Consider the following 56,928-nt stretch of genomic DNA (forward strand, 5'->3'; position numbering starts at 1 on the left):
GCTCGGATTTTCAGGTGAAGATTCGTGGTTTCCGGATCGAACTCGGCGAAATCGAATCGGCCCTCCTCGGATACCCCGGTATCGATCGCGCCGTCGTGAACACCAGCGGCGACCGGTTGGCCGGCTACGTGGTCCCCGCTGCGGGTTCGCTGCTGGACACGTCCGCGGTCCTGGCGCACGCCCGTGCGCGGTTGGCCCCGCACATGGTCCCCGCGACCGTGACGGTCCTCGACGCCGTGCCGGTCACCGCGAACGGGAAACTCGACCGCGCCGCCCTGCCGGAGCCGGACTTCACCGCGGCGCGCGCCGCGTACCGGGCACCGCGCAACGCGACCGAGGAGGTGGTGGCCGCCGCGTTCGCCGAGGGGCTCGGGCTGGACCGGGCCGGGCTCGACGACAACTACTTCACCCTCGGCGGTACGTCGCTCACCGCGACGAGCGTGATCGCCCGGATTGCCGAATCGTCTCCGCGCGCCGTGCCGGTGCAGTGGATCTTCACCCATCCGACGCCGGAAGCCCTGGCGCACATGATCGCCACGGCGCCGGAGGACTCCCGGGCGGAGGATGCCGCCGACCCGTCGCTCGACGTGCTGCTGCCGCTGCGAACCACCGGAACCGGCAACCCGGTGTTCTGCATCCATCCCGCGATCGGGTTGGCCTGGTGCTTCACCGGGCTGGTGCAGTACCTCGGTGACCGCCCGGTGTACGGGCTGCAATCCCCTGCGCTGACCGACCCCGACCTGCAGGTCGACTCCTTGGAGGATCTCGCCGCCCGATACGTCCAGCGGATCCGCTCGGTGCAGCCGCACGGCCCGTATCACCTGGTCGGCTACTCGGTCGGTGGTCAGATCGCCCATGAGATGGCGGTGCAGCTCACGGAGGGCGGCGACGAGGTGGCCACCCTCGCGATGCTCGACACACACCTGACAGGAGGATACGGTCTCACAACGGAAAAGCCCACCGTGGCTGCACTTCTGGCGGAGTTCGGCGCGGTGGTCCCGGGTGACGCGGATGCGGCGGCGACCACGGATCGCGCGGTGGAGGTGCTGCGCCGCACCGGCGGACTGTTCGCAGCCGTGACCGCGGACGACCTCGACGCCGTCCACCGGGTATTCACCCAGACGGTCGCCCTCGCCCTCGCGCACCGCCCGTCGACACCGATCGGCCTCGATCTGCTGTTCTTCGGTGCGGCGGACTCTGTGGATACCCCCACCGGCGTCTCCGCGTGGAGGCCCCACATCAGCGGTGAGATTATCGAACACGCCGTTCCCGTATCGCACCAGCAGATGACGAGTCCGGAAGCGCTCGCCGGCATCGGCCCCGTCCTCGCACAGCACGTGATGATCGCCGAGCGCCGGCTCGCCTTGTCCGGTAACTCCGCGAGATCGGAGGGAACGACGTGAAGTTCCCTCGGTCCAGGGTCGACGCTCCGAGCCGTGCCGGAGATCTGCCGGTTGGGTTCAGACGCTGTGCGTTTGGGCAACGGTGCTGATGACCTGGTCGGTATGGCCGTCGCCGAGTGGGTCGGGCCAAGTTGTCCAGGTGTCGGGGCCGAGTTCGATCTCGGCGGTGGTCAGCAGACACGCGTCGAGTTGGTGGCGCAGTGCGGCGGGGTCGATTCCCTGGCCGATGAAGACCAGCTCTTGCCGGCAGTCACCAACTGGCTCTTCCCACTTGTCGAGAATTCCCGCGCGGCGGTAGTCGTCCTCCGGCCAGTAGGTTTCGGGCAGGAACTTCCACCAGCGTCCGACGTAGCCGTGTCGGATCAGGTGGCCGGCCTGGGAGATGCTGCCGATTTCGGTGAATCGGCTTGCGTTCCAGTAATAGCCTTTGGCGCGGAGGAGACGACCGTTGGTCCATTCGCTGGTGAGGAACTGGTGCAGCCGTCCGGGGTGGAAGGGGGCGCGTTCACGGTAGACGACGGAACTGATTCCGTATTCCTCCGTCTCGGGGGTGTGTTCGCCCTGTAATTCTTGGAGCCAGCCGGGTGCCTGGGCGGCCTTCTCCAAGGAGAACAGCCCGGTGTGCAAGATGGTGTCGAGGGGGATCTGGCCGTGGGACATCGACTGTATGCGCGCAGTGGGGTTGAGTGAGCGCAGGACTGCGGTCAGTTCGGTCAGGTGCTCCGACGTGACGAGGTCGGCTTTGCTGACCAAAATGACATCCGCGAACTCGATCTGATCGACCAGCAGGTCGGAGATATCGCGTTCGTCGTCGGGTGCGTCGGTCTGGACGCGGCCGCCGGTCTGGTAGTCGTGAAGGAAGCTGTGGGCGTCGACGACGGTCACCATGGTGTCCAGGCGGGCGATATCTGCCAGAGCGTGTCCGTCGGTGTCGATGAAGGTGAACGTCTCGGCGACCGGTAGCGGCTCGGAGATGCCGGACGATTCGATCAGGAGGTAGTCGAATCGTCCATCGGCGGCCAGTGCACTGATTTCCGCGAGAAGGTCCTCGCGCAGAGTGCAGCAGATGCAGCCGTTGGTCATCTCGACGAGTTTCTCTTGTGAGCGGCTCAGTGAGATTTCCCGTTCGACTTCGGCGCTGTCGATGTTGATCTCGCTCATGTCGTTGACGATGACGGCCACCCGCCGGCCCTCCCGGTTTCGCAGGACCTGGTTGAGGAGGGTGGTTTTACCTGCACCCAGAAATCCTGACAGCACGGTGACAGGAAGTCGTGTGTCGGCCATTGTTCGGAGTCCTTCCGACGGTCGGGGAGATCGGCTATGGAGGGCGTGGGCGGGAACGCGAACCCGCCCACGCCGTTGGTGACAGTGCGGCAGCGGGTCAGGCTGCCGGTTCGAGGTACCCCTCGAACAGGTCGACTACGACGCTGCCGGCGTCGGTGTCGTCTCCGAACAGGTCCTCGGCCGCGAACGTGACGTGGTAGGTCGGTTCCTCCCCGGCGTCAGCGCGGCCGTGGCCGATGGCGTCGGGGAACGGCCATTTCTCGCCGGTGCGGTGGGTGACGGTCCCGACCCTGCCGCGGCAGTAGGCGGGCATCCGGATATGACCGGGAACGTACTCGTCGCGGACCCGGACACGCTGCCCGACCTCGAAGGTGGTGGTGTCGGCGCGGGCAGGACGTCCCTCCGACTCGGCGGGCCGGGACAGGGGGAACGGGCCCCCGGCGAGGACTTCGAGCTCGTCGTGGGTGAGGATTCCCTTCTCGACCATGAGGGTGGCAACGCCGATGACGTACCTCTCGTAATAGGGCGTCATCATGTAGTGGCGCGGTTCCATCCGTTCGACGACGTGGCGGACCTCGTCGACACTGAATGCCCCCAGATCCGCCGCTCCGAGGAAGAGCAGGCTGTAGGGCAGGTGTTCCCACTCGGCGTGGAAGGTGGGGCCGATGTCGGCGTCGACGGTGTGGGGCACCTTGCCGAATCCTTGAACACCGGCGAGATCGTGTACTCCATCCATGGGTCTATCTCCTTCGGTTCGGTGGTTCAGTTGGCCGGGACGTGCGGGACAGCGACCCCGATGAGGCAGTCCTTGGTCACGATCTGTTGCAGTTGCTCTCGGCTCCAGCCTTCGGTGCCGGCCGGCCGCTGGGGGAGCACGATGTAGCGGGTCTCGGCTGTGGTGTCGTACACGCGGATCTCGACATCCTCCGGGATGTCGGTGCCCATCTCCGACAGCACTTTTCGAGGTTCACGGACGACGCGGGCGCGGTACTCGAAGCTCTTGTACCAGGTCGGCGGCAGCCCGAGGATGGGCCACGCGGTGCACGAGCACAGGGAGCATACGATGACGTTCTTGAGGGTGGGGGTGTCTTCGAGCGCCACGATGTATTCGCCCTGCGGTCCCAGATAGCCGTACTGGTCCACGGCCGCGGTGCCGTCGGTGAGGAGCAGGTCGCGGAATTCCGGGTCGGTCCAGGCTCGCGCAACGAGTTCGGCGCCGCGTTTCGGGCTGAAGTCCTCCTCGAAGGTCTTCTTCCACCCTTCGGTGTAACCCTCCGGGACGAGACCCTTTCCGTCGAGCGCACGGAACAGGGCCCACGCGCGATCCGACGCCGGCGCTTGAGCTGGTGCCGCGTTGTCTGGTGTGTGTTCGATCGTTGCCGACATTGTTTCCACTTTCTGTAGGGGCTGATACTTGTGAAGTGGTGGTGTGAGTGGGCGGGTAGACGCGCCTTGTCTCAGGCGAGACTCAGACGTGCACTGGTGGCCTGTTGGCCGGTCGCCGTGGGGAAGGCGCCGCGGATCTGTTCGAACGCGTGGCCGGCGCGTAAGACCGTGGCGTCGTCGAATCGTTTCCCGATGATCATCATTCCGACGGGAAGGCCGTTCACCAGACCTGCCGGCACTGACAGGGCGGGGTGGCCGGTGACATCGAATGGGGCGGTGTTCGCGATCATTCCGAGGGCTTTGGTGACGTAGGTGACCCGGTCGACATCCTGCGCCGGTAGTTCGGAGGCAACGTAGGGCAGGGTCGGCATGACCAGGACGTCGTAGCTCTCCAGCGCCGCATCGTAGGCGGCGCGAGCGCGCGGTACCAGGTTGCGGGCCTTGCCGTAGCTCGATCCGCCCAACGCGGTGACACCGTGATGGCCGCACAAGGCGACGAGTTTGACGGTTTCGGACAGGGCATCAGCGTGCTGGATGCGGTGCTGCGCAAAGTACGCCATCAGTTCGGGGTCGTAGAGGCCGTCTGCGTTGAGGCCGTAGCCGTTGCCGTCGAGCATCTGATAGGCGCCGCCGTCGGTGGCGATCACGTTCCACACATGGAACGCGTGCAGATGCCACGGAACGCTCACCTCGTCGACCACGCCACCAGCCTCGGTGAAGCGGTGTGCAGCCGCACGGACCGCATCATCGACCTCCGGCTGTGAGATCGCGTGCCCGAACCCCTGGCTCACGACGCCGACCCGCAGGCCGTCGATCCCGGAGTCGAGGGTCGACAAGTAATCATCCACCACGAGGTTGTCCGGCTGGCGGGGATCGTGGCCGTCACGGCCGGCGATCACCGACAGAAGCAGGGCCGCGTCTTCGACCGTTCGGGTGATGGGCCCGAGATGATCGATCGTGCGCTCGATGGGGAAGGCACCGGTGTAGGGGACCAGCCCGAACGTGGGCTTGTGACCGACTACGCCACAGAATGCGGCCGGAATGCGGATCGACCCACCCTGGTCGCCGCCGATCGCGAGATCGACATCGCCGGCCGCGACGAGGGCGGCGCTGCCACCGGAGGATCCACCGGCCTCGCGGTCAGGGTCCCACGGGTTGCGCACCGGACCGGTGGCCGGGGTGAAGCTCGAACCGGAAAAGCACAGATCTTCACACACCGCCTTGCCCGCCACCGTGGCGCCGGCATCGAGCAGTCGGGTGACCACGGTTGCATCACGGGTGGGAACGAACCCCTCCAACGATCGCGATCCGTTCATCATGGGCACGCCGGCCACGGTCACGTTGTCCTTGATCGCCACCCGCCGGCCGGTCAGCGGCCCACCCGCCGCGGTCGAGATGCTCGTGGTTACATACCATGCGCCCAAGGGATTGTCGCTCGCATCAGGTGTCGCATGATCGCGGGAGGGTGCCGAGAAACTCTCGTCCGCATACAGGTCGTCGACTACGTCGTACGAACCGAGCGCGCCATCGACCAAGCCTGCGAACTCCTGCCGAGTCGCAGCGTCAAAATGTAGGCCGTAATGATCTGCGGCAGAACCGATTGCGTCGTCGTTCGGTCGGATGACTGTCATCAGGTGGTGCTCCTCACGTGCTTGACCGGTTGGGCGTCGCGCATCATGCCGGTCTGGGGGTGGCAGTTGATGTACTCGTACAGCTGGTCGCACGCGTCGAACACCGAGACCTCGTGATAGAGCCGAAGTTTTGACAGGCCGGCGGCGACGCGGAAGAAGGTGGTGAAGATTCGCAGATGGGTCGGATGGGATTCTGCCCAGCGCTCGAGTTTGTCGAGCGAACCCCAATGGCCGATGTTGTAGCTCAGATCGAGATAATTCCCATCCAGATCGATGTTGCGCACGAACCTGTTGCTGTAGCAGCCCACCGACTCGCCGTTGTCGCGAAGGAAATCCATGCCCTGCTGCAAGGTCGGGAGAATTTCCTCGAGATACAGGGCGAGCTCTTCGGATTCGGCATCCTTCCAATCCTGGCCGGACCGAATCAGCGCGATATTGTCGTGGCCCTGGACCACCACACGGCCACCCGCTGCAGGATCGCCGCTGATCATCCGCAGATCGCCCGAGGGCTGCATCCAGTCATTCTGGGAGATCGGGAAACGTTCGCGCATCGAACCCCAGTACCCGTGTTCGTTGATCTCGCCGCTGATCCCGTCCATGACAGCGCCGACACCGGGGAGGTGGTCCTGAAAGGCGTAGAGCGTTTCGAATTGCTCGGCCCGCGGGGCAACGATCTCGCGGAAGTAGCCAAGTCCCTCGGACAGTCGTTCATCCGATGCCCACCAGTCGGCCGCGGCTGAGCCTTGTATCCAACGCGTATGGGCAGCAACGTCTTTCCAGTATCCGACGACAATCAGATTCTCGTAGCCCTGATTGTCCACATGATGGGTCAGGTCGTGGTGCAACGGGCCGTCGTCGAGATCGAAGCCGGCCACGATGTCGCGCATGGCCGCAAGCGCGGCTGGGCGTTGCTGGTCGCCGCGGAACTGCACGCCGAGATACGCCATGACCACCTGCTGCAGGCGCTCGTCAGCGCGTCCCACCCACATCGGGAAAGGGGGTTGGTAGTCGTCGGGCACACGCCGAGTCAAGCTCCGCGGACATGTGAGATGGTCGCCGATTGCAGATTCCATGAAGACTCCTCATTTATGAGTTGGGGCTTGCCGAGAACGTTCGGCAACTCGGTTGGTGATCGAAACTACCGCGCTGTCCCGGTGTGGATTTGACTGCGAGCGACAGGTAGTTCGACGATCAGCGACACTCGGCGCCGATCCTGTGGTCACTGCCGGAGAGCTGTGGCGCCGAAGTCGTCGGCGTACACGCTGTCGTCGTGTGCACCCGCCAAGTGTGCGTGCAGCGCCAGTGACCGTCGATGGGCTCGTGTCGTCGCGATTCTGTTGACACCGTCCCTCAGGTCGGCCGGCCAACGGTAGGGGCGGATCAGCGTTCGGAGAAGTGCCATGACAGCGTCGAGCAGCAGGAGTGGCATGCTATGTCTCTCCGCGAAGAGCGATTACTCCGTGGGGGTCCACAGCGTGACGAACGGCGATGAATTCCATAGTTTGTCCTTCTGTCGACATCGACGATCCGCTAGCGGCCGGGACGAGGAATCGTCAATCGGTCCAGGAGGTCCCGTGAGCCATCCGGGTCTTTCCGGCGTACTCGAACGGTAGGGGCTTCCGGGGCGTGATGTTTGACGCTCAGCGACCACCCCCTTTGCACTCCGCGACATCGTCATCGCGGGGAGGAACCACTGGCGCCGGAATTCGCAGGGTTCGAGTGTTTCTTCCGCGTAAATAGGCGAGCGCGCGTTGACATGCGGTTTCCCCGCTCATAGCGTTGGGTTCACGCGAGGAGAGGAAGCTGTTCATGACGTCGTTGCCACCGCCTGATGGCGACCTCGTGCATGGGGACTGCTCGGATTGCCGGCCCGCGAACACACCAGTGCTGCAACCGTCACTGTCGCGCGCCGGGTCGACACCTCATCAGCGTCGCGAGGTGGTTCGGACCACCACGCTCGGCACCTGGATCGACACGATCCGCGACACCTTCGTCGCGCTGGATATCGATCCCGCCGAGCCCACGCACTTCACCGGCGCGGTCCATACCCGGCATTTCGCGCACCTGATGGCTGCCGACGTCACCGCGACATCGCAATCCTTCCGCCGAACGGCGAGGCTTGCCAACCGCCACCCACTCGATTTGATGCAGATCGGCATGGTTGTCGCGGGTGAGGGCCAGCTCATCCAGGACGGACGTACCTGCATTCTCGGCCCGGGTGATTTCGCCCTCTACGAGACCTCACGACCCTTTACCTGGAACCTGCATCCGGACTGGCACCTGCGAGTGTTCACCTGGCCGCGCGCCTCGGTGTCGCTCACCGAGAGCCAGTCACAGCAGTTGACAGCGCGGACCGTCAGCTCCACTTCCCCTGTGGGACAGTTACTGTCACCAATGTTGTCCAGGCTCCTCGTCGCCGACGGGGAGGTCTCCTCCGGAGGCGCGATCGGGCTCGCCGGCGGTTTGGCCGACCTGGCCATCACCGCGGCGCAGGAGGAATGTCAGCCCGACGATCCAGATGCCGCCATGCGGGAGTTGCACGCGAACATGGTGCAGTACATCGGACAGCACCTCGACGACCCGGACCTGTCCCCGTCCGGGATCGCTCAGGCCTTCTTCGTCTCCACCAGAACCGTCCACAGGGTGTTCGCGCGCTTCGACGCAACCGCTGCTGCCACGATTCGCGAACACCGACTCGAGGCCTGCCGCCAAGCGATGGTGGCCCCACGCAACATCCCCCGATCCCTGACCGACATCGCGGCCCAGTTCGGGTTCATCGATCTGTCCGTATTCAGCAGAGCATTCACGGCGACCTACGGCATCAGTCCGAGCCGCTACCGCGAACAGCACCGATGATCGAGGCCCGAGGGCCCATCCGCCGCCAGTAGGCGCCCGCCCGCGGACGGCGTCTTTACGCGGCGCGGCGTCGCGTTTCTCGGCGGTGTCGATTTCTACGTCGAGGCGATCTGGTCCCAGCCGCCGACGGATTCGGGGGTGCGGGGTGCGGGTCCGGTGTAGATGGCGGCGGGGCGGACGAGCTTGCCGAGACGCTTCTGCTCGAGGATGTGGGCGCACCAGCCGGCGGTGCGGCCGCAGGTGAACATCGCGGGCATCATGTGCGCGGGGACCTCGGCGAAGTCGAGGATGACCGCGGCCCAGAATTCGACGTTGGTTTCGATGGCCCGGTCGGGGCGGCTTTCACGCAGTTCGGCGAGGGCGGCCTGTTCGAGGGCGGCGGCGGCCTCGTAGCGGGGGCGTTCAGGGGTTGGGCGGTGGCGCGGAGCACCCGGGCGCGGGGGTCTTCGGCGCGGTAGACGCGGTGCCCGAAGCCCATCAGCTTTTCCTTGCGGTCGAGGATGCCCTTGACCAGGGCGCGGGCGTCGCCGGACTTCTCGGTGTCCTCGATCATCGGCAGGACGCGGGCGGGGCCGGGGTAGACCCTCGCGATAATGGACGAGTCCGGCGCCGTGCTTCCCCCGGGAGAGGTCGGCGAGGTCGTCGTTCGCGGCGCCAACGTGATGCACGGCTATCTGGGGCGTCCGGAGGAGACAGACCGGACCATCGTCGACGGCTGGCTCCACACGGGCGACGTCAGCCGACTCGACGAGGACGGGTACCTCACCCTCGTCGACCGCATCAAGGACATGATCATCCGCGGCGGCGAGAACATCTACCCCAAGGAGATCGAGAACGCACTCGCCACCCACGACGGAGTCCTCGAAGCGGCCGTCGTCGGAGCGCCCCACGAGTTGAAATAGCCGATGTCGGAATCTGTTTCGTTCCCCTTCGATTTGCCGTGTGATCCGTGACATTATTCGCGGGGAGGGTGGTCCGAAATATTCCGCCGGGCTCGAGTTCGCCTCGAGCTTTGTCCGCGGCGGACAGTGCGGACGGCTACGTGGCGGCGGGAACCCACTGTGGATCGCGGCCGGTGAGGCCGAGCAGTTGCTCGAGCAGTGGCGCGGAGTCAGGAACGGTCACCGGTCGCCCGAACAGTCCGGGCGTGCCGTGCGGGTTCTGGTCGGCCGATGACTTCGCGAACTCGTATGCGGCGCTGAGTAGTTCCGGTGCGCTGTGGAAGTTCTGATCGGTGGCGACGGCGAGGTCCCAACCGTGCACGACGATCTCGTCCACCGCGACCGCGCCCGCGACGTCGGCCGGTAGGTCGAGTCCACCTGCCTGGGTCATCCCGTGCCACGCCGCCTCCTCGCGCCAGGCGCCGGCGAGCGCGGCCAGACGCTGCGGGATCCGGGTGCGCCAGTCGGTGCCGAGGCGAGCGGCGTCGGCGGAGGGTGGTTGGCTTCCCCCGGCGGGCGGTGCCTTCGTCGCGGCGGCGGTGAACGCAAGCGACAGCCCGTCGATGTGGTCGAGGAGGTCACCGACGGTGAGCTCCGGGCACGGTGTCGGTGCTGTGAGTTGATCGTCGCGCACGGACTCGACGAGAGAGGCCATTACGTCGGTGGCGGGTTCGAGATCGAACATTCTCAGCACTCCTCGCGTCGGTCACTGTGCGGATCGGTGGTGGTTCCACGGTACGACGTGGTGCATCGATCGAGGTCGAAATCCAGGTCATCGGCCATGATGGGATCGAGCGAGCTCCCGGTGTCTGTCGCCAGGGCGTCCTACCGGGGTTTGGCTATCAGCACTTCCCCTTCGAGTCCGTCGGGGTCGCGGAAGAAGATGCTCTGGACGGCGCCGAAGTCGTTGACGGCTCCGTCGCTGGCCGCCTCATCGATCAGACGTTGCCGAATCGTGGCGAATGCTTCGTGTGAGGCGGCCTGCAGGCCGACATGATCGATGCGTCCCCGTCCCCACATGGGTGTTTGGCGCTCAGGTTCGGTGTTGCCTTCGATCACGAAGATGTTCAGTTCGGTGTGCGGGCCGATGCGGATGACGGTCATCGTTTCTCTGCCGTCGTCGCCGTGGGTGCGTGTGGGTCCGACGTCGGCGTCGAACACATCGGCGTAGAACCGGCCCAAGCGGGCGGCGTCCTTCGAGATCCAGGCGATGTGGTTGATACCGTCGAGCAGCACGCTGTTCTCCTGACGTTCGGGTTGCAACGGCTCGTGAGGCCTCGATCCTGCAGGATCGAAAGGCCTCACACATGGGCAGCCGCCCGGCTAATGAGTGCGAAGCTCGTCGATGAGCTCCTTCTTGTTCAGTTTCGAATAGCCCTGCAAACCCAGCTCTTTGGCACGTTTCTGGAGCTCGTCGACCGTCCAGTCCTCGTATGACTGCGACTTCCCGCCCGACTTTCCGACGTTCTCGCGCCCACGACTGGCCGCGGCATTGGAGATTCGTGCGGCCTTCTCCTTGGAATCGCCCTTCTCGCGGAGTTCCTCGTACATTTCCTGGTCTTTGAGTTGGGGTTGTGAATCCTTGCGTGCCATCTCGTGTTCCTCCCATCCGAAACATCGACGCTGCTGCATCTTCCGCCTACCCGTGCCACAAGCGAATCAAACAACACCTCGTGTGCAGTGCAGTCGCGCGCAGTTAATTTCGACTTGTTCGAGACCCTGGGATGAACACCCGAGCCGTCCGCAGAGACCAGCGACGCTTCGCGGACCTACATGACGATCGATCCACCGCCCGGAGACACACTCACCCTGGGCTTCGACGCCTACATTCAGCCTTCGAGTCAGCTCGGCCACTCGGGATCGGTCTCGGTGTCCTGGTGCCCTGATGGAGATCGTGATCCGTGCGGCGGTCCTGTCGTCATGGGCGACCTCGTTCAGCAGGGCGTGACGCAACAGGACTACTCCGTGACGTCCGCAGTCCTCGCGGTCGGAGTGTTCGCCCTGCTCACACTGGCCCTGGCATGGGCCAATGCGCGATTCCCCCGCGTGCGTGGGGTCACGCACGGTGTTCCCGTCATCATCGTTCGTGACGGGATACCCGACCTGCAGCGGCTACGCACCGAGCGAATGTCGCTGGACGACCTGATGGCGGATGCCCGGCATAAGGGCATCCGCCGGTTCGACGAAATCGAGCTTGCCGTGCTCGAGACCAACGGCCGCGTTTCGTTCTTCACCCGGGCGGGTGGCGCGGGCGAAGGTGCGCCGGAGCAACCGGTTATCGCGTGAGATGCGGTCGGAGTCGCTCCGGCCTGGCGTACCGCGACGGCGTCCCGAGCCCTTACTTCGTCGAGGTCAGTGACCTGAGAAAGAAGGCCAGGTTGGCGGGGCGTTCGGCGAGACGGCGCATGAAGTAGCCGTACCACTGCTCGCCGTAGGGCAGATAGACCCGCACGTGTTGCTGCTGCTCGACCAGACGCAACTGCTCGGTGTCCCGGATGCCGTGGAGCATCTGGACCTCGAACTCGTCGGTGGTGCGACCCGTGGCCTTCGCCTGCGCCAGTGCGGCCTCGACCATGGCCGGATCGTGGGAGGCGACCATCGGGTAGCCCTCACCGTTCATCAGGACCCGCAGACACTGCAGGTAAGCCTCGTCGACCGCGGGCTTACCTTGGTAGGCAACAGATGCGGGTTCCTTGTACGCGCCCTTGCACAACCGGATCCGCGATCCGGGCCCGGAGAGGTCCCGGCAATCCGCTTCGGTGCGCTTCAGGTAGGCCTGCAGCACGGTGCCGAGAGTGGGAAAGTCCTCGCGGAGCTCTCCCACGATCGACAGGGTCGAGTCGGTGGTGGTGTGGTCCTCGGCGTCGACCGTGACCCAGACGCCGGCTTCCTCGGCCGCGGTACAGATCTTGTGGGCGTTCTCGAGTGCCACGTTGTGACCGTCCCGGGGAAGGCACTGTCCGAGCGCGGACAGCTTCAGGGAGACCTCGATGCTGCGCGGCCGACCGCCGGAGTCAGTGGCCGGGGCACGGTGCGCCAGCGACGACAACAGCGTCAGGTAATGCGACACGGTGCCGGAGGCCTGCCCGAGATCGGTGGTGTCCTCGCCGAGGTAGTCGATGCTGACGTAGCGGCCGGAGCCGAGGACATCGGTGGTCGCGGCCACCGCCTGATCCTCGGTCTCGCCGGCGACGAACCGGTCGACGAGGCCCTTGGTCACCGGAATGCGACTGACCGTGCGTTCCATCCGCGGCGAGCGGGCTGCGGCGAGCAGGGCGGGCCGGAGCAGATCGGCGGCCGCCATCAGATGTCCTCGGTGGAGTCGGCGCCCTGGTGGGGGTAGTGGTGGTCGGTGGCCGGGACGAACGTTTCCTTGATGGTGCGGGCGGAGGCCCAGCGCAGGAGGTTCTGCGGGGAGGCGGCCTTGTCGTTGGTGCCCGACGCCCGGGCGCCTCCGAAGGGCTGTTGTCCGACGACGGCGCCGGTGGGCTTGTCGTTGATGTAGAAGTTGCCGGCGGCGAATCGTAAGTCGTCGGTGGCCTTGGCGATCGCGGTGCGGTCGTCGGCGATGATCGAGCCGGTCAGCGCGTAGGCGGACCCCTTGTCGACCAGGTCGAGGATGTTCTCGAACGATCCGGCGGCGGAGTCGTCGTAGACGTGGACGGACAGGATCGGTCCGAAGTACTCGGTGCGGAAGGCCTCGTCGGTGGGGTCGTCACCGAGCAGGACGGTGGGGTCGACGAAGTAGCCGATGCTGTCGTCGACGTGGCCGCCGGCGGCGATGGTCAGGCTGGGGGTGGCCTTGGCGCGGGCGATGGCGTCGGCGTTGCGGTCGAAGGCTCGCTGGTCGATGACGGCGCCACCAAAGTTCGAGAAGTCGGTGACATCCCCGTATTTCAGGGTCGACGCCTTCTCGATGAAGTCGTTGCCCATCTTCGCCCACACCGACTTCGGGACGAACGCGCGGGAGGCCGCGGAGCATTTCTGTCCCTGGTAGTCGAACGCGCCGCGCAGCAGGGCGGTGGTGAGGGTGTCGGGGTTGGCGGAGCTGTGGGCGAGGACGAAGTCCTTGCCGCCGGTTTCGCCGACCAGGCGTGGGTAGCTGTTGTAGTTCGAGATGTTGTCGCCGACCTGGCGCCACAGGTGCTGGAAGGTGGCGGTGGACCCGGTGAAGTGGATCCCGGCCAGGCGGGGGTCGGCGAGAACGATGTCGGAGACCTCGGCGCCGGGGCCGTTGACGAGGTTGATCACCCCGGGCGGCAGACCGGCGGCCTCGAGCAGTTTCATCGTCCAGTACGCGGCCACGGCCTGGGTCTGCGAGGGCTTCCACACCACGGTGTTGCCCATCAGGGCGGGTGCGGTGGGCAGGTTGCCGGCGATGGCGGTGAAGTTGAACGGGGTGATGGCGTAGACGAAGCCCTCGAGGGAGCGGTATTCGAGCTTGTTCCACACGCCGGGGGAGGAGATCGGCTGGTCGGCGAGGATCTGCCGGGCGAACTGGACGTTGAAGCGCCAGAAGTCGATCAGTTCGCACGGGGTGTCGATCTCGGCCTGGTACGCGGTCTTGGACTGGCCGAGCATGGTTGCGGCGGCGAGGGTTTCACGCCACGGTCCGGACAGCAGGTCGGCCGCACGGAGGAACACTGCGGCGCGGTCCTCGAAGGACAGTGCCCGCCAGGCCGGGGCAGCGGCGGTCGCGGCTGCAACGGCGTCCTGGATGTCCTGGGCGCCGGCATTGGTGAAGGTGCCCAGGACCGCGGCATGCCGGTGCGGCTGGACGACGTCGATCGCGGGGCCGTTGCCGCGCCGGTGCGCACCGCCGATGACGTTGTGGATCTCGGTGGGGTTGGACCCCAGCTCGGCCAGTTTCGCCTGCAGTCGGGCACGCTCGGGGCTACCCGGGGCGAAGGAGCCCACCGGCTCGTTGATCGGCTGGGGCGTGGTGGTGACGGCGTCCATGGAACCTCCTACGGGGGTGTGGCGGCGAAGGAACCGCCGCTCGAACTAGGTGTAGTCAACACCAGAACAGAGCCGAGATATTGAGCCAACAGGACAAGAAATGCTGATGAAGGTTGTACTGTTGGCTAAACCTGTTCTCACCCTCCGAGCGGAGCGATGTCGGTGCCTTCCGGAAATCGAAGTCCTGCCACGGCAGCCGCGGCGCCCGATCCTTCTGCCGAAACCATCACGCTGCGTGAGCTTCTCCGTGCTCTCGACACCGCGGTCGTCGAGCTGATCGACGCTCCCGCGGGTGACGACGTCGCCGTTGCATCGGTGGCGCTCGTCGACAGCTCCGATCTGACGGTCGAAACCGAATCGCAATCTCCGATGCAGGACTTGTATCTCCATGTGGGGGTTGCGGACGCCGACGCCGTGCGCTGGTTCGACGACGTCTCCGGGCGGGCGCGACGGCACCGGCCGCATGCGGTGATGTCGAAGACGGCGCACGAATCGAGCGCAGTGCAGGCGGCGGCGCACCGTGCCGGCGTCGCCCTCGTGGCGGTGCACCCGAAGGCGCGATGGGATCACGTGTTCCCGCTGGTCCAGCGCATGCTCGACCGGTCTCGCCGCGGGCGTGGGGCACCTGCGGACCCGGATCTGCTCGCCACGGACACTGACCTGTTCGGCCTCGCGCAGATCGTCGCCCAGAACGCCGGGGGGATGGTCTCGATCGAGGACGCCCAGTCGAAGGTGCTCGCATACTCTGCCTCCGACGAAGCGGCGGACGAACTGCGCGCCTTGTCGATCCTCGGCCGTGAGGGCCCACGCGATTACCTGCGGACACTGCAGAAGTGGGGAGTGTTCGACCGGCTCCGGGAAAGCGACGAGGTCATCGACGTGCCCGCGCACGAAGAACTCGCCACCAAGCGGCGCCTGGTGGTCAGCATCCGCCAGTCCACCGAGGACACCTCGACCGCACCGCGGCTTCTCGGTTCGATCTGGGTGCAACAGGGCGACGCACCGTTCAATCCGGATGCGGTGGACGTGTTGCGCGGCGCTTCGGCGATCGCAGCCCGGATCATCTCCCGAAGTCTCAACGCCCCCTCCACCGAGGGGTTGCTGGTCCAACGGTTGTTCGGTGCGCGTGGTGGGGGCGTCGATGTTCCCTCCGTGGCCAGCGCCCTGAACTTGCCGATGAGCGGCGCGGCCGCTGTCGTGGGCTTCGCGCCGACCGGATCGGAGAGCTCGACGGCCACCGGCGAGTTCGCCGGAATGGGCAGCATGCTCCGCCTGCACGCGAGCTCGTTCAGCCGCCATTCGGTCGCCACCGTGATCGGTGATCGCGCCTACGTGCTCCTTCCTCGCTACAAGTCCGCTGCGGGGGTCACCGCGTGGACGCGGCAGCTCGTCGACCAGTTCGAGGCCAAGCGGTCGATCGTGCTGCGGGCCGCGATCGCCGTTCCGGTTCCCGACCTCGCGCAGGTGGCCGCGGCGCGGGTCGAGGTCGACCGGGTTCTCGACGGCACTGCCGCCACGTTCCCGGAGGGACGGGTGACCACGCTCGCCGAATCCCGCACCGCGGTGCTGCTCGGGGAGATCCTCGACCTGGTCGGCGAGCACCCGGAACTGCACGATCCGCGCGTCGATGCGCTGTACGAGTACGACCGCAAGCATGGTTCCAACCTGTGCGAGAGCGCCGAGACCTACCTCGCGGAGCACGGGGACGTTCGTAATGCCGCCGCCGCACTGAGCGTGCATCCCAACACGCTGCGGTACCGGATCCGCCGAGTGGAAGAGATCATCGGGATCGGTCTGCAGGACGCCGCCGACCGGCTGCTGTTCGAACTGCAACTTGCCGTGCACCGGCGCGCGACACCGGAGAAGCCGCCGCAGGGTTGACGCGTTGGTCAGGAGATGACGGCAGACCAGATCTCGTCGACGGAGAGTCCGGAGTCGTCGCTGAGAACAGCTTGGGCGACAAGGAGTTTCCCGGTGTTGACCAGATGAACGCGCATGGCGGCTTCCGCTCCGTCGGGGTCCCCGGCGATGATGGCATCGATGATGGGCGCATGCTCGTCGTCGATGTCGGTGAGTGTTCTGGTCTTGTCGGCGGTATTGGCCCCGAGCAGCCGGGTGGTCTCGCGAAGGGTCTTGACGATCGCGCGGGCTCGGGCGTTGTCGGCGGCGTCGAGAATCAGGTCGTGAAGCCCGAGATCATGATGGGCGAACTCGTGTTCGTCGCCGCCGGCGGCGGCGTCCTGCATCAGGCGTCGTTGCCGCTGCAGTGCATCCGAGAGCATGGGGTCGGCCGCGGCTGCGGCCTTGCGGACCGCGGGTAGTTCGAGGGCCAACCGGACTGCGAAGATCTCCGCGATCTCCTTCGGCTGGGGGAGGAGAATGCGGAAGCCCTGGCGTGCTTCGAACTTGATGACTCCCACTTCTTCCAGGCGCAGTAAAGCGTCCCGCACCGGGGTTCGGGAGATGCCCAGACCCTCGGCGAGTTGGTAGACCGAGTACTTCACTCCCGGTTTCATGCGGCCGTCGTCGATGGCCGCCCGCACCGCCGCGATCGCCTGCTCCATCCGTCGTCCCGCGAACGGGGTGAGCGGTTCGAGTTCGAGCGCTTCGTCTGCCACCCGATCACTGTAACAACACGGGGCTGTTCGTAGCATGCTAGAGGTTGTAGCATGCTACGAATGATCTCCGCTGAATCACTGGCCGCTGAGCTGCGCAGTTCGGGAGTGAGCGACGTTCTCTCCGACGGCACCACCCGCGCTGCCTATTCGTCCGATGCGTCCCTGTACCGGGTGCGACCGCTGGTCGTCGCGCGGCCGCGCCATGCCGACGAGGTGGCGGCCGCCCTCGCGGTGTGCCGCCGAGAGGGCGTGCCGCTGACCTCTCGCGGTGGCGGCACCTCCGTTGCAGGTAACGCTGTCGGGACCGGACTGATTCTCGACTTCAGCCGGCACATGAACCGGGTGCTGTCGATCGACAGGGACGCACAGACCGCCACCGTCGAGCCGGGCACGATTCAGACGGTGCTGCAGCAGGCCGTCGCACCGCAGGGCCTACGATTCGGGCCCGACCCATCGACGTTCACTCGATGCACCATCGGCGGCATGATCGGAAACAATGCCTGCGGTTCGCGCACGCTCGGATACGGCCGGACCTCGGACAACGTGAAGGGCTTGCACGTTCTGACCGGGACCGGGGAGTCGTTGCAACTGGGTTCGGCCGGTGAGGTGACGGCCTCCCCGGCGCTGAGTGCACTACAGCAGGTCACCCGCGCCGGTTTGGCGACCATCCGCACCGAGCTCGGGCAATTCGGCCGTCAGGTGTCCGGATACGCCCTGGAACACCTGTTGCCGGAAAATCGGTTCGACGTGACCCGCATGCTGGTCGGCACGGAGGGCACCCTCGCGGTGGCAACCCGCGCGACGGTCCGCTTGGTGTCCGAGCCCGCCCACCGCGTCCTGGTCGTGCTGGGGTACGCCGACATCGCGTCGGCGGGTGACGCGACCCCGCTGGTGCTGAAGTTCGATCCGACCGCCTGCGAGGGTATCGATTCCCGGATCGTCGACGTGGTGCGCGAGCGCCGCGGTCCGGATGCGGTTCCGCCGTTGCCTGCGGGGGCGGCCTGGTTGTTCGTCGAGGTCGTCGGCGACGACCTCGACGAGACGATCGCCAGGGCCCAGCAGGTCGGACGGGACTGCGGAGCCGTGGACAGCCTCGTCGTCACCGACGAGGGCCGCACGGCCCAGCTGTGGCGGATTCGCGCCGATGGCGCCGGACTCGCCGGCCGCAGTCCTGCCGGCCTTCCCGCACACGCAGGATGGGAGGACGCGGCCGTGCCACCGGCCATGCTGGGCAACTATCTCCGCGACTTCGACGCCCTGATGGACGAATTCGACGTTACCGGCCTGCCGTACGGGCACTTCGGTGACGGATGCATGCACGTGCGCATCGATTGGCCGCTCGACAAGCCCGGCGGGGACCGCATCTTTCGGGACTTCCTGGTCGCGGCGAGCACACTCGTCGCCGGCTACGGCGGATCCCTGTCCGGTGAGCACGGGGACGGCCGCGCCCGCAGCGAACTATTGCCGCTGATGTACTCACCCGACGCGATGAAACTCTTTGCTGCCGTCAAGCACGTCTTCGACCCGGACAACATCCTCAATCCCGGAGTCGTGGTCGACCCCCGCCCGGTCGACGCGGACCTGCGCATTCCCGCAGCCCCACTCCTGCGCCGCAACCTGGCCCTGGCCTATCACCACGACGACGGAGATTTCACCCAGGCGGTGCACCGCTGCACCGGCGTCGGAAAATGCCGGGCCGACAACACCGCCACCGGGGGAGTGATGTGCCCGTCGTATCAGGCGACCCGGGAGGAGAAGGACTCCACCCGCGGCCGCGCGCGCGTGTTGCAGGAGATGATCAACGGCACCGACATCGACGGTGGCTGGCGATCGCCCGAGGTTCACGACGCCCTCGACCTGTGTCTGTCCTGTAAGGGGTGCTCCTCGGACTGCCCTACCGGTGTCGACATGGCCGCGTTCAAATCCGAAGTGCTGCACCAGAGCTACAAGGGCCGCATCCGCCCCGCCTCGCACTACTCGCTGGGATGGCTTCCGCGTTGGGCGAAGATCGCCAGCCACGCGCCCGGTCTGGTCAACGCCACGATGCGCGTTCCCGGCATCGGACCGCTGGCGTTGTCGTCGGCCGGAGTGGACAAGCGCCGCACCATTCCACCGTTCGCGAAGCAGACGTTCCGGTCCTGGTTCAAGGCCACCGAAAACGACCGTGCCACGACCGGTGACCCGGTGCTGCTGTTCGTGGACTCGTTCACCAACTACTTCACCCCCGAGGTCGGGCACGCCACGGTGCAGGTGCTCGAAGCCGCCGGCTACCGGCCGCAATTGACCGACAAGCAGCAGTGCTGCGGACTCACCTGGATCTCCACCGGGCAGCTCACCGCGGCGAAGAAGATCCTCGGCCGCACCGTGGACGCACTGTCCGGTAGCGCCGCGGCCGGAATTCCGATCGTCGGAATGGAGCCGTCCTGCACGGGTGTGCTGCGCTCGGACGCCGCGGAACTGCTCGGTAGGTCGGCGGCCGAACCGGTCGCCGACGCAACCCGTACCCTCGCGGAACTGTTGACGGACCGCGGGTGGGAACCGCCGTCTCTCGAAGGCAAGTCCGTTGTCGCGCAGCCGCACTGCCACCATCATTCGGTGATGGGGTGGAGTCCGGACGCGCAGCTTCTCGAGAAGGCCGGTGCACAGGTTCAGCGGCTGGGCGGATGCTGCGGGTTGGCCGGCAACTTCGGGGTGGAGAAGGGGCATTACGAGGTGTCGGTGGCGGTCGCCGAGCAGCAACTCCTACCCGCCGTGGCCGGGGCGGACGCGGACACCACGATCCTGGCTGACGGCTACTCCTGCCGGACGCAGTTGGCGGATCTGACCGATCGTCGCGGTGACCACTTGGCGCAATTGCTCGCCGCGCAGCTCGACGCCGGTGCTGCGCGCCGACGGGACTGACCCTCGGGGGTGCACACACAAGGGTGGCGGCGGGTGAGACCGTGTATCTGGTCTCACCCGCCGCCACCCGGGGTGTTACTTCGAGGCGGGCCTGGTGACCGGCCCGGGAGCGGGAGCGGAAATGTTGTTCGCGAGCGGGCTCTGCGGGTTGATGCGCCGGCGAAGCCGGTAGGCGATCAACGTCGCGATGAGGGCTCCGACGCTCAGGGAGATCTGCGAGCGGGACGATTCGACGTAGAACATCGACACCAGCACGGCGAGGATGCCGCCGGCAGCGAGGATCGACAGGTAGGGGAACAGCCACATCTTCAGGCGGAGTTGGGCGACCTCTTCTCGGGTCATCAGGCCACGCAGTTTGATCTGCGACATCGCGATCATGAGGTAGACCATCAGGATGGTGGCGCCGGAGGCGTTGAGGAGGAAGGCGAAGACGGTGTCGGGGGAGAGGTAGTCGAGGCCGATGCAGGCGAAGCCGACGAGGGTTGCAAGGAGCAGCGAGTTGCGGGGGACGCCGTGCTTGTCCAGCTTTGCGATGCTCTGTGGCGCATCGCCTTTGTGCGCGAGGGTGAAGAGCATCCGCGAGGAGGTGTAGAGGCCGGAGTTCAGGCAGGAGAGTACGGCGACGAGCACCACAGCGTTCATGATGTCAGGTCCGCCGGGGATGCCCATGTGGGTGAGGGCGTCGACGAACGGCGACTGGCCGACCTTGACGTCGGTCCAGGGCACGATGATGGCGAGCAGCAGCACGGAGCCGATGTAGAAGAACCCGATGCGGGCGATCACGGAATTGGTGGCCTTGGCGACGGCCTTCTCCGGTTCGGCGGATTCGGCGGCGGCGATGGTGGCGATTTCGGGGCCGACCATGGAGAAGACGGCGACTACGACGCCCGAGAGGATGACGGTCCAGCCGTTGGGGGTGAAGCCGCCGTGATCGGTGAGGTTGGAGAAATCGGCGGAATGGCTGGGCCACAGCCCGAAGACGTAGGCGGCACCGAGGGCGAGGAACAGCAGGATCGCGGCGACCTTGATGCCTGCGAACCAGTATTCGAACTCGCCGAAGTTGCGGACCGAGCGGAGGTTCGTGGCGACCATGGCCAACAGCAGGACGACCGCCATCACCCAGGAGGGCAGGTCGATCCAGCGTTGCAGCAGTTTGCCGCCGATGACGGCTTCGGCGCCGACCGCGACGACCCAGAAGAACCAGTACAGCCAGCCGGTGGTGAAGCCGGCCCACCCCCCGAAGGCCTTGCGGGCATAGCCGGCGAACGATCCGGTCGACGGGTTGGTGGTGGCCATTTCGCCGAGCATGCGCATCACGAGGACGATGACGACACCGGTGATGGCGTAGGACACGAATGCTGCGGGGCCGGAGGTGTGCAGCAGGGCGCTCGAACCTACGAAGAGCCCGGCGCCGATGACACCTCCGATCGCGATCATGGTGAGGTGTCGTTGTTTCAGAGACTTCTGCAACGTCTCGGGCGGTTGTTCGAGAGTGGACATCAAACGCTCCAAAGGTCGAGTCGGACACGAGATCGAAAGCGCGAGCTGTGCCCCGGTGGTCGCAGGCGTGATCGGACGCCGCGATACCGTGACGGGTCGGGGACGGAAATGCCGTCCTGGGCCCGGCGAGATGGCGAACTTCCGTTCGTGTGTGATCAACCTAACGGCCCACCACGTAGCATGCTAGGGACATGTGCCAGAACTTTCCGCCCCGTCAGTCAGACACATGTATGGCCGACTCCGAATGATCGCCATAGTTATCGCTCACGAAATACGCTGTTCACGGAGATGGTGAAGTGAATCTCGATGAAGTGGTCACCGAGGTGGCCGAACGTCTGTCGGCATCAGTCGTCCTGGTCGACCGGGCCTTTTCGCTGATCGCTTACAGCACCCAGTTGCCTGGCGTCGACAAAGATCGGGTGCAGTCGATCCTTACCCGCAGTTGCCCGCCGGAGGCGCGCGCGTGGTACGAAAGCTTCGGGATTGCCGATACCACGCGCCCGGTGATCACGCCGGAGAATCCGGATATCGAAGCGTCGTCGCGGATCTGTCTTCCGGCTCGCTACGCAGGCGCGGCATACGGATATCTGTTCGTCCTGGCGGATGAGAACAGCGCCGTGTCCGACGGCGATCTCACCGCCGCAATGTCCCTGGCCGGCCAGGCCGGCGCGCAACTCGCACACACCGCCCGGGGTCGTGACGATATGGCGGTCGCCGTCGCAGACCTCCTCGAAGGCGACCGAAAGGCGTTCGCCCGTGCGATTACTCGCATCGAAGACTCGGGGCTCTTCCCGGACGGCGGCGCGTTGACCGTGCTGGCCGTCGACGGTCTCCTGCCCGCCCCTGGCGCACGCGCTCTGCTGGCACCGATCGGATCGTTGACTGCGGTGATGATCCCTGCCGGCGACGGCGCCGTCGACCCCGTTCGGTCCGTTGCCGAAAGCGGTGCGGGTGCCGGAGCTCTGGTCGGGGTGGGGGGTTCGTACCAGGGGTTGCGGTCTGCCCGCCGAAGCTGGCAGCAAGCCAAACTCGGTGTCCGGGTCGCCCGGCACGACGAATCGATGGGACCGATCGCGTACTGGGAAGAACTCGGCATCTACCGGCTGTCCTCGTGCGGGCCCACCAGCGTCGTCGCCGATGCAGTCCTCACCCCGTCCGTCCGGGCCCTGCTCGACCACCGCAACGTCGACCTGCTCGTCACCGCACAGACTTACCTGGACCAGGCCGGTGACACCGGCGCAACGGCCGGTGTCCTCGGCATTCACCGTCAGACGCTGTACTACCGCCTCGCGAAGATCGAGGAAATCACCGGCCTCGATCTCTCGGTGGGTGCGCAGCGCCTCGAGTTGCATGTCGGCCTCACCCTCGGGCGCTTCATCTTCGAGCACCTCGGAACCGAAGAGGGCCGCAACGGCGAGCAGACCTGACCGCTGCGTCCGATCGGGCGATCAGATCTTCTCGGCAGCCGTCGACGCCGGGTCGACCGCGGCGCGAACGATGTCGGTGATGGCCCGCACCGTAGGCCTGGTCTCCGAGCCGGCGAGGCGTATGAGGACGATTCGCCGACCGATCTCCTGCTCGAGGTCGACGCGGATGATCGGCACCGAACTGTTGAGCCTGATCATCATGTCGGTGACCGGCGCTGCCCCCAGCCCCTTTCCGGCCAGCGCCAGAGACACCGCGGTATCGACGATTTCGTGCCGCACGATCGGCTCGAAACCCTCCTGACGGCAGGCGATGCGGACAGCGCGACCGAACTGGGTCTCCGCGGGAGGCAGAATCCAGTTCCACTCCGCGGCCTCGCGCAGATCGATGGTCCCCTCGGTGCGGATGCCGTAGGCGCCGGAGGAGACGGCGAGCCCGAATCGCTCGCTGCGCAGGGTGATCATCTCGATATCCGGTGTGCGGGGCATCGGTGAATTGGGGTAGTCCAGCCCGAATGCGACGTCGACCTGACCGCGTTGGACGGCGGTGGCGGCGTCGTCGACGTCGAGTTCGCGGCTGCTCAGGGCGAGATGCGGGTACTTGCGCTGCGCTGCGGCCACCACCGGTGGCAACAACGCTGCAGCGGTACTACCGAAGGTGCCGAGAAGAAGAGGCGCAGCGACGTCGTCGTGCACCGCGCGCAGCGCGTCGAGGGCCCTCTGTTCCGCGCTCAAGATTTTCACCGCATGCTCGGCCAGAACGGTGCCGGAATCGGTGAGCACGACATTGCGACCCACCTTGGTGACGAGCCGGGAGCCGACGGCTTTCTCCAAGGCTGCGATCTGCTGCGATACTGCGCCCGCGGTGTACCCGAGTTCCTCGGCGACCGCGACCATCGTTCCACGCCGGGCCAGCTCTCGGAGTGCGACGAGGTGCGCCAAGCTCATATTCATATAGAGATTCTAAACGGTAGTGGCTAACTTTCTTCGCTGGTGCTATTCATTTCCGCGGACCACGATGAACGTGCGGAACGAGACGTCGGACACGTCGGAGCTCTTCTGAGCCGGCCGGCGACCACGATCTCGATCTCACCCGATCCTCATCGACCCTGGAGTTGCACGCCATGCCGATCACCCAGCAGTGGGAACTGCGCGCCGAGTTCGCTCGCCGTCTCTCGCACATGTACGGGAAGGAAGTTCCCGCATACACCACGTTGCTCGAGGTATCGCAGGCCGTCAACGACACCGTGCTGTCGAATCTCGGTGCGAGCGCAGAACGTCTGGGCTCCATTGCCCGGGTCACCGCCGAACGTCACGGAGCCATCCGGGTGGGCACCCCGCAGGAGATGGCCCAGGTCGCCCGCGTGTTCGCGGCCATGGGCATGTACCCGGTCGGGTTCTACGACCTGCGCGAGGCCGCTGCCAGTTCCGTCCCGGTCGTCTCGACGGCTTTCCGTCCGACGGACCCGGACGAACTGGCGCGCAACCCCTTCCGGGTGTTCACCTCCATGCTGGTGCCCTCGGATCGCCGCTTCTTCAGCGCCGATCTGCAGCAACGCCTGGAAAGTTTCCTCGCCAAGCGCAAGCTGTTCACCACCGAACTGCTGGTCCTCGCCGACCGGGCGACCGAGTACCGGGGGCTGAATTCCGGTGACGCGGAGATGTTCCTGACGTTGGCCACAGCGGCATTCAAGCTGTCCACCGAGGCCGTCGACCGCGCCTGGTACCGCGAACTCGAGGAGGTCTCCTCGGTGGCCGCCGATATCGGTGGCGTCACCAGCACACACATCAACCACCTGACCCCTCGCGTGCTCGACATCGACGATCTCTACGCCCGCATGGAGCGTCGCCGGATCGACATGATCGACACGATCCAGGGTCCGCCGCGGTGGGCCGGTCCGGATCTGCTGCTGCGGCAGACCTCGTTCCGGGCTCTCGCCGAACCGCGGGTGTTCCGAGAGGCCGACGGCGCCGTCGAGAAGGGTTCACTGCGAGTGCGTTTCGGTGAGGTCGAGGCCCGCGGTATCGCAGCCACGGTCCGCGGCCGCGAGGTCTACGATCGGTTGACCGTCGAGATCGAGCAGGCGGTCAGGGAGGCGGCCGCGACCGCGCCGGTGTCGGCCGAGGTACGCAACGAGATCGCTGCGGAGCTGTGGAACCAGCAGGTGCCCGCCACCGAACAGGGGCTCGCGCTCCACGATCTGGCGTACTTCACCTACCGGGTCGACAACGACAAGCAACGCAACGGCACGATGCCCGGACGATCGCTACAGGATCTGATCGATCAGGGCTGGGTCCGCCCGGAGCCGATCGTCTACGAGGACTTCCTGCCGAAATCCGCGGCCGGGATCTTCCAGTCCAATCTGACCTCGGACGGACACAAGGACACCACACAGTCGACGACCGATATCGACGCCGCCTGGATGGAAGGAGTTCTGGGCCGCACACTGCACAACCCGTACACGCTCTACGACGGGATCCGCCGCGCTTCCCTCGATCACGTTGCCACCCAATTGGGAATCCGCGGACCCATCGAAGAACCGGCACCCATCGCTACCCAAGGAGTCAAGTAAATGAGCACCGCTGTCGCCGAGACCATCGCCCTTCCCACCACCGACGAACTGCGCACGCTCGCACGCACCAGCCTGCAGCGGTGTGGGGTCGACCCGGCCGTACTCGATACCGCAGGGGTCGAGAACACCATCACCACCCGCTCCCCCGTCACGGGGGAGAGCCTCTTCGACTATCCCGCCGCCGACGCCACCGACGTCGAGGCCGCGATCGATGCCGCCCACGAGGCCTTCCTGCAGTGGCGCACCGTTCCCGGCCCGGTCCGCGGATTCCTGATCAAACGCCTCGGCGAACTGCTCACCGAGCACAAGGAAGACGTCGCCAACCTGATCAGCATCGAGGTCGGCAAGATCCGCTCGGAGGCCCTCGGCGAGGTCCAGGAAATGATCGACATCTGCGACTTCGCGGTCGGTCTGTCCCGGCAGCTCGACGGCCGCACCATGCCCTCGGAGCGTCCCGGACACCGACTGATGGAGACCTGGCACCCGCTCGGTGTCGTCGGTGTCGTCTCGGCGTTCAACTTCCCGGCCGCGGTGTGGTCCTGGAACCTGGCTCTTGCCATCGTCTGCGGTGACTCGGTGATCTGGAAGCCCGCGCAGCTGACCACCCTCACCGCCGCCGCCTGCTCGGCGCTGTTCGACCGTGCCGCAAAAGAATCCGGCGCCCCGGCCAACCTGAATGTCCTCGTCTCGGCGAGTGCCGCCGACACCCAGGCCCTGATCGACAGCCCGAAGGTGCCGTTGATCAGCGCGACCGGTTCCGAGCGGATGGGCGAGCAGATCGCTCCCCGCGTCGCCGCCCGGTTCGGCCGCGCCATCCTCGAGCTCGGCGGAAACAATGCTGCAATCGTCACCCCGTCGGCGGACCTCGACATCGCCACCCGCGGAATCGTCTTCGCCGCCGCCGGCACCGCCGGCCAGCGCTGCACCTCGATGCGCCGCATCATCGTCCACCAGGACATCGCCGACGAGCTGATCGACCGGATCTCCCAGGTCTACGGCCGCCTCCCGATCGGCGACCCGTTCGCCGACGGCACCCTCGTGGGCCCGCTGATCGACGGCAAGTCCCACGCCAACATGACCGCAGCCCTCGACAAGGCCGTCGCGCAGGGCGGCGAGATCCTCGTCGGCGGCAAGCGCCGCCCGAGCAGCGAAAGCTCGTACTACGTCGAGCCGGCGATCGTGCGGATGCCAGCCCAGAGCGAGATCGTCAAGGACGAAACCTTCGCCCCGATCCTCTACGTGCTGACCTACGACACGTTCGAGGAAGCGATCGCCCTGCACAACGACGTCCCGCAGGGTCTGTCGTCGTCGATCTTCACCACCGACCAGCGTGAGGCGGAGCGGTTCATCGCCGCCGACGGTTCGGACTGCGGCATCGTCAACGTCAACATCGGCACGTCCGGCGCCGAGATCGGCGGCGCGTTCGGCGGCGAGAAGACCACCGGCGGCGGCCGCGAATCCGGCTCGGACGCCTGGCGCGCCTACATGCGCCGCGCGACCAACACCATCAACTACTCCCGCGAGCTGCCCCTGGCTCAGGGCGTCAACTTCGGCTGACATCCCCCTATCGAATCGCACGAGGAGCAACGACGATGTTCGAATTGATCGACGAATGGGGTCCGGAGAAGGTCGTGTGTGTCTCCGATGCACGCACCGGCATGCGCGGCGTTCTCGTCATCGACAACACCGCCCGCGGAATGGGCAAGGGCGGCACCCGCATGTCCACCACGGTCAGTGTCGGCGAGGTCGCCAGGCTGGCCCGCAACATGACCTGGAAGTGGGCGGGGGTCGACCTGTTCTACGGCGGGGCCAAGGCCGGCATCTGGGCCGACCCGACTGCCTCCTCCAAGGAGGCGGTCCTGCGTGCCTTCGTCCGGGCACTCCGCAACGAGGTCCCCGAGGAGTACGTCTTCGGGCTCGACGTGGGATTGACCGAGAAGGACGCCGCGATCATGCTCGACGAGGTCGGCGGACGCGGCGGCGCGGTGGGCACCCCCCACGCGCTCGGCGGGCTCCCGTACGACCAGCTCGGGGTCACCGGCCACGGTGTCGCGGAGTCGGCCGACGCCGCCGCGCAGGCCCTCGGCCTGTCCACCGGTTCGCTGAGCGTGTCCATCCAGGGCTTCGGAGCGGTCGGAGCTGCGAGCGCGAAGCGCCTCGCGGAACTCGGGGCCACCATCGTCGCTGTGTCCACCTCGCAGGGCGGCATCCACAACCCGGACGGGCTCGACGTCGCCACCTTGCTCGATCTGCGCGATCAGTACGGTGACGGACTCGTCGACCAGTACTCCGACGCCAAGCCTCTCGCTGCCGGGGAAGAACTCTCGGTGACCGCGGACATCCTGATCCCGGCGGCGTTGCAGGACGTCATCGACGCCGATCTCGCCCGCACGTTGCCGGCCAAGATCGTCGTCGAAGGCGCAAACCTGCCGAGCAGCCCCGAAGCACAGTCGGTGCTGTTCGACCGCGGCGTGACCGTGGTTCCGGATTTCATCGCCAACGCCGGCGGTGTGGTCGCCGCAGCCGTGGCGATGGATGCCCGCTACTCCGGAATCCGCCCCGAACCGGCAGCCGTGTTCGACAACATCTCGAACAAGCTGCGCGCCAGCACCATCGATACCCTCGATGCGTCGAAGGCTCAGGGTCGAACCACCCACGAGGTGGCCCGCACCACCGCCCAGGAGCGCGTGCGCGAAGCCATGGTGCTCCGCGGGCGTTCCCCGCAGAACGCCGCGTTCTAAAAGGTTCGGAACCCCCCCACGCGCAACTGTGTGACCCCACTCCGGTCAGTGGGCGCGCGCCATTCTTCCAGGCAAAGTCATCGACCCGGTCGTTCGTCAGGTGTCCCGGAAACCGGTCGGGCATCACATCACTACTCTCGAAGGAAAGAAGAGGACGACATGAGCAAGGAACTTCCCGAACAGGCATCCGTCGTCGTGATCGGCGGCGGCGTCATCGGCGCCAGCATTGCGTTCCACCTCGCCGAATCCGGGGTCTCCGATGTCGTCCTCCTGGAAAAGGACGAGTTGGCCTGCGGCTCGACCTGCAAGGCCGCCGGCGGTGTTCGCGCCTCCTTCAGCAACGAGGCCAACATCGCGATCGGTTTGCGCGGACTCGACGTGTATTCGCGGTTCGCGCAGGAGTACCACCAGGAGATCGACTTCAGCCGCGACGGCTACCTCTACCTCCTCTCGGACCAGACGAACGTCGACATCTTCACCGAGAGCGTCGCGCTGCAGAACCGCCACGGCGTTCCGAGCCGCATGGTCACCCCCGAAGAAGCACAGAAGATTTCGCCGCTCATCAGCACAGACGGACTCCTCGCCGCCTCCTGGTCGCCCCAGGACGGCAAGGCCACGCCCGAATCGGTCGTGATGGGATACGCCGCCGCTGCCCGTCGACACGGCGCCCGCGTCGTCCGCCACTGCGCGGTCACCGACATCGAGAGCACCGGCGGCACCATTACCGCAGTCGTGACCGAACACGGACGCATCAAGACCGACACCGTGGTCTGCGCCGCCGGAGCCTGGTCGGCCGGCATCGGCAACATGCTCGGGGTGAACATCCCCGTCGTTCCCGTCCGCCGACAGATCGCCTTCACCGAGCCGCTGTCCGAGTTGCCCGAATCCTCGCCGTCGCTGACCATCGACTTCCCGTCGAACTTCTACTTCCACCCGGAAGGCAAAGGCCTGCTTCTGGGCTGGTCCGACCCGAACGAGCGCGAGGGATTCAACCTCAAGTTCGAACTCGAGGACTGGCTGATGGGACTGGGCGCCATCGCCGAGACCCGGGTGCCGGCCGTACTGGACTACGGCATCAGCACCGGTTGGGCCGGCCTCTACGAGGTCACCCCCGACCGCAACCAGATCATCGACCGCTCCACCGAGGTCGAAGGCCTGCTCATCGCCACCGGATACTCCGGCCACGGCTTCCTGATGGGCCCGGCGACCGGCGAGATCGTGCGCGACCTCTACCACGGCAAAGAGCCCGGATACGACATCAGCTCGTTCGCCCTGGACCGTTTCGCGCAGGCCGGTATCGGCGCAGGCGAAACAAACATCGTCTGACCCACCCGTTGCACCGCCCAGCAGAAGACGATCACCTGCCCCTCAGGAGCCGGATTCATGGCCGAACAGATCGATGATCACTTCACCACCACCGTCGCCGCGATGGCCGATACGACACGTCCGGGAGCGAGCGATCACGACCGGCCCGTCGAGACAGCGTCGAGCCTGTCCGTGCAGCAAACCCTGGACCTGTTCGATTCTCAATTAGGCAGTCGGCACCTGGATCTGGTTGCCCGACGGCTTCGCGCGAAGGGCAAGGGCTTCTACACGATCGGATCGTCCGGGCACGAAGGGAACGCCGTCGTCGCGGGAGCCCTCCGGCCGACCGATCGGGCGCTGCTGCACTACCGTTCCGGAGCCTTCTTCCTCGAACGTGCCCGGCAGGTCCGGGGCAGCAACCCGCTGCGCGATGTTCTTCTCGGCGTCGTCGCAGCCACCGAGGAACCGATGTCCGGCGGCCGGCACAAGGTGTTCGGCCGCCACGACCTCAATATCATTCCCCAGACCTCGACGATCGCCTCTCACCTGCCCCGGGCGGTCGGCGTCGCCTTCTCCATCGCCCGCGCCACCAAACTGAACGTGCTCTCCGCGTGGCCCGAGGACGCGGTCGCGGTCTGCAGTTTCGGCGACGCCTCGGCGAATCACTCGACCGCGGTCGGCGCGATCAACACCGCCATCCACTCGGCCTTCCAGGGCCTTCCGCTTCCGCTGTTGGTCGTCTGCGAAGACAACGGCATCGGCATCAGCACCAAGACGCCGAAGGGGTGGATCGCCGCGAACTTCGGCAACCGTGAAGGTCTCGAGTACTTCACGGTCGACGGATCCGACCTCCCGATGGCCTACGCCACCGCGAAGCATGCCGCCGACTGGGTTCGCAGGCACCGCAAGCCGGCGTTCCTGCACCTGCGCACCGTCCGGTTGATGGGTCACGCCGGCTCCGACTTCGAAGCCGCCTATCGCACCACCAGCGAGATCACCGCCGACTTCGACCGGGATCCGGTGCTGTGCACGGCGAAACTCCTCATCGAGCGCGGACACCTGAGCCCCACCGACATCCTCGACCTCTACGAGAACAAGCGCGCCGAAGTCGACGCGCTCGCACAGGAAGTCGGCGAGCTGCCGCAACTCGACAGTCCCGCCGCAGTGATGCGGCCACTGACCGAGGGCCTCGACGAGGCGATCGACGCCGAACCGCGACGGACCTACCCGGCCCGCCGAGCCCAGATCGTCGGATCCCCGCTTCCCGAGGAGGAAGGTCCGCTCACCGTCGCTCTCGCGATCAACCGTGCCCTGCTCGATGTGCTCATCGAGTATCCCGAGGCGCTGGTGTTCGGTGAGGACGTCGCCCGCAAGGGCGGGGTGTACGGGGTGACCCGGGGTCTGATGAAGAAGGCGGGGTCGGCGCGGGTGTTCGACACGCTCCTCGACGAGCAGGCGATCCTGGGACTCGCGCTGGGCGCGGGGGTGTCCGGACTGCTGCCGTTCCCGGAGATCCAGTACCTGGCGTATCTGCACAATGCGGCCGATCAGATCCGGGGGGAGGGTGCGACGTTGCAGTTCTTCTCCGACCGTCAGTACCGCAATCCGATGGTGGTGCGGGTCGCGGGCTACGGGTATCAGAAGGGGTTCGGTGGGCATTTCCACAACGACAACGCCGTCGCCGCACTGCGTGACATCCCCGGAATCGTGGTGGCGTCGCCGGCGCGCCCCGACGACGCCGCGGCCATGATGCACACGTGCGCGGCGGCCGCGCGGACCGCGGGGGCGCTGTGTGTGTATCTGGAACCCATTGCGCTGTATCACACCCGGGATCTGTACGAGGACGGTGACGAGCGGTGGCTGGCCGCGTATCCGGATCCGGCAAAGCGGACCGAGAACCATGTGCCGATCGGCTCCGCCCGCACGTACGGTGACGGCACCGACCTGACAATCATCACGTTCGGCAACGGTGTGTACATGAGTCTGCGGGTCGCGCGCCGTCTCGAACGGGCGAACATCGCCGCGCGTGTGGTGGACATGCGGTGGCTCGCACCGCTGCCTGTCTCGGACATTCTCCGGGAGGCGAACGCCACCGGACGGGTGCTCGTCGTCGACGAAACCCGATCCTCCGGGGGCGTCGCGGAGGGCGTCGTCACCGCCCTGATCGACGAAAGTTTCACCGGCCGTCTCGCGCGGGTAGCCAGTGAGGACAGTTTCATCCCGCTCGGCGATGCCGCCCTCGAGGTCCTGCTCTCCGAAGACACCATCGAGGCCGCGGCGATCAAGTTGGTACAGGTGAGCTGATGGCATTGGTCGGGCCGGAATACTGGGGCGGACTCTCCCCGAAAGAGCGTCGCCAGTACACATGGTTCCACCCCTCGAGTAAGACTGGGACGTAACCTGTCCGAGCACGAACCGACACCTGGAGCAGTTGTGCCCACCTTCGATCCCGGACCGCACGCTGAACCGTTACGTGCCCAGGAATTCAACGGAATCGCAGTGTTCGACGCCAGCGAACACAACCTCGCCCACGTCGATGTGTTCATTCCCCGGGACTGCATCGTCGCGTTCACCGGGGTCTCGGGATCGGGGAAGTCGTCGTTGGCCTTCGGCACCGTTTACGCTGAAGCACAACGGCGGTTCCTCGAGTCCGTCACCCCGTACGCACGCCGGCTGATGGATCAGATCGGAGCGCCCAGGGTTGGGGACATCACCGGGCTTCCACCGGCGGTCGCCTTGCAGCAGGCCCGCGGTCACACCTCCGCCCGATCGTCGGTCGGCACCCTCACCCACATCTCGAACGTGCTGCGGATGCTGTTCTCCCGAGTCGGCACCTACCCGCCGGACGCCCCCGTTCTCGACTCGAACGCGTTCTCGCCCAACACACCCGAAGGCGGATGCCCAGCCTGCCACGGCCTCGGCCGTACCCACGACGTCGATATCGATGCCCTGGTGCCGGACCCGAGCCGAAGTATCCGCGGCGGTGCCGTCGCCGCCTGGCCCGGCGCCTGGCTGGGCAAGAACTACCGCGACATCCTCGACACACTCGGTATCGACGTGGACCGCCCCTGGTCCGAGCTTCCGGAAGACGAGCGCGAGTGGATCCTCACCACCGAGGAACAACCCACGGTCACGGTGTCACCCGTGCGCGACCCGGGCAAGATGGTGCGCGACTACCAGGGGACGTTCTCGAGCGCCCGCACCTACGTTCTTCACACCTTCGCGACGACGAAGAGCGCAACCCAGCGGGCGAAGGTCGCCCGATATCTGGTGTCCCGGCCCTGCAGTGCGTGTAACGGCAAACGGCTGCGCCCCGAGGCGCTGGCCGTACGGTTTGCCGGCCTCGACATCGCCGACGCCACGGAACTGTCACTGGCCGATCTGGCCTCGGTCCTCGACGCCGTCGTCGCATCCCGCGGTTCCGACGCAAGCGACGCAACCGAACGCGCGTCCGCGGCGCTGGTAGACAACCTTCGCGGACGCCTCGCGGGTCTGATCGAACTCGGGCTGGGCTACCTGAGCCTTGCCCGTTCGACCACCACGCTCTCGCCGGGAGAACTTCAGCGCCTGCGGCTGGCCACCCAGCTGCAATCGGGCCTGTTCGGAGTGCTGTACGTCCTCGACGAACCGTCCGCAGGCCTGCATCCCGCCGACACCGAGGCGCTGGTCACCGCCGTGCGCCGGCTACGAGCGGCAGGTAACTCCGTCTTCGTCATCGAACACAACCTCGACGTCGTCCGCGCGGCGGATTGGATCGTCGACGTCGGTCCCGGAGCCGGGGAGCACGGCGGGCGGGTGCTGTACAGCGGTAAGGTGGACGGTCTCGCTCACGTTCCCGAATCCATAACTCGCCGATACCTTTTCGGAACACCTGAGAGTTACCCCGAGCCCGGTCCGCCGAGCAGGTGGATCGAACTCGCCGGCATCACGATGCACAACCTGCGGGATCTGACGGTGCGAATCCCGCTCGGGGTGCTCACCGCGGTCACAGGCGTGTCCGGATCGGGCAAATCCACACTCGTGAGCCGGGTTCTCACCGACGTCGTCGCCCAACACCTCGGCGTCGACAGCGAACCCGTCACCGACACCGGGGGAGACGACGCCGACGACTCCACAGTCGTACTGGCCGAAGAGCGTGAGAACGACACCGAGCCGACGATCGTGGCCGCCCACGGGCTGGGACACATCAACCGGCTGGTGCGCGTGGACCAGACCCCCATCGGGCGGACTCCACGCTCAAATCTTGCCACCTACACCGGACTCTTCGATGTGATCCGGAAACTCTTCGCCGCACACCCCGTTGCCCGTGAACGCGGATACAGCCCGGGCCGATTCTCATTCAATGTCAGTGGCGGCCGTTGCGAGGAATGCGAGGGCGCCGGTTCGATCACCATCGGCATGCTGTTTCTACCCGAGGCCTCCGCGCCGTGCCCGGCGTGCGCGGGCGCACGGTACAACGCGGAGACCCTCGAGGTCCTCGTCGACGGCCGGACGATCGCCGACGTTCTCGCGATGACGGTCGACGACGCGCGCGCGTTCCTGAGTCACGTTCCGGCAGCAGCGAAAAGCCTTGACATGCTGGTCGAAGTCGGTCTCGGATACCTGCGACTCGGCCAATCGGCCACCACCCTGTCCGGTGGGGAGGCGCAACGGGTCAAGCTCGCCAGCGAACTGCAACGCATCCGATCCGGGCACACGCTCTACGTACTCGACGAACCGACCACCGGATTGCACCCCGCCGACGTCGACCGCCTCATGACGGTGTTGCGACGTCTCGTCGCGGCGGGAAACACCGTCGTACTCGTCGAACACGACATGCCGGTCATTGCCTCGGCGGACTGGATGATCGACCTCGGGCCCGGCGGCGGAGACAACGGCGGCCGGATCATCGCCTCGGGGCCACCGACGGTCGTTGCCGAGACGGCCGACTCCGCCACCGCCGCCTACCTCTCCCGGCACCTCGCCGTGTGACGTTGCGTGTGCGGTACCGGTTCAGTGCGCGTGAATTCCGTAGACGGTGACGACGAAGCTGTGGCCCTTGGCGGTGCAGGTGACGTCGCCCATGAACCCTGCGAGACAGGTGGTTCCCCCGTGGGTGATCGTCTTCTGATACATGCTCTGGCTGGTGGCGACCTCGGAGATGTCGGGGTTGCCGCCGGGCAGGGTGAACGGGGTGCCGGGAGGGTAAGTGGGGTGCGCCGGAAGCCAGGGAAGGTCGATGACGACGTGCTGGACGGGTCCCAGCCACGGCAGTCCGAACTCGCCGAGGATCGGGAAGTCCATCGGCAATGGTTGCGGCAGATCGCATCCCACCGAGTCGTCGGGTGCGATCGAGCAGTTGAAGTTCCCCACCCGGAAGTAGACGGGGGTGGGGGAGTCCGCCTCCGCGGGTGTGGCGAACGCGAGGAACGCGGCTGCTGTGGCCGTGAACAGGCCGATGGCTCGCGTCACTGAAGGTTTCATACGAGGTATATAGGCTGGGAGCGGCGGGCGTTAGCTGGATGTGGCATCGGCGGGCGAAGAGCTGACCGTGAGCACTGCCGTGCGAGTTGCCCTGTGGCGGGCGATGCACGTACAGGTCGACGCTGCACCGCACGTTCTCGTCGACGAGAACGGCCAACCGGCCGCGAAGCCTGGAAGCGGAACCGGCTGATCGAGCTGGGCTTCGGCGTTCCCGACTGGCTGCGGCTGGTGCCAGTGGACTTCGAGGCGAGCGAGTCCTGGTCGGAGCAGCTGGTTGCGGCGGGCTTCGATTCTCGCCTGCCTGCGGTCGTCGTCTCCACCGGCGTGACGATGTACCTCACGAAAGACGCCACCACGGCCACCCTGCGCCAGCTCGCCGGTCTCGCTGCGGGCTCGACGCTGGCGATGGACGTTCCTTCTGTCGACCGAACTTCTCGACGACGCCGATCGCTCCGGGCGTCCGAGAGCGGTGCACGAGCGGCCGGAACACCGTTCATCAGTTTCTACACCCCGCCGGAAATGCTGACCCTGGCCCGCCAGGCAGACTTCGGTGGCCACTACCTGAGCGCTGTGTCATGTGACGGCACAGCTGGACATTTGTCTAGATGACAGGCGCGGCGCCGTCGGCTAGAACTGGTGAGGCATCGACAGTGACGTGACTCACATTTTGCGTCCGGACGGGATCGTCGGCACAACGGCGGGTCGGCAGCCGATGCACGAGAGCGAAGGAGCATCGCGGAATGATCGAGGACAGCACCGAACTACTGACTCCGACTCCCGGCCCGACACGCCTGATCCCTCGTAGGCGTCCGGACGGACGTGAACTGCTCGGCACGGCGAAGGGAATCCTGATCGCCGGTCGCGGCTGCAGTGACGCCCAGGCGTTCGACGAACTCCTCGACGTTGCCCGGCGTCATCATCTGACCGTCCTCGGCGCTGCCCGGAGCCTGGTCGACCTCGCTGCCGGCCCCTCGCCCCGACGGCGCTCGCCCGAAGCCGCCCGATTCGAAGAGTGGGAGCAGCTGGTCAATCAGCTTCCGCCCCGCCGACACGCACAGGCGAGCTGATGCGACAGGAGTCGGGCCACCCGCGTGAAAGTACAGGGCCGCTCCCGGCCGACGCGATCGTGTGGCCGGAACCGAGCCCGCTCGATTCGTGGTGGAAGCACGTGGTCAACGACCACGCGGCCGCAGTTCCCGAGCGCGAGCCCGTCACCGACGCCGGCAAGTAGCAGACCGCGACAGGCGGGTTCTCCAGGAAGTCTCGCTTCAGCCTCGACTGCGCGGTGCCCGGCAGTGCGAGCCGATCATGCGAGATCGGCTTCGGTGGCGCGTTGGACCCAGGTCGCGAACTTCTCGGAGCCTTCGCGTCCGGCCACGTACCGGCGGACGATCCGCTCGACGTAGTCGGGCACCTCGGTGGCGGGGAGCTTGTGGCCGCGCAATTTGCGCCCGAAGCTCGTGTCCAGCCCGAGGCCGCCGCCGAGATGGACCTGGAAGCCCTCGACCTGGTTGGAATCGGCATCGGTCACGATCATGCCCTTGAGGCCGATGTCGGCGACCTGAATGCGGGCGCACGAGTTGGGGCACCCATTGAGGTGAACTGTGATCGGGTGCTCGAGCTGATCCTGGACGTCGGCAAGTCGCTTCTCGACGTCTGTGATGAGTGCGGCGGCTCGCGCCTTGGTCTCGACGATCCCGAACTTGCAGAATTCGATGCCGGTGCAGGCCATGGTGCTCCGTCGCCAGGGCGACGGACGAGCGGGGAAACCCAGTTTTTCGAGATCGGCTTGGAGGGAGTCGATACTGTCGTCCTCGACGTCGAGGATCACCAGTTTCTGCATCGGGGTGATGCGTACTCGTCGGGATCCGGATGCTTCCGCTGCTCGTGCCAAGTCGGTCAGCACGGTGCCGCCGACCCTGCCGACGACGGGTGCGATCCCGAGGGCGTTGAGCCCGTTCTTCTGGCGCTGGATGCCGACGTGATCGCGTGGTTCGTCGAGCGGTTCGGGTGCTGGTCCATCGAGCATCGCGCGTCCGAGGTATTCCGTTTCGAGCACGTCGCGGAACTTTTCGACACCCCAGTCCGAGACGAGGAACTTCAGGCGTGCCTTCGCCCGCAGTCGCCGATACCCGTAGTCGCGGAAGAGGGAGACGATTCCGATCCACACGTCGGGCACGTCTTCCAGTGGTACCCACGCTCCGAGGCGCTCGCCGATCCGCGGATTCGTCGACAGGCCGCCGCCGACCCAGACATCGAGTCCCGGGCCATGGTCCGGGTGGTCGACACCGATGAACGCCACATCGTTGATCTCGTGGACCACGTCTTGGAGACCGGAGATGGCGGTTTTGAATTTGCGCGGCAGGTTGGAGTAGTCGGGGTTTGCGATCAATCGGCGGGTGATCTCGTGCAGAGCGGGTGTGGCGTCGAGAACCTCGTCGACGGCGATGCCGGCCATCGGCGAGCCGAGGACCACGCGCGGGGTGTCGCCTGCGGATTCGGCGGTCGTGAGGCCTACCCCCTCGAGCCTCCGCCAGATTTCGGGTAGGTCCTCGACCCTGATCCAGTGCAGCTGAATGTTCTGGCGGTCGGTGAGATCCGCGGTGTCGCGGGCGAACAGTTGGGAGACTTCACCGACGACGCGCAGCTGTTCGGTGGTCAGTGCCCCTCCGTCGATGCGGATGCGCAGCATGAAGTGCTCGTCCTCGAGCTCTTCCGGCGGCAACGTGGCGGTTCGGCCGCCCTCGATGCCGGGTGCGCGCTGGGTGTAGAGCCCCCACCAGCGGAAGCGGCTTCGCCGATCGGTCGGGTCGATGCCGGCGACACCGGTACGGCAGTACACCTCCTCGATTCTCTTGCGCACGTTGAGGCCGTCGTCATCCTGTTTGACCTGCTCGTTCACGTTAAGCGGCTCACGGTCTCCCTGAGCCCATTGCCCCTCCGTGCGCGGGGCCTTTGCCTGCGCAGGGCGGGTCTTCGGTGTTGTCATCGGTGCTCCTGTCGAAACTGCGTGCGCAAAACTGTAGCGTAGACGAATAAATCGTGCACTAATTATATGTGCACACCCCGGTTGCCGACGAAGTGAAGGATGAACCATGAGTAGAAGCAATTTTCTGGTCGACGCCGAATGGGTCGCCGAACACGGACGCGACCCCGACGTCGTCCTCGTCGAGGTGGACGAGGACACCACGCAGTACGAGACGAATCACATCGACGGTGCCGTCCGCATCGACTGGAAGCGCGATCTTCAAGATCCGGTGCGCCGCGACGTCATCGACCGGCGATCGTTCGAGAAACTCCTGTCCGAGCGAGGAATCGCCAACGGCGACACGGTGATCCTGTACGGCGGGAACAACAACTGGTTCGCCGCCTACGCGTACTGGTACTTCAAGCTCTACGGCCATCGCGACGTCCGGCTGCTCGACGGCGGACGCAAGAAGTGGGAGCTCGACGGCCGGCCCTTGTCGAGCGAGGCGGTCACCCGGCCGGCCACCGACTACGTGGCGTCCGAGCCCGTGTCGGGAATCCGCGCGCACCGCGACGAGGTGATCGAGCAGATCGGGAGAAAGAACATTGTCGACGTCCGGTCTCCCGACGAATTCTCCGGGAGGATCCTCGCCCCGGCGCACGTCCCGCAGGAACAACCCCAGGTTCCGGGGCACGTCCCGACTGCTGTCAACGTGCCGTGGTCCAAGGCTGCCGCTGACGACGGCACCTTCCTCGGTGAGGACGCGCTCCGCGCCCTGTACGGCGACGCCGGCCTCGACGAGACGAAGGACATCATCGTCTATTGCCGGATCGGCGAAAGATCGGCGCACAGTTGGTTCGTTCTCCACGAATTGCTCGGCTACCCCGACGTCCGGAACTACGACGGCTCCTGGGTGGAGTACGGCTCGTTGGTCGGCGTCCCGGTCGAGAGGTAGCCCGCGCCTTGACCAGGTCTCGCTTCACCGAACTCAATCAGCGCGTGCGGTTCATGATGTTCACCGTGTTCCAGGTGGTCCCCGGCGCGCTGCCGGATGTCCGCGACGAGGTCGTGGACGATGCGCGCACCTACCTCGAGCGAGTCGCCGAGTCCGGTGTCGCGATCCGCGGAATGTACGACGTCGCAGGACTACGTGGAGACGCCGACTTCATGATGTGGACGCATGCCGACACCGTCGAGGAATTGCAGGCCGCCTACTCCGGTTTCCGGCGCTGCAGACTCGGTCGAGCGTGCACGACGGTGTGGAGTGCGGTCGCGCTCCACCGGCCGGCCGAATTCAACCGCAGCCACATCGCGGCATATGTGGCCGACGAGAAGCCGGGACAGTTCGTGTGCGTGTACCCGTTCAACCGATCGCTCGAGTGGTATCTGCTGCCGGACGCCGAACGGCGACGGCAGCTCGCCGAACACGGCCGAGCGGCTCGCGCCTACCCGGACGTGCGGGCCAACACCGTGAGTTCCTTCGGGTTGAGCGACTACGAGTGGATCCTCGCCTTCGAGGCTCCGGACCCGAGCCGGATAGTTGACATGATGCGAGACCTTCGCGCTACTGACGCGCGCAGGCACGTTCGGCTGGAGACGCCGTTCTTCTCCGGCCCGCGAACCGGCCTCGATGCCCTCGTTGCGCGATTCCCGTGACGATCGCCGGCAACCTCCAGAATGATTCGTGCAATATTAGTTATTGCACGAATCATTCTGGTAGCCTAGTGGCATGACCGCAGACATCCAGCAGGGGAAGGCCGGCGACGATTTACTCGCTCTCGACCGGCAGGTGTGTTTCGCGCTCGCGATCGCGAACCGGGCGGTACTCGCCGTCTACCGCCCCTTGCTCGAACCGATGGGGCTGACGCATCCGCAGTACCTGGTCATGCTCGCCCTCTGGGGAAAGGCCCCGATGGCGGTCAAGGAGATCGGGACCGCACTGCAACTCGATTCACCCACCCTCTCGCCGCTCCTCAAGCGTCTCGAAGCGTCCGGACTGATCACGCGCACCCGCAGCCGGGCCGACGAGAGGCAACTGGATGTCGAACTGACCGAAGCCGGTGCTGCGCTACGTGCGGAGGCCGAGAAAATTCCGCCCGCCGTTATCGAAAAGCTCGGTGTCAGCCTGGCCGAACTCGAAGAACTTCACGACGTTCTCACCCGCGTCAATCAGGCTGCGCTCAGAGCGGGCGCGCTCGATCACTGAGGACAATCATGTCGAATTCGACTTCAGCACAACATGAACAGGTAATTGTCATGTCCCGAAACACGCAACGAACCCGGCCCGGCCCCCTACAGTGGCTGGGCTACGCGGTAGGCCGTAAACTACCCGACTCCATGCAGGACTGGGTCCGCAACGACCTGGTCGGTGACTGGGCGGTTCCCCGGCACCTCGTTCGCAGCATGGTCCCGTTCGTTCCGGTCTTCGCCGCGTTCTTCCTGTTCCCGGGGCCGCTCGGACTGCGAGCCTCCATGGTCTTGCTCGGAGTGCTGCTCGCCGTGTTCTATGCGGTGTCGTACATGGCACAGAACCGATCTCGACGCCTGGAGAGGCACGGACTGCCGCCCGACCTGGAGAACCCGAGGAAGGCGTCCCGTCACGACGCCGAAAAGGCCGCGTACGAGAAGCTCCACGGACCTCCCGGCACCTGGGGCATCGAACGGCGCAGCGGCAACGAACTCCGCTGAAGACAGTCGATCAACCGTTGCCGAGAACGGTCACATCGTGAGGACCATCCGATAGCGTGCGCGTCCTTCCTCCATCGCGGCGTAGGCCTCCGCCGCTTGGGCCAGGGGCCGTTCCTCGATTCGGGCGCGCACGCCTGACAGGACCGCGAAGTGCATCGTCTCTTCGACGTCGCGGGCGGTGCCGGACGGGTGGCCGGTGACATCGACGCCGGGAGTGATCAGCTGTAGGGGGCTGATCGGCAGTGGGTCGGGCGTGACACCGACGACCGTGAGTTCACCGAACGGAAGCAGCCCACCGACCACATCACCCATCGCTTTCGAATTCGCCGCGGTCCCCAGAACCACGGATACGCCACCGAGAGCCTGCAACGCTTCGCTGACGTCACCGGCGGTGGAATCGATATAGTGGTGGGCGCCGAGCTGGCGGGCGTCGTCGCCTTTGTCTGCGCCGCGGGCGATGGCGACCGTCTCGAAACCCATCGCCCGGGCGAACTGCACACCGAGGTGGCCGAGTCCGCCGATGCCGAGGATGGCGACGCGGTCGCCCGGGACGGCCCTGGTTTTGCGCAGCGCGTCGTACGTGGTGACTCCGGCGCAACTCATGGGTGCTGCTTCGGCGAAGGACAATTCGTTCGGAATCCGGGCCAGTGCGTTTGCTGGAACGGTCACCGACTCGGCGTATCCGCCAGGGTACTGCCAGCTCGGCACCTGCAACTTCTCGCAATGAATGAAGGAGCCCTGACGACAGGGGATGCACCGGTTGCAGTGCCCACCGAACCAACCCACAGCGACGCGGTCGCCGACGGTGTAGTGGTCGACGCCGTCGCCGAGTTCGGCGATGGTTCCGGCAATCTCGTGTCCAGGTGTCAGGGGCCAAGACATGTCCGGGAACGCGCCGTTGACGAAGGCGTGGTCGGTGCCGCACACTCCGCACGCCGACACCGCGATGCGTACGTGGTCGCGCGGGGGCGACCCTGTTTCGACGTCGACGAGTGTCAGCGGTTCGCCGGGGGCCTGGACGTGAACTGCCTGATGGGTGGGCATCTGTATTCTCCCTGTCTGTCGTCCTGGGCGATCGAGAACCAAGTTTCAGTGAAGCCCCTCGGCGGAGCTCCTGACAAGGGTTGACGGGGTCCAACCCATCGACGTGGAGACAAATGGTGCCCGGCGACACGACCCTCCGTGTGTCATGGCCGCGCCGCTTCCAGCAGTGCTTCCTCGGCGGTGGCATCCGTCTCCCCGCGGATCACGTGCTCGTCCGGGGCGCCGGGGCTCAGGTGTTCGGCTGTGCTGATTCGCACGGTGATCAGGGCTGCGAGGGAGAATGCCATGACGGCTGCCGCGAACGTGATGATGGCTGCGCTGAAGGGGAGGAATTGGATCAGGTAGCCCGTTCCCACGGGTAGTAGAGCCGCAGGAATGTAGCCGGCAATGTTCAAGGTCGCGTTTGCTTCGGCGCGATGGTTCGAGGCGATGCGGGTGCCGATCAGCGTCAATGCCGCAAGCTGGCCGAGGCCCTGTGCGGCGCCGGCAAGAAGTGCCGCGATGACGAACAACGCCGGTGTAGGGGAGATGGTGACGCTCGCTGTCAGCGTCGCCATCGAGACGAACGCGGCAGCGGAACTCAGGGCGAGATGGGTTCTGGTACGGAGATGTGTCAGGGCGAACTGAATTCCGGTTGCTACCAGAAACATGCCGCATGCCGCCGCGCCCGCGAGTAGCGGGCTGGGGGCGTCGATGCCGGTGACAAGGACTGTCGGCCCGAGGGAGAGGAAGAACGAGGTCGAGGTGATGCCCGGAGCGAATGCTGCTGCTCCCCAAGCGAGTTCACGGCGATTTGGGCGAGGAACGGAAGGCCATGACCAGAGAGGTCCGACAGGACCGTCCTCTGCGAATTCGCGGTGGAGTGGCAACCGTATCGCGACGACCAGCGTCAGCGTCGTTATCGCGAGCACGATTCCGAATATCCAGGACTGTGGTGTGTCGATGAGCTGGGAGAGCGCCCCGGACAGGAGGGGGCCGAGTCCGGCACCGAATACCATTGCAGCGGAGGCGATCATAGATCCGGTCCGGCGCCGGTGATCGGGGGCGAGATCGATCGTCGCCGACATGCCCGCGGTGACGGCCGCGCCGACCGCGGCGCCGGCCAGCACCCTGGCCGCCAGCAACCACAGTACGTCCGTGGCCGACAGGAAGAGCCCCGCCGCGGTGACCGCGGCGATCAGGCCTGGGACGAGCACGATCTTCCGCCCGTATCGATCGGCGAGTTTCCCGGCGACGAGCAGGGTCCCGATCAGCCCGACCATGTACGCCCCGAACACGATCGTCAAGGTTCCGGAACTGAATCCCCAGTCCGCTTGCCAGCGCGTGTACAGCGGTGTGGGTGCGTTGGACAGCACGAATACGGCTGTCACCGTGCTTGCGGCGGCCAGGGACCACCTCAGTTCCTTCGGGCCGGCCGAACTCTTTGCCATCGCTGTCTCCTCTTCCGCACCCGGTTCGATACCGGTCGTACTAGTACGAGAAATGTCGTACAGAGATAGTACGACAAAATTCGTACTAGCGCTATGCTGGATCTATGACCGACCTTGCGCAGACCTATCGCACGAGCGACAGCGAAGAGCCTTCTCTGCCGACGCCGCTACCCGAACCGGCGGCATCGGAGATCCGTCTGGAGCGGGTCATGGGCGTCCTCGCCGACCCGCTGAGACTCACGATCGTCAATCGGCTGTTGACCAGCTCCGAGGAATACGACCACACGTGCGGATGGTTCGGATTCGACCGGCCGAAGTCGAGCCTCACCCACCACTTCAAAGCGCTCAGGGAGGCAGGTGTCATCCGACAGCGGCAGCACGGGCTCGAGCGACGAAGCCGAGTCCGCATCGAAGACCTCGATGAGCGTTTTCCCGGCCTCGTGGAACTCATTGCGGACTGGCAGCCGGCCGATGGCGAAGCAGTGTGAGTCATTCGGAGCGCACTCGGCTCCTGATCTGCTCACCGATTTCCTCGGTGGAGCAGGATTCCTGTCCGCGGGATGCGACGTGGTCCTGAACTGCCTGGTCGATGGCGTTCGCTTCACGTGACAGCCCGAGGTGATGCAACATCAACGCGACCGAGAGGATCGCGGCTGTGGGATCGGCGACTCCTCGACCTGCGATATCCGGGGCGCTCCCGTGTACCGGTTCGAACATGCCGGGGTTCCTCCGTGAGCCGTCGATGTTTGCGCTTGCCGCCAGCCCGACACCCCCGCCCAGGGCGGACGTGAGATCGGTGATGAGGTCGCCGAAGAGGTTGTCGGTGGCGATGACGTCGAATCGGGCAGGGTTAGTGACGAGATGCAGCATGGCCGCATCGACGAGCATGTGATCGACCTCGACGTCCGGATACAGCGCTGCCAGGTCGTCGGCAGCGCGGGTCCACAAGGAGCCTGCGAAGGCGAGAACGTTCGGTTTGTGCACGATCGTCAACCTCTGCCGCCTGACCGTGGCGCGCTCGAACGCCTCCCGGAGAAGTCGATCGACGCCGAAGCGTGTGTTGACACTGACTTCCGTAGCGACTTCATGGGGCGTTCCGACGCGGAGTGCGCCCCCGTTGCCGGTGTACGGGCCTTCGGTTCCCTCCCGGACTACCAACAGGTCGACATTCACATCTCCGGCAAGCACTCGAGGCGCGCCGGGCATCGTCTTCGTCGGGCGTAGGTTGATGTGATGATCTAGCGCGAAGCGCATTTCGAGAAGGATGCCACGTTCCAGTGTGCCGGCGGCGACGGTGGGGTCGCCGATCGCACCGAGCAGGATCGCATCGTGATGCCGGATCTCGTCGAGTGTTTCCGGGGCGAGCAGGCGACCTGTTGCCCGGTAGTTTCGGGCGCCCAGGTCGAAGTAGCTGGTGTCGATGGTGGGGGCAACCTCGTGCAAGGTCCTGACCGCCTGGGCGATGACTTCGGGCCCGATTCCGTCCCCGGGAATGACTGCAATTTTCATCAGATCTCCGAACTGTGAACGTGCGACTGGGTCCGCGCGTGACGAGTCGCCCAGCCCGAGTGCAGGGGTGCATCGGGCGGAAGGGGCGTCGGTCCACAGAAGCTATCGCGCTCAGCCAAATGCTGGAATAGCGGTGCCACATAGTGAGATTCACGTCAACCGACGAAGCCTGTGGAGCATGCGCGTCTCCGAGCGATGCAGTTCGGCGCTGGGCGGGGTGTGTCGGGCTCGGACATCGGAGGTCCACGTCAGCGTATTGACAAATTGTGAGCCAGTACACATACTCGAAAGTGACACGGCGTACCGCTGAACGGCACAGTCCTGCTAGGGGGCGGCCCGCGGTTGTCATGTCTCGCGAACCCCACGCCGCCCGCGTGTGATCGCAGGTCGAATAGCGACTTACTGGAAAGGGAAAGGCCATGCCATTTGTGGACACGGAGAGGTTCACAGAGGCGCTCAACTTGGATCCCGAATTCAAGATTGCGGCGCGCTTCTGGAACGCCATCGTCCGGTTGGAGATCGGCGATGAAACCTACGTGCTGGTGATTCGTGACGGTCGACTCGACTCCATGGCACCGCCCGAGGGCAACAACCTCATGACGGTTGCGCGGAACTACGACATCGAGATCTCGGCGTCGATCGAGGAATGGAGCAAGTTCTTCCAGCGGGTTCCTCGCCCGTTCTATCAGGACCTCTTCTCGGCGGTCACCCGGCACAACTTCCGCTATGGGGGAGACATGAAGATGTTCTTCGCCTACTACGCCGCGCTCCGGCGACTGTTCGATTTCATGCGTTCGTACACCAACGTTGCCGAGGAGGCGAAATGACCACGACGAAGTTCGACAAGGCGGTCGGGCGGTACGTCCATCTCACGATCGACGACGTCGAGTACCGGGTCTACTACGAGGAGAGCGGGTCCGGGATCCCGCTGCTTCTCCAGCACACCGCCGGCTGTGACGGCCGCCAGTATCGTCATCTACTCGAGGACGGGGAGATCACCTCGCACTTCCGTGTGATCACGTGGGATCTGCCGTATCACGGGCGGTCGCTTCCACCGCTCTCGGTGCGATGGTGGGAGCAGGAGTACAACCTGACCCAGGACTTCTTCATGAAGTTCGTCGTTGCCCTGGCCGAGGCCCTCGGCTGCGAGGACGCGGTGTACATGGGTAGTTCGATGGGCGGCAACCTCGCCCCCGATCTGGCCCTGCACTACCCCGGCGTGTTCCGTGCCGTGATCGCGCTCGAGGCGGCGCTGCATTCGCCCGGCTTCTACCTCGACTACTGGTTCCACCCCGAGATCAGCAACGACTCCAAGCCGGCGGCGATGTACGCGCTCACCTCGCCGACGGCGCCCGAGGTCGGCCGCAGGGAAACGACCTGGGTCTACAGCCAGGGGTCCCCGCCGGTCTTCAAGGGTGATCTCCACTACTACAGCGTCGAGCACGATCTTCGGGAAACGGCACAGAACATCGATACGTCGAAGACCGCCGTGTACATCCTCAACGGCGAATACGACTTCGCGACGGGACCGGAGGAGGCCGAGGAACTCGGCGCGCGGATCGAGGGTGCGAAGGTCGTTCCGATGGCGGGACTCGGACACTTCCCGATGAGCGAGGACGCAGCCCAGTTCTTCCGGTGCATCAAGCCGGTGCTGTGGGAAATCCGTGACTCGGCCGTGCCGTCGAAGGTGCTTTCGGCTACCCAGTGACCCACTGACCGGTTGCGCGGCCGGCAGTGCTCGTGGTGGTCACGAGGCACGGGGCCGGCGCAACCTCGCGGGCCGCCGACGAGCGAGTTCCTCCAACCTCGCTGTCGGCGGCTCCGCGCCACCCATCAGGTCGCGACCCGACTCCATGGGTATGAAAGATCGAATCCAGGATGGAAGTAGAAGTTGAGGTGGGCGTGAGCGAAGTCGAATGGGACGAGGTGCGCGACGGTGGGTTCATCGGGTTGATCGGTCCACTGCTGCTGCGTCGCGGAGAAGGCGGTGCACGGGAATACGGACTGCGGTGTGAACCCAAACATCGAAACCTTCGAGGAGTCGTGCAAGGGGGCCTGATCATGGCCTTCGCCGACCGAGCTCTCGGTTCGACCGCCCTGGCGGAAACCGGCACGCAGAACATGGCGACCGTGCAGCTGAATGTCAGTTTCCTCGGTATCGTCCGGGTCGGTGACCTCTTGACGAGCTCACCCCGTATCGTGCGGCGCACGGCATCGATCGTCTTCGCGGACTCCGACCTGCGGGTGAACGACTCGGTGGTGGCAACGGCGACGGGCGTCTTCAAGATCCTCGCGGACAGTTCGACGCCTGTCGGCGTCGGCGCGGCCGCCGAGGGTCGCCTTTCGGTGAGTCCGTAGCGGACATCCAGACTGGACATTTCGAGATACTGTGCCGATAATCGGCACAGTATGAAATGTTGCACCGCGCGGAGCGGCGGTCGAGGGAGAGGAACAGTAGGTGCAGGGCATCGAACGAGGTTTGCGCGTACTCGAAGCTGTGGCGGAGAGCCAGCCGGTCGGAGTAGGCGAACTGTCACGCACCCTTCAGTTGCCGAAATCGACCGTGCAGCGGACTCTTCAGGCACTCGCATCCGCCGGCTGGATCCGCAGCGATGAGAGCGAGTACACGCGATGGAAGCTCACGTCACGGGCACTCGCCGTGGGCCGGCGCGGCTGGGACAAGGGAGACTTGCGAACGGTCGCGCTCGAACCGATGCGTGAGCTGCGGGATCTGACGAACGAGACCATCACACTCCAGGTCCGTGACGGTGCGGAACGGGTGGTTCAGATCGAACGCATGGATTCCCATCAGGCGGTTCGCACCTTCATCAAGGTCGGCAGCACATGGCAGCTACCTCACACGTCGGGTGGAATGGCCATCATGGCGCGCCTGCCGGACGACGAGGTCGACAGAATTCTTTCCAATCCCATCCAGCAACTCACTCCGCAGACCGACACCGATCCCGAATCGATCCGAAAGAAGATCGAGGAGATCCGCCGCGTCGGGTATGCGGTGAACGTCAATCAGAACCGGATGGGAGTATGTGCCGTCGGGGCAGCTGTGCTGGGGGAGGGGGGATGCCCGGTAGGTGGCATCGGTATCTCGATGCCGGAGACCCGTTTCGACGAGCATCGTGTGCCCTGGTGGGGAAAGCAGGTCTCCGACACTGCAGCGAACGTGAGTTCACTGCTCTGATTCCGCCGGTAAGCGCTAGTCCGCGCAGGCGAAACTCGTTCGCGGTGATTCCTGGAAAACGCCCCCGTGCCTCAGATGCGGCACGGGGGCTTCGACTGTGGTGACCTCGCAGGTCCGGCGATGTCGTCAACTGATGCGGTTACCCCGCGTCGGAAACTATGCCCGAGAGGAACTTCCGTTCCTCTCGGGCACAGTTGCCGCTCCGTCACAGGCGTGCGGTAACCGTCTTGAGCTGGCAGTAGTGCTTGAGCGCCTCGAAGCCCTTCTCCCGGCCGAAACCGCTCAACTTGTAGCCACCGAACGGGGTTTCGACACCACCGGCGAAATACTGGTTGATGAAGACCTGCCCCGCCTCGATGGCGCCGGCCACGCGATGGGCCCGGCCGTGGTCTCGGGTCCAGACCCCCGCGACGAGTCCGTAGTCGCTGTCGTTGGCGATCTCGACCGCCTCCTCATCGGAATCGAATCGGAGCACCGTCAGCACCGGGCCGAAGATCTCCTCGCGCGCCACGCGCATCGTGTTGTCGACGTCGACGAAGATGGTCGGCTCGATGAACAACCCGCGGCCCAGCCGCCCGGTGTCGGCGACGTGTCCACCGGTCGCGACACGTGCCCCCTCGCTGGGACCGAGTTCGAGATACGAGCGGACCTTGTCGAACTGCCCTCGCGTGGCCAGGGATCCGATGTCCGGGTCCTCGATGCCCGGCGCGATGACCGTGGTCTTCGCGTGCTGGACGAGGCGATCGACCAACTCGTCGTGCACCGAAGAATGCACCAGCAACCGGCTGCCGGCAGAACATACCTGCCCCGCCTTGGTGGTGAACGCGGTCCAGGCGCCTGCCGCGGCCGCGTCGAGATCGGCGTCGTCGAAGACGATGTTGGGGGACTTGCCGCCCAACTCGAGAGTCAGCGGAATCAGTCGCTGGGCGGCCGCCCGCATGATCGCCCGGCCGGTCTCCACCGAGCCGGTGAAGACGATCTTGCGGACCTTGTCGTGGCCGGTCAGCGCAGCTCCCGCATCAGCACCGAATCCGGGAACGACGCTGAGAACCCCTGCGGGCAGTCCCGCTTCGACGGCGAGACGGCTCATCTCCAGTGCCGACAGTGGCGTGTCCTCGGCGGGTTTGAGGACCACCACGTTGCCCATCGCCAATGCGGGTGCGATGGCCCGCGCGGCCTGGTTGATCGGCGCATTCCAGGGTGTGACGACACCGATCACGCCGAACGGTTCGTTGCGGGTGTACGAGAGGTAGTCGGGTCCCAGCGGAATCGTCTCGCCGTGTACCTTGTCTGCCGCCCCGCCGTAGTACTCGAAGTATCGTGCGGCAGTCTCGATGTCCACGTTCGACTGCGACAACGTCTGACCGGTATCGAGCGTTTCGATTCGGGCCAGTTCGTCTGCGTGTTCACGCAGTGTGCGGGCGACCTCCAGGAGAATGCGACCGCGAGTGGCGGCCGGGGTGTCACGCCACGAGCGGAAGGCGCTCTGCGCTACGGCAACTGCTGCCTCGATATCCTCCGCTCCGCCGAGCGCGACTTCGGCGATGACGTCGCCTGTGGCGGGATCACGAGTGGAAAAGTACTGCCCACTCTTACTGCGCTCGTCATGTCCGCCGACGAACGTTTCGTAACGCTCTCGCATTGTGCTTCCTATTCCGAGTGGTGCACCCGGGTGACCGGCCGCACCGAGTTTGTGCCGATATATGGCACAGTGTTTCTGTTGATAGCTTGGTTCGTTCCCGCGATCTCTGTCAAGGGCCGGGTGTCCTCCCACCATCGGGGGAACACCCGGCCCGGATCGAAGATCGGAGGGACGAAATCCTCGATCCGCGGATCACGCAGCCGACCCGCAGATCCCATCCGGCTTCGGTGAACGGCTGTGGGTGTTGCAGACGGGAACGCTCCCCAACCGGAGTCGACTACGCGTGCGGCAGCGGTCGAGCGGGTTGTTCGCCGCCGCGCGCGTCGCCGTAGCTTCGCTTGGGTACGAGAACTTTGCGTCGGAAGATGCAGACGATCTGCCCGTCCTGCTTGTAGCCGCGGGTTTCGACGTACACGACGCCTCGGTCGTCCTTGGACTTCGACGGCGTGACTTCCAGGACCTCGGTTTCGCCATAGATCGTGTCACCGTGGAACGTCGGCTTGACGTGCCGCAACGATTCGATTTCGAGGTTGGCGATCGCCTTGCCGGACACATCCTGTACGGACATGCCGAGCAGAAGCGAGTAGACGTAGTTGCCCACGACCACGTTGCGCCCGAATTCTGTAGTCGCCTCCGCGAAGTGAGAGTTGATGTGCAACGGGTGGTGGTTCATCGTCAGCAGGCAGAACAGGTGATCGTCGTATTCGGTGACGGTCTTGCCTGGCCAATGCCTGTAGATTGCTCCGACTTCGAAATCCTCGAAGTACCGACCGAACTGCATGTTCTGCACTTTCTCCGTGGTCGTCACTGTTCACACACCGCTCTCTACGGTCTCGGTCTCCGGCTTCCACACATCGAGTCGTTCCATGCCGGCCGCGCGGCCCTGGCCGGCGATGACCAACGCCATCTTGCGGGACGCCTCGTCGATCATTTCGTCGCCGAGCATCACAGCGCCCTTGCGGCCGCCCTGGTCGGAGGTGAACCACTCGTACGCGGCGAGAATGTTTTCGGCGTGGTCGTAGTCGGCCTGGGCGGGACTGAAGGTGTCGTTGGCGGCGTCGATCTGGGCCGGATGCAGCACCCATTTCCCGTCGTAGCCGAGTGCAGCGGCCTGTCCGGCAACCCGGCGGAAGCCGTCGACGTTTCGGACCTGAACATAGGGTCCGTCGATCGCTTGCAGCCCGTTGGCTCGGGCGGCCATCAGGATTCGCATCAGCGGATAGTGGAATGCGTCGCCGACCCCATAGCCCGGTGGCTGCTCACCGATCACGAGCGACTTCATGTTGATGCTCGCCATGAAGTCGCCGGGGCCGAAGATGATCGTTTCGATGCGCGGCGACGCGGCTGCGATCTCGTCGACGTTGATCAATCCGGCGGCGTCCTCGATCTGCGCCTCGATTCCGATTCGGCCTACCTCGAAACCCATGGTCTTCTCGATCTGGGTCAGAGTGAAGTCGAGCCAGGCGATCTGGGCAGCCGACTGCACCTTCGGAAGCATGATGCAGTCGAGATTCTGACCGGCACCTTCGACGACCTCGACCACGTCACGATAGGTCCAGTGGGTCGTGAGGTCGTTGACCCGCACCACGCGAATCTTCGACCCCCACCCGCCTTCGTTGAGTGCCGAGACGATGGTCTTGCGCGCACCAGGTTTCGCGAGTGGAGCACACGCGTCCTCGAGGTCCAGGAAGACCTGGTCGGAATCGAGACCCTTCGCCTTCTCGATCATCTTCGGGTTCGAACCGGGAACCGCGAGGCAGGAACGCCGCGGTCGTTGTGTTCTGGACATGATCTCCCTATCTTGTTTCTTCGAGCTGAAAGGCAGCTGTGGTGTTGTCGAACTGGGCCAGCACTTCATCGGTATGCTCACCGAGTAGCGGTGCTCGCCGGACATGGGTCGGGGGCGCATCCGCGAACTTGATCGGAGAGTTGGCGATCGTCAGCGGGTGGGACACGCCGGGATGATCGACCTCGACCAACATGTTGCGGGCACGCACGTGGGGATCCGCATAGATGTCCTCGACGGTATTGACCGGTGCCACCGGGACCTTGCCGCCGAGTGTTTCCACGATCTGGTCCTTGGTCCGGGTGGTTGTCCACGCGGTCACCGCAGACATGGTGAAGTCACGATTGGCCAGTCGGCTGACGTTGTCCCTTGTGCGTTCGTCCGTAGCCAACTCGGGGCGACCGATTGCCGCGCAGAGTTGCTGCCAATGTTTGTTGCCCGGCGCGGCGATACTGACCCACCCGTCTGCCGCGGGCACGACATCGAAGGGACAGAGCAGGGGATGGCTGTTTCCCTGCCGGGTCGGTACTTCGCCGGTGTAGGAGTGCTGGTAGACGGCGCGTTCGCACATCGCCAGCATGGCGTCGTACATCGACACGTCGACGAAGCCGCCGACTCCGTCGCGGCGAGCACGGTGCACGGCCGACAGCAGGCCGATCACCGCGAAGAGCGCAGGCACGGTGTCACCGAGACCGGGACCGGTCTTGATCGGGGGGCGGTCGGGCTCGCCGGTGATTTCCATCAAGCCGCTGACGGCCTGGACGGTGATGTCGTACGCCGGCCAGTCCCGCATCGGGCTGCTGCCGGTGCGTTCGTCACCGAATCCGCGGATCGCCGCATATACCAGGTGGGGATTCTTCTCCTGGAGTCGCTCGTAGGACAGCCCCAGCCGGTCCATGACCCCGTGGCGGAAGTTCTCCACGACGACATCGGCGTGCGCGACCAGGTCGAGCAGCGAGGCGCGCCCCTCCTCGGTGGTGAGGTCGAGAACGACACTGCGCTTGTTGCGATTGACGCTCTGGAAATACCCACCGAATGCGCGTAGCTCGTCATCCGGTGCGAACGGTCCCTGCTCTCGGATGAAGTCACCATGAGGGGGTTCGACCTTGATCACGTCGGCGCCCAGATCTCCGAGGACCATGGTGGCGAAGGGACCCGCGAGCATGGTCGTCAGGTCGATCACCACGACATCGTTCAGTGGCCCGGCGGCCGGCGATCTCATCGTGTCTGCCTTCCGAGGATCGAATCCGAGATGATCTTCAGCTGGATTTCCGACGTGCCCTCGAAGATTTTGGTGAGCTTGGCATCCCGCCAGTACCGTTCGACGGCGAAATCGGTGGTGTATCCGGCACCGCCGTGAATCTGCAGGGCCTCACTGGTTACTCGTTCGGCCATCTCGGTGGCGAGGTACTTGACCATCGATGCTTCCACGGTATTGCGCCGGCCGGCGTCGACTTCGGTGCACACCCGGTACATCAGCGATCGGGCCGCCTCCACCTCGGTGGCCATGTGCGCGATCTTGAATCGGATCGCCTGGTTCTCGCCGATCGATCGGCCGAACTGGACGCGTTGCCGCGCATAGGCAACGGAGTCCTCGAGCGCTCCGCGTGCCACGCCGATGGCGCGGGCGGCGGTATGAATCCGGGCGGTCTCGAGATCGCCCATTGCGACCTTGAAGCCCTCGCCTTCGGGGCCGACCATGGAGTCACCAGCGGCGTAGGCGTTGTCGAAGGACAGCTCCCACGTCTTCCATCCGTGATATCCGATCTTGCGTACGGGCGTGCCCGTCACTCCCGGGGGAAGCTCACCCCGAGGCTTCGGCATGATGAAACAGCTGATACCGCGCGATCGGTGGTCGCGGTCAATGGGTGACGTACGGGCGAATACCTGAAGATAGTCGGCTCCGTCGGCGAACGTGCACCACATCTTCTGGCCGCTGATCCGCCACCCGTCCGCTTCTCTGCGGGCCCGAGTCGACAGCGCTGCCACATCGGATCCTGCATCGGGCTCGGACAAGGCAAAGGCACTGAGGAAATCGCCCGTAGCCATCCGCGGCAGGTACTCGCGGCGCTGTTCCTCGGTGAAACCAGCGGTGAATTGTTGTCCGCGAGCGATCAGGCTCGACACGCTCATCCACGCGCGGGCAAGTTCCTCGACGATCAGGGCGTATTCGAAGACCCCGAGGCCCAGCCCGCCGTATTCCTCGGGAATCAGAACACCGAAAAATCCTAGCTCGGCCATCTTCTGGCGCAGTTCCATCGGAATCTCGCCCTTGACCGGATCGAGTTCGTTCGCCACGGGCAGTACTTCCTTGGCGGCGAACTCTCGCGCCATCGCCTGGATCGCGAGGCGCTCGTCGGTGAGATACCCGGCTCCTGACGAACCGACGTCGTCAACTACAGCAGTCATGAGGCTTCAACCCTTCATCCGTGCCTCTATGCGGCACAGTGTTCCGATATGAATCAGAATGCCCCACCGGAGCCGTATTGGTCAACCCTCCCTCTGACGAGTGGTGGAAACAACGTTGTCTATGCAGGTCAAAGGCGCATTACAATCGACGTCGTGTCCGGTCCTCGTTCTCCGATGTCGGCCAGGACTCGCGCTGTGGGCAGGGTTGCCGGGTGCGTAGAGACGGGAAGTGGTGTGCCGTTATCTGGAATAGCGTGCCGATATCGACTACCATGGTTCGCGTCCGATCCAGATGGGTCGGCCTGCGAACACAGCACCACGCGGCGATGGTTGATGCCGAAGGGCGACAGGAACGGATCGGTGTGGGCTCATGGGTGTCCGTGGCAACGAACAAGCGCCGGCGCATCGGCGGTTGTCCCAGGCGCTGCGCGAGCAAATCGCCGCAGGCCACTTCCACGGTGGTCGCCAGCTTCCCACGGAACTCGAACTTGCCGAACAGTATGGATTGAGTCGGCAGACGGTGCGGCGAGCATTCTACGATCTCGTGGCGGATGGCCTGGTCTATCGCGTTCCGGGGAGGGGCACGTTCGTGTCCGAACTGGGGAGTAGGCGTCTCCGGCGGCTCGGAGCGATAGAAGAACTGACCAATCTCCCCGCTGGTACCACCACGGAAATTGTCGCGCCTCTGCGACGTAGGGCCGATATCGAAGCCGCAAGCCGTTTACGCCTCGACAATGACTTCGTCTCCACGATCGCGTATGTACGCCGGTACGCGGGGATCGTGTTCGCGATGACGACCGTCCATCTGCCGGATCTGCACGCGCAGCATCTGTGTGGAGGCGCGGGGACGGAGCCGGGCGCGATCGGAGCACACACGATCATCGGTCTTCTGGAACCTCACCTGGCGTCTCCCGTTGTCGAACTCGTGCAGTCGATCACCGTGGCGCCGACGTCCGAGGAGACCGCCCATCACCTCGACTGCCCCGCCGGACATCCGCTGTTGCGCGCCGATCGTGTGTATCTCGATTCGGACAGTCGGGCAGTCGAGTTGGCGGTCAGCTACTACCTACCCGAGCACTACACCTACCGAAACACCATTGGCAGAGGTTGACGGGTCTTTCTCGGGCAGCCAGAGGCGGCCCGAGAAGGAGCGAATCCCATGAACAGGGGGAGAAACGTCGATCAGGAATCTTCGCCCGAAATGTCGCTGCGGAACGTTTCCGGCACCGCTATGGCCCCCATGAGCGTGATAATGGCGGTGGCCACGATGTACCACGGAAAATACTGGGAGTAACCGGCATTGGCCAGGCTAGTGGCAACAAGCGGGACCGTTCCGCCGAAGATCGCCACCGAGAGCGAGTAGGGAAAACCTAGGCCGCTCACTCGTACGTGCGGTGGGAAGTTTTCGACCATCACAGCTGACGTGATCGATGTGCAGAGGCTCAACAACAGTAGCCCGATGAGCTGAATGCAAATCAGAACCGAAAAGTTCGAACTCGTTATCGAGAGCAGGAAAGGCGTCACGATGACGGTGCCGACGCCGAATGCGTACATGCACGGCTTACGTCCATATCTGTCGGAGATCAGCCCGGCCACCGGCTGTGCGAGTGTGTAGAGGATCAGCGTGATGATGCCGACCGTCATTGCGGTGGTGGCAGAGGCGCCGTTCTGGATCTGGAAGTACGTAGTCAGGTACGTCGCCCAAAAGTATTGTCCAACGCCCATTCCGGTGGCGATCGCAAACACGATCAGGGACTGCCTGGGGTAACGCTGCAGAGCATTGAGCGGGTTGCGGCTGACCGGTGCCGCGCCGCCCTCGTCGGAGACGGTAGTCCCGAGGGTTTCCTGCGTCCCGCGGCGAATGTACCAGGCCACGATCGCAGCCAGGGCGCCGACAGCGAAGGGGATTCGCCAACCGTAGTCCCGCATCGCATCTTCACCGATGAGTGCGACGAACACGGTGATGAAGGCGAGACATGTCAACTTCCCTATGCCCGACGCGACGAACATGAAGCTCGAGTAGAAACCACGTCGGCCGGCGGGTGCGGATTCGACGATGAAGGCACCAGCCGTCGTGTATTCCCCTCCAGCGGACAATCCCTGCAGGATGCGGGCAACGGTGAGGATTATGGGCGCGGCGACACCGATCTGGCTGTACGTGGGGCAGACGGCGACAAGCAGGCTGCCGCCTGCCATGAGGCTGATGGTGAGGCTCAAGGCTCGCCGCCTGCCGTACCGATCTGCGAATAGTCCGATGAAGAGTCCCGCCAGTGGACGTGCGAGGAACCCGACGGCAAAGACGCCGAATGCGCTCAGGAGCGGCACCAGCCCCGAGGATTCCGAAGAGGGGAAGAAGGACGATGCGAAGTAGACCGCGAGGTACGAGTACGCGAGGAAATCGAAGAACTCGACCGAGTGTCCGATGGTGCCGGCGATCAGCTGTCGTCTCGGATTCAAGACAGCCGTTTGATCGGATGTTTCTATCTTCATTGAGAATTGTCTTTCTGTGAAGGCGTTGCTCGTGATTCTGGAAGGCACTCGGCTGCCTGTGGCTCGATGAGGTTCCATTCGTGAGAGAGTTTTGGGGGACTGACCACCCCGGACCCGTGACTTCGAATATCGCACGGGAAATCTGCAATCGGTGCGAGCCCGTCACAGGGGCGTCGATAGTGAAGCCGACATCGATTGTGCTGCATAGCGGCACAGTGTGTCGGAAAGTGAGTATCGTGCCTCGGATCACAGTCTGTCAAGGATGCCTCATCGGGTTCGCCCACCAGTCAAGCGTTGTGCGCTGCCGGGCAGGTAGGTCGGCGGAGGTAGCGAACGTGCAGGCGGCATCACGGAGAGCATGGGATGCATCTTGGATGCTGTGCCGACTAGCGGTATGGTGTGCCATAGATTGTTCAACTGGGCGCAATGGGCGCACCGGTGGGGGAAGGAGTGGGCTATGACGATTGCGCCGCACGAATCAACCGATGCCATCGCGCACGATCTCGCAGTGTGGGCCGCAAGTATCGAGCCAGGGGCCGCGGATCTCGATCTCGCTCGACGTGCTCTGGTCGACACCGTTGCAGTGACCCTTGCCGCACTGGATGATCCGGCAGCTGCGTGGACGGATGGGCTGCCGGCTGCGCTTCGCTGGGCAGCGGTCGGGCACGTGCTCGATTTCGACGATTTGCACATACCCTCCACCACCCACGTCAGTGTGGTGTGCGTTCCCGCCACGTTGGCGGTGGGCGGCGGTGGGCGGGAGTACCTGGCGGCGGCGGGT

At 65.3% G+C, this 56,928-nt stretch carries 52 protein-coding genes and 2 pseudogenes (1 of these 54 only partly in view); 28 read left to right on the top strand and 26 right to left on the bottom strand.

The features are described from left to right. Window positions 1-1,403: thioesterase domain-containing protein (locus QM841_RS24260; protein ID WP_283333951.1), on the top strand; the 1,403-nt coding region annotated here is incomplete at its 5' end. A 57-nt stretch (window positions 1,404-1,460) separates the two neighbouring features. On the opposite strand, the gene zigA is transcribed toward QM841_RS24260, so the two are convergent. From zigA to QM841_RS24290, 6 genes are all read right to left on the bottom strand, one after another. After that, complete coding sequence (zigA, locus tag QM841_RS24265; protein ID WP_283333952.1) at window positions 1,461-2,687, bottom strand: zinc metallochaperone GTPase ZigA; 1,227 nt, start codon at window positions 2,685-2,687, stop codon at window positions 1,461-1,463. Window positions 2,688-2,784: 97 nt separating this feature from the next. Further along, window positions 2,785-3,423 carry a nitrile hydratase subunit beta gene (gene nthB, locus QM841_RS24270; RefSeq protein ID WP_283333954.1) on the bottom strand — a complete coding sequence of 213 codons (639 nt, stop codon included), beginning with the start codon at window positions 3,421-3,423 and terminating at the stop codon, window positions 2,785-2,787. 26 nt (window positions 3,424-3,449) lie between these two features. After that, window positions 3,450-4,073 carry a nitrile hydratase subunit alpha gene (gene nthA, locus QM841_RS24275; protein ID WP_283333956.1) on the bottom strand — a complete coding sequence of 208 codons (624 nt, stop codon included), beginning with the start codon at window positions 4,071-4,073 and terminating at the stop codon, window positions 3,450-3,452. Between the two features lie 71 nt (window positions 4,074-4,144). After that, complete coding sequence (locus QM841_RS24280; RefSeq protein ID WP_283333958.1) at window positions 4,145-5,704, bottom strand: amidase; 1,560 nt, start codon at window positions 5,702-5,704, stop codon at window positions 4,145-4,147. Then, the gene (gene oxdA / locus QM841_RS24285; protein ID WP_283333960.1) at window positions 5,704-6,777 is read right to left on the bottom strand and encodes an aliphatic aldoxime dehydratase; all 1,074 of its coding nucleotides are present in this window, start codon (window positions 6,775-6,777) and stop codon (window positions 5,704-5,706) included. Before oxdA ends, QM841_RS24280 begins: the two co-directional genes overlap by 1 nt. Window positions 6,778-6,923: 146 nt before the next feature. Then, window positions 6,924-7,133, bottom strand: a complete 210-nt coding sequence (locus tag QM841_RS24290; RefSeq protein ID WP_283333962.1) for a hypothetical protein — start codon at window positions 7,131-7,133, stop codon at window positions 6,924-6,926. Window positions 7,134-7,513: 380 nt separating this feature from the next. Between QM841_RS24290 and QM841_RS24295 the strand changes: the two genes are divergently transcribed. After that, window positions 7,514-8,560 carry a helix-turn-helix domain-containing protein gene (locus tag QM841_RS24295; protein ID WP_348539673.1) on the top strand — a complete coding sequence of 349 codons (1,047 nt, stop codon included), beginning with the start codon at window positions 7,514-7,516 and terminating at the stop codon, window positions 8,558-8,560. A gap of 95 nt (window positions 8,561-8,655) precedes the next feature. On the opposite strand, the pseudogene QM841_RS24300 reads toward QM841_RS24295, so the two are convergent. Beyond that, window positions 8,656-9,131: pseudogene (locus QM841_RS24300) on the bottom strand (citrate/2-methylcitrate synthase); the annotation flags it as partial. A gap of 10 nt (window positions 9,132-9,141) precedes the next feature. Between QM841_RS24300 and QM841_RS24305 the strand changes: the two are divergent. Next, window positions 9,142-9,456 (top strand): annotated as a pseudogene (locus QM841_RS24305) (class I adenylate-forming enzyme family protein); the annotation flags it as partial. A 142-nt stretch (window positions 9,457-9,598) separates the two neighbouring features. Here the strand turns inward: QM841_RS24305 and QM841_RS24310 are convergent. The 3 genes from QM841_RS24310 to QM841_RS24320 form a co-directional block, all read right to left on the bottom strand. After that, on the bottom strand, window positions 9,599-10,186 hold the full coding sequence (locus QM841_RS24310; protein WP_283333964.1) for a TIGR03086 family metal-binding protein: 588 nt from the start codon (window positions 10,184-10,186) through the stop codon (window positions 9,599-9,601). A 140-nt stretch (window positions 10,187-10,326) separates the two neighbouring features. Further along, window positions 10,327-10,737: a VOC family protein gene (locus tag QM841_RS24315; RefSeq protein WP_280784312.1), complete on the bottom strand. Its 411-nt coding sequence runs from the start codon at window positions 10,735-10,737 to the stop codon at window positions 10,327-10,329. A gap of 87 nt (window positions 10,738-10,824) precedes the next feature. Continuing rightward, complete coding sequence (locus tag QM841_RS24320; RefSeq protein WP_283333967.1) at window positions 10,825-11,094, bottom strand: DUF7218 family protein; 270 nt, start codon at window positions 11,092-11,094, stop codon at window positions 10,825-10,827. 180 nt (window positions 11,095-11,274) lie between these two features. Between QM841_RS24320 and QM841_RS24325 the strand changes: the two genes are divergently transcribed. Next, the gene (locus QM841_RS24325) at window positions 11,275-11,787 is read left to right on the top strand and encodes a DUF421 domain-containing protein (protein ID WP_283333969.1); all 513 of its coding nucleotides are present in this window, start codon (window positions 11,275-11,277) and stop codon (window positions 11,785-11,787) included. A gap of 52 nt (window positions 11,788-11,839) precedes the next feature. Here the strand turns inward: QM841_RS24325 and QM841_RS24330 are convergent, their stop codons facing one another. After that, window positions 11,840-12,805: a proline dehydrogenase family protein gene (locus QM841_RS24330; RefSeq protein ID WP_283333971.1), complete on the bottom strand. Its 966-nt coding sequence runs from the start codon at window positions 12,803-12,805 to the stop codon at window positions 11,840-11,842. Beyond that, a complete protein-coding gene (gene pruA / locus QM841_RS24335) occupies window positions 12,805-14,460 on the bottom strand; it encodes an L-glutamate gamma-semialdehyde dehydrogenase (RefSeq protein WP_283333973.1) in 1,656 nt (551 codons plus the stop codon). The genes QM841_RS24330 and pruA overlap by 1 nt, the downstream gene beginning before the upstream one ends. Before the next feature lie 156 nt (window positions 14,461-14,616). On the opposite strand from pruA, the gene QM841_RS24340 reads away from it, so the two are divergent. Beyond that, complete coding sequence (locus tag QM841_RS24340) at window positions 14,617-16,341, top strand: PucR family transcriptional regulator (protein ID WP_283333975.1); 1,725 nt, start codon at window positions 14,617-14,619, stop codon at window positions 16,339-16,341. 8 nt (window positions 16,342-16,349) lie between these two features. Here QM841_RS24340 and QM841_RS24345 read toward each other — a convergent pair whose 3' ends face one another. After that, on the bottom strand, window positions 16,350-17,078 hold the full coding sequence (locus QM841_RS24345) for a GntR family transcriptional regulator (RefSeq protein WP_283333976.1): 729 nt from the start codon (window positions 17,076-17,078) through the stop codon (window positions 16,350-16,352). 51 nt (window positions 17,079-17,129) lie between these two features. Between QM841_RS24345 and QM841_RS24350 the strand changes: the two genes are divergently transcribed. Further along, complete coding sequence (locus QM841_RS24350) at window positions 17,130-19,979, top strand: FAD-binding and (Fe-S)-binding domain-containing protein (protein WP_283333978.1); 2,850 nt, start codon at window positions 17,130-17,132, stop codon at window positions 19,977-19,979. Window positions 19,980-20,054: 75 nt separating this feature from the next. Here the strand turns inward: QM841_RS24350 and QM841_RS24355 are convergent, their stop codons facing one another. Beyond that, window positions 20,055-21,479: an amino acid permease gene (locus tag QM841_RS24355; protein WP_283333980.1), complete on the bottom strand. Its 1,425-nt coding sequence runs from the start codon at window positions 21,477-21,479 to the stop codon at window positions 20,055-20,057. 296 nt (window positions 21,480-21,775) lie between these two features. Between QM841_RS24355 and QM841_RS24360 the strand changes: the two genes are divergently transcribed. Beyond that, a complete protein-coding gene (locus tag QM841_RS24360) occupies window positions 21,776-22,906 on the top strand; it encodes a PucR family transcriptional regulator (protein ID WP_280784303.1) in 1,131 nt (376 codons plus the stop codon). Window positions 22,907-22,927: 21 nt separating this feature from the next. On the opposite strand, the gene QM841_RS24365 is transcribed toward QM841_RS24360, so the two are convergent. After that, the gene (locus tag QM841_RS24365) at window positions 22,928-23,857 is read right to left on the bottom strand and encodes a LysR family transcriptional regulator (protein ID WP_280784302.1); all 930 of its coding nucleotides are present in this window, start codon (window positions 23,855-23,857) and stop codon (window positions 22,928-22,930) included. Between the two features lie 170 nt (window positions 23,858-24,027). Here QM841_RS24365 and hglS point away from each other — a divergent pair, with 170 nt between their 5' ends. The 6 genes from hglS (at window position 24,028) to uvrA (ending at window position 34,493) form a co-directional block, all read left to right on the top strand. Next, on the top strand, window positions 24,028-25,476 hold the full coding sequence (hglS, locus tag QM841_RS24370; protein ID WP_283333982.1) for a 2-oxoadipate dioxygenase/decarboxylase: 1,449 nt from the start codon (window positions 24,028-24,030) through the stop codon (window positions 25,474-25,476). Continuing rightward, window positions 25,477-27,033 (top strand): L-piperidine-6-carboxylate dehydrogenase, encoded by a 1,557-nt coding sequence (gene amaB, locus QM841_RS24375; RefSeq protein ID WP_011593615.1) that lies wholly within the window; start codon window positions 25,477-25,479, stop codon window positions 27,031-27,033. It begins immediately after the preceding gene. Window positions 27,034-27,068: 35 nt separating this feature from the next. After that, a complete protein-coding gene (locus tag QM841_RS24380) occupies window positions 27,069-28,217 on the top strand; it encodes a Glu/Leu/Phe/Val family dehydrogenase (RefSeq protein ID WP_016881098.1) in 1,149 nt (382 codons plus the stop codon). Between the two features lie 159 nt (window positions 28,218-28,376). Then, complete coding sequence (locus tag QM841_RS24385; RefSeq protein WP_280784298.1) at window positions 28,377-29,543, top strand: NAD(P)/FAD-dependent oxidoreductase; 1,167 nt, start codon at window positions 28,377-28,379, stop codon at window positions 29,541-29,543. 102 nt (window positions 29,544-29,645) lie between these two features. Further along, entirely contained in the window at window positions 29,646-31,826 is a 2,181-nt protein-coding gene (locus QM841_RS24390) for a thiamine pyrophosphate-dependent enzyme (RefSeq protein WP_502943285.1), read from the top strand. Window positions 31,827-31,955: 129 nt separating this feature from the next. Beyond that, entirely contained in the window at window positions 31,956-34,493 is a 2,538-nt protein-coding gene (gene uvrA, locus QM841_RS24395; RefSeq protein WP_283333989.1) for an excinuclease ABC subunit UvrA, read from the top strand. A gap of 21 nt (window positions 34,494-34,514) precedes the next feature. Here uvrA and QM841_RS24400 read toward each other — a convergent pair whose 3' ends face one another. Then, the gene (locus QM841_RS24400; RefSeq protein WP_283333991.1) at window positions 34,515-34,973 is read right to left on the bottom strand and encodes a hypothetical protein; all 459 of its coding nucleotides are present in this window, start codon (window positions 34,971-34,973) and stop codon (window positions 34,515-34,517) included. Between the two features lie 79 nt (window positions 34,974-35,052). On the opposite strand from QM841_RS24400, the gene QM841_RS24405 reads away from it, so the two are divergent. From QM841_RS24405 to QM841_RS24420, 4 genes are all read left to right on the top strand, one after another. Beyond that, the gene (locus QM841_RS24405; protein ID WP_280784295.1) at window positions 35,053-35,175 is read left to right on the top strand and encodes a hypothetical protein; all 123 of its coding nucleotides are present in this window, start codon (window positions 35,053-35,055) and stop codon (window positions 35,173-35,175) included. Between the two features lie 38 nt (window positions 35,176-35,213). Next, entirely contained in the window at window positions 35,214-35,594 is a 381-nt protein-coding gene (locus QM841_RS24410; protein ID WP_283333993.1) for a class I SAM-dependent methyltransferase, read from the top strand. Window positions 35,595-35,725: 131 nt separating this feature from the next. Further along, the gene (locus QM841_RS24415; RefSeq protein WP_005253133.1) at window positions 35,726-36,052 is read left to right on the top strand and encodes an ANTAR domain-containing protein; all 327 of its coding nucleotides are present in this window, start codon (window positions 35,726-35,728) and stop codon (window positions 36,050-36,052) included. Next, window positions 36,052-36,216: a hypothetical protein gene (locus QM841_RS24420; RefSeq protein WP_283333995.1), complete on the top strand. Its 165-nt coding sequence runs from the start codon at window positions 36,052-36,054 to the stop codon at window positions 36,214-36,216. Before QM841_RS24415 ends, QM841_RS24420 begins: the two co-directional genes overlap by 1 nt. A gap of 75 nt (window positions 36,217-36,291) precedes the next feature. Here QM841_RS24420 and QM841_RS24425 read toward each other — a convergent pair whose 3' ends face one another. Continuing rightward, window positions 36,292-37,974 (bottom strand): nitrite/sulfite reductase, encoded by a 1,683-nt coding sequence (locus QM841_RS24425; protein WP_283333997.1) that lies wholly within the window; start codon window positions 37,972-37,974, stop codon window positions 36,292-36,294. 106 nt (window positions 37,975-38,080) lie between these two features. On the opposite strand from QM841_RS24425, the gene QM841_RS24430 reads away from it, so the two are divergent. The 4 genes from QM841_RS24430 to QM841_RS24445 all read left to right on the top strand — a co-directional run bounded on the left by QM841_RS24430 (window position 38,081) and on the right by QM841_RS24445 (window position 40,641). Beyond that, complete coding sequence (locus tag QM841_RS24430) at window positions 38,081-38,908, top strand: sulfurtransferase (RefSeq protein WP_283333999.1); 828 nt, start codon at window positions 38,081-38,083, stop codon at window positions 38,906-38,908. 8 nt (window positions 38,909-38,916) lie between these two features. Continuing rightward, entirely contained in the window at window positions 38,917-39,609 is a 693-nt protein-coding gene (hemQ, locus tag QM841_RS24435; protein ID WP_411194609.1) for a hydrogen peroxide-dependent heme synthase, read from the top strand. 73 nt (window positions 39,610-39,682) lie between these two features. Then, on the top strand, window positions 39,683-40,159 hold the full coding sequence (locus tag QM841_RS24440) for a MarR family winged helix-turn-helix transcriptional regulator (RefSeq protein ID WP_009472891.1): 477 nt from the start codon (window positions 39,683-39,685) through the stop codon (window positions 40,157-40,159). Window positions 40,160-40,209: 50 nt separating this feature from the next. Then, the gene (locus QM841_RS24445; protein WP_280784292.1) at window positions 40,210-40,641 is read left to right on the top strand and encodes a DUF5313 family protein; all 432 of its coding nucleotides are present in this window, start codon (window positions 40,210-40,212) and stop codon (window positions 40,639-40,641) included. Between the two features lie 30 nt (window positions 40,642-40,671). Here the strand turns inward: QM841_RS24445 and QM841_RS24450 are convergent, their stop codons facing one another. Both QM841_RS24450 and QM841_RS24455 read right to left on the bottom strand, forming a co-directional pair. Beyond that, on the bottom strand, window positions 40,672-41,685 hold the full coding sequence (locus tag QM841_RS24450) for an alcohol dehydrogenase catalytic domain-containing protein (protein ID WP_283334001.1): 1,014 nt from the start codon (window positions 41,683-41,685) through the stop codon (window positions 40,672-40,674). Between the two features lie 143 nt (window positions 41,686-41,828). Further along, on the bottom strand, window positions 41,829-43,115 hold the full coding sequence (locus QM841_RS24455; RefSeq protein WP_283334003.1) for an MFS transporter: 1,287 nt from the start codon (window positions 43,113-43,115) through the stop codon (window positions 41,829-41,831). A gap of 104 nt (window positions 43,116-43,219) precedes the next feature. Here QM841_RS24455 and QM841_RS24460 point away from each other — a divergent pair, with 104 nt between their 5' ends. Beyond that, window positions 43,220-43,603: an ArsR/SmtB family transcription factor gene (locus tag QM841_RS24460; protein WP_283334005.1), complete on the top strand. Its 384-nt coding sequence runs from the start codon at window positions 43,220-43,222 to the stop codon at window positions 43,601-43,603. 1 nt (window position 43,604) lies between these two features. On the opposite strand, the gene QM841_RS24465 is transcribed toward QM841_RS24460, so the two are convergent. Then, window positions 43,605-44,627, bottom strand: coding sequence for a 3-isopropylmalate dehydrogenase (locus tag QM841_RS24465; protein ID WP_283334221.1), 1,023 nt, complete (start codon window positions 44,625-44,627; stop codon window positions 43,605-43,607). A 416-nt stretch (window positions 44,628-45,043) separates the two neighbouring features. Between QM841_RS24465 and QM841_RS24470 the strand changes: the two genes are divergently transcribed. The 4 genes from QM841_RS24470 to QM841_RS24485 all read left to right on the top strand — a co-directional run bounded on the left by QM841_RS24470 (window position 45,044) and on the right by QM841_RS24485 (window position 47,820). Then, window positions 45,044-45,451 (top strand): hypothetical protein, encoded by a 408-nt coding sequence (locus tag QM841_RS24470; protein WP_280784288.1) that lies wholly within the window; start codon window positions 45,044-45,046, stop codon window positions 45,449-45,451. Continuing rightward, complete coding sequence (locus QM841_RS24475) at window positions 45,448-46,332, top strand: alpha/beta fold hydrolase (protein WP_283334007.1); 885 nt, start codon at window positions 45,448-45,450, stop codon at window positions 46,330-46,332. The genes QM841_RS24470 and QM841_RS24475 overlap by 4 nt, the downstream gene beginning before the upstream one ends. A gap of 194 nt (window positions 46,333-46,526) precedes the next feature. After that, the gene (locus QM841_RS24480; RefSeq protein WP_280784286.1) at window positions 46,527-46,982 is read left to right on the top strand and encodes a PaaI family thioesterase; all 456 of its coding nucleotides are present in this window, start codon (window positions 46,527-46,529) and stop codon (window positions 46,980-46,982) included. A gap of 100 nt (window positions 46,983-47,082) precedes the next feature. After that, the gene (locus tag QM841_RS24485; protein WP_005253146.1) at window positions 47,083-47,820 is read left to right on the top strand and encodes an IclR family transcriptional regulator; all 738 of its coding nucleotides are present in this window, start codon (window positions 47,083-47,085) and stop codon (window positions 47,818-47,820) included. Window positions 47,821-48,025: 205 nt separating this feature from the next. On the opposite strand, the gene QM841_RS24490 is transcribed toward QM841_RS24485, so the two are convergent. From QM841_RS24490 to QM841_RS24510, 5 genes are all read right to left on the bottom strand, one after another. Beyond that, window positions 48,026-49,462, bottom strand: a complete 1,437-nt coding sequence (locus tag QM841_RS24490) for an aldehyde dehydrogenase family protein (protein ID WP_283334010.1) — start codon at window positions 49,460-49,462, stop codon at window positions 48,026-48,028. Window positions 49,463-49,739: 277 nt separating this feature from the next. Then, on the bottom strand, window positions 49,740-50,270 hold the full coding sequence (locus QM841_RS24495) for a MaoC family dehydratase (RefSeq protein ID WP_283334012.1): 531 nt from the start codon (window positions 50,268-50,270) through the stop codon (window positions 49,740-49,742). Window positions 50,271-50,273: 3 nt separating this feature from the next. Further along, the gene (locus tag QM841_RS24500; RefSeq protein ID WP_105413863.1) at window positions 50,274-51,251 is read right to left on the bottom strand and encodes an HpcH/HpaI aldolase/citrate lyase family protein; all 978 of its coding nucleotides are present in this window, start codon (window positions 51,249-51,251) and stop codon (window positions 50,274-50,276) included. 7 nt (window positions 51,252-51,258) lie between these two features. After that, on the bottom strand, window positions 51,259-52,470 hold the full coding sequence (locus QM841_RS24505) for a CaiB/BaiF CoA transferase family protein (RefSeq protein ID WP_283334016.1): 1,212 nt from the start codon (window positions 52,468-52,470) through the stop codon (window positions 51,259-51,261). Further along, window positions 52,467-53,657 (bottom strand): acyl-CoA dehydrogenase family protein, encoded by a 1,191-nt coding sequence (locus QM841_RS24510; RefSeq protein WP_065491288.1) that lies wholly within the window; start codon window positions 53,655-53,657, stop codon window positions 52,467-52,469. Before QM841_RS24510 ends, QM841_RS24505 begins: the two co-directional genes overlap by 4 nt. Before the next feature lie 370 nt (window positions 53,658-54,027). Here QM841_RS24510 and QM841_RS24515 point away from each other — a divergent pair, with 370 nt between their 5' ends. Further along, window positions 54,028-54,768, top strand: coding sequence for a GntR family transcriptional regulator (locus tag QM841_RS24515; RefSeq protein WP_283334018.1), 741 nt, complete (start codon window positions 54,028-54,030; stop codon window positions 54,766-54,768). Window positions 54,769-54,839: 71 nt separating this feature from the next. Here QM841_RS24515 and QM841_RS24520 read toward each other — a convergent pair whose 3' ends face one another. Further along, window positions 54,840-56,147 (bottom strand): MFS transporter, encoded by a 1,308-nt coding sequence (locus QM841_RS24520; RefSeq protein ID WP_283334020.1) that lies wholly within the window; start codon window positions 56,145-56,147, stop codon window positions 54,840-54,842. A 457-nt stretch (window positions 56,148-56,604) separates the two neighbouring features. On the opposite strand from QM841_RS24520, the gene QM841_RS24525 reads away from it, so the two are divergent. Then, on the top strand, window positions 56,605-56,928 hold the 5' portion of the coding sequence (locus QM841_RS24525) for an MmgE/PrpD family protein (RefSeq protein ID WP_283334022.1). It continues 900 nt past the right edge of the window; 324 of the gene's 1,224 nt are visible here — the first part of the coding sequence; it begins with the start codon at window positions 56,605-56,607; its stop codon lies beyond the right edge, outside the window.

It is taken from the genome of Rhodococcus sp. IEGM 1307, from assembly GCF_030056915.1.
GTDB classification, from domain to species: Bacteria; Actinomycetota; Actinomycetes; order Mycobacteriales; family Mycobacteriaceae; genus Rhodococcus_F; species Rhodococcus_F opacus_D.

Excerpts from the sequence above, each read along its gene's own strand:
- zigA (WP_283333952.1), bottom strand. The coding sequence starts at position 2,687 with ATGGCCGACACACGACTTCCTGTCACCGTGCTGTCAGGATTTCTGGGT.
- nthB (WP_283333954.1), bottom strand. The coding sequence starts at position 3,423 with ATGGATGGAGTACACGATCTCGCCGGTGTTCAAGGATTCGGCAAGGTG.
- nthA (WP_283333956.1), bottom strand. The coding sequence starts at position 4,073 with ATGTCGGCAACGATCGAACACACACCAGACAACGCGGCACCAGCTCAA.
- QM841_RS24280 (WP_283333958.1), bottom strand. The coding sequence starts at position 5,704 with ATGACAGTCATCCGACCGAACGACGACGCAATCGGTTCTGCCGCAGAT.
- oxdA (WP_283333960.1), bottom strand. The coding sequence starts at position 6,777 with ATGGAATCTGCAATCGGCGACCATCTCACATGTCCGCGGAGCTTGACT.
- QM841_RS24290 (WP_283333962.1), bottom strand. The coding sequence starts at position 7,133 with ATGCCACTCCTGCTGCTCGACGCTGTCATGGCACTTCTCCGAACGCTG.
- QM841_RS24295 (WP_348539673.1), top strand. The coding sequence starts at position 7,514 with ATGACGTCGTTGCCACCGCCTGATGGCGACCTCGTGCATGGGGACTGC.
- QM841_RS24310 (WP_283333964.1), bottom strand. The coding sequence starts at position 10,186 with ATGTTCGATCTCGAACCCGCCACCGACGTAATGGCCTCTCTCGTCGAG.
- QM841_RS24320 (WP_283333967.1), bottom strand. The coding sequence starts at position 11,094 with ATGGCACGCAAGGATTCACAACCCCAACTCAAAGACCAGGAAATGTAC.
- QM841_RS24325 (WP_283333969.1), top strand. The coding sequence starts at position 11,275 with ATGACGATCGATCCACCGCCCGGAGACACACTCACCCTGGGCTTCGAC.
- QM841_RS24330 (WP_283333971.1), bottom strand. The coding sequence starts at position 12,805 with ATGGCGGCCGCCGATCTGCTCCGGCCCGCCCTGCTCGCCGCAGCCCGC.
- pruA (WP_283333973.1), bottom strand. The coding sequence starts at position 14,460 with ATGGACGCCGTCACCACCACGCCCCAGCCGATCAACGAGCCGGTGGGC.
- QM841_RS24340 (WP_283333975.1), top strand. The coding sequence starts at position 14,617 with ATGTCGGTGCCTTCCGGAAATCGAAGTCCTGCCACGGCAGCCGCGGCG.
- QM841_RS24350 (WP_283333978.1), top strand. The coding sequence starts at position 17,130 with ATGCTACGAATGATCTCCGCTGAATCACTGGCCGCTGAGCTGCGCAGT.
- QM841_RS24355 (WP_283333980.1), bottom strand. The coding sequence starts at position 21,479 with ATGTCCACTCTCGAACAACCGCCCGAGACGTTGCAGAAGTCTCTGAAA.
- QM841_RS24365 (WP_280784302.1), bottom strand. The coding sequence starts at position 23,857 with ATGAATATGAGCTTGGCGCACCTCGTCGCACTCCGAGAGCTGGCCCGG.
- hglS (WP_283333982.1), top strand. The coding sequence starts at position 24,028 with ATGCCGATCACCCAGCAGTGGGAACTGCGCGCCGAGTTCGCTCGCCGT.
- amaB (WP_011593615.1), top strand. The coding sequence starts at position 25,477 with ATGAGCACCGCTGTCGCCGAGACCATCGCCCTTCCCACCACCGACGAA.
- QM841_RS24380 (WP_016881098.1), top strand. The coding sequence starts at position 27,069 with ATGTTCGAATTGATCGACGAATGGGGTCCGGAGAAGGTCGTGTGTGTC.
- QM841_RS24385 (WP_280784298.1), top strand. The coding sequence starts at position 28,377 with ATGAGCAAGGAACTTCCCGAACAGGCATCCGTCGTCGTGATCGGCGGC.
- QM841_RS24390 (WP_502943285.1), top strand. The coding sequence starts at position 29,646 with ATGGCCGATACGACACGTCCGGGAGCGAGCGATCACGACCGGCCCGTC.
- QM841_RS24415 (WP_005253133.1), top strand. The coding sequence starts at position 35,726 with ATGATCGAGGACAGCACCGAACTACTGACTCCGACTCCCGGCCCGACA.
- QM841_RS24420 (WP_283333995.1), top strand. The coding sequence starts at position 36,052 with ATGCGACAGGAGTCGGGCCACCCGCGTGAAAGTACAGGGCCGCTCCCG.
- QM841_RS24425 (WP_283333997.1), bottom strand. The coding sequence starts at position 37,974 with ATGACAACACCGAAGACCCGCCCTGCGCAGGCAAAGGCCCCGCGCACG.
- QM841_RS24430 (WP_283333999.1), top strand. The coding sequence starts at position 38,081 with ATGAGTAGAAGCAATTTTCTGGTCGACGCCGAATGGGTCGCCGAACAC.
- QM841_RS24440 (WP_009472891.1), top strand. The coding sequence starts at position 39,683 with ATGACCGCAGACATCCAGCAGGGGAAGGCCGGCGACGATTTACTCGCT.
- QM841_RS24445 (WP_280784292.1), top strand. The coding sequence starts at position 40,210 with ATGTCCCGAAACACGCAACGAACCCGGCCCGGCCCCCTACAGTGGCTG.
- QM841_RS24450 (WP_283334001.1), bottom strand. The coding sequence starts at position 41,685 with ATGCCCACCCATCAGGCAGTTCACGTCCAGGCCCCCGGCGAACCGCTG.
- QM841_RS24455 (WP_283334003.1), bottom strand. The coding sequence starts at position 43,115 with ATGGCAAAGAGTTCGGCCGGCCCGAAGGAACTGAGGTGGTCCCTGGCC.
- QM841_RS24460 (WP_283334005.1), top strand. The coding sequence starts at position 43,220 with ATGACCGACCTTGCGCAGACCTATCGCACGAGCGACAGCGAAGAGCCT.
- QM841_RS24470 (WP_280784288.1), top strand. The coding sequence starts at position 45,044 with ATGCCATTTGTGGACACGGAGAGGTTCACAGAGGCGCTCAACTTGGAT.
- QM841_RS24475 (WP_283334007.1), top strand. The coding sequence starts at position 45,448 with ATGACCACGACGAAGTTCGACAAGGCGGTCGGGCGGTACGTCCATCTC.
- QM841_RS24490 (WP_283334010.1), bottom strand. The coding sequence starts at position 49,462 with ATGCGAGAGCGTTACGAAACGTTCGTCGGCGGACATGACGAGCGCAGT.
- QM841_RS24500 (WP_105413863.1), bottom strand. The coding sequence starts at position 51,251 with ATGTCCAGAACACAACGACCGCGGCGTTCCTGCCTCGCGGTTCCCGGT.
- QM841_RS24505 (WP_283334016.1), bottom strand. The coding sequence starts at position 52,470 with ATGAGATCGCCGGCCGCCGGGCCACTGAACGATGTCGTGGTGATCGAC.
- QM841_RS24510 (WP_065491288.1), bottom strand. The coding sequence starts at position 53,657 with ATGACTGCTGTAGTTGACGACGTCGGTTCGTCAGGAGCCGGGTATCTC.
- QM841_RS24515 (WP_283334018.1), top strand. The coding sequence starts at position 54,028 with ATGGGTGTCCGTGGCAACGAACAAGCGCCGGCGCATCGGCGGTTGTCC.
- QM841_RS24520 (WP_283334020.1), bottom strand. The coding sequence starts at position 56,147 with ATGAAGATAGAAACATCCGATCAAACGGCTGTCTTGAATCCGAGACGA.